The organism is Terrisporobacter glycolicus ATCC 14880 = DSM 1288 (genome assembly GCF_036812735.1).
GTDB lineage: Bacteria > Bacillota > Clostridia > Peptostreptococcales > Peptostreptococcaceae > Terrisporobacter > Terrisporobacter glycolicus.
In genome coordinates this window covers 1,614,800-1,672,470 of sequence record NZ_CP117523.1, presented here as the reverse complement: position 1 = coordinate 1,672,470, position 57,671 = coordinate 1,614,800, and the positions used below count along the sequence as shown (strand labels likewise).

General features: G+C 27.6%; 56 protein-coding genes, 1 pseudogene and 1 riboswitch (2 of these 58 running past the window's edge). Of the genes and pseudogenes, 11 read left to right on the top strand and 46 right to left on the bottom strand.

Features of this window, described 5'->3' with window-relative positions:
• The 3 genes in view from TEGL_RS08290 to TEGL_RS08280 are tightly spaced (at most 13 nt apart) and all read right to left on the bottom strand, a layout consistent with a single transcriptional unit that may run on beyond the window.
• On the bottom strand, positions 1–403 hold the 5' end (the start) of the coding sequence (locus tag TEGL_RS08290; RefSeq protein WP_018591287.1) for an ABC transporter permease. It extends 767 nt beyond the left edge of the window; only the first 403 of its 1,170 coding nucleotides appear in the window; its start codon is at positions 401–403; the stop codon falls past the left edge of the window.
• Positions 390–1,532 (bottom strand): ABC transporter permease, encoded by a 1,143-nt coding sequence (locus TEGL_RS08285; protein ID WP_018591288.1) that lies wholly within the window; start codon positions 1,530–1,532, stop codon positions 390–392. The genes TEGL_RS08290 and TEGL_RS08285 overlap by 14 nt, the downstream gene beginning before the upstream one ends.
• Positions 1,533–1,545: 13 nt before the next feature.
• Positions 1,546–2,478, bottom strand: coding sequence for an ABC transporter ATP-binding protein (locus TEGL_RS08280; RefSeq protein WP_018591289.1), 933 nt, complete (start codon positions 2,476–2,478; stop codon positions 1,546–1,548).
• Between the two features lie 649 nt (positions 2,479–3,127).
• On the opposite strand from TEGL_RS08280, the gene TEGL_RS08275 reads away from it, so the two are divergent.
• Both TEGL_RS08275 and TEGL_RS08270 read left to right on the top strand, forming a co-directional pair.
• Positions 3,128–3,769 carry a sensor histidine kinase gene (locus TEGL_RS08275; RefSeq protein WP_018591290.1) on the top strand — a complete coding sequence of 214 codons (642 nt, stop codon included), beginning with the start codon at positions 3,128–3,130 and terminating at the stop codon, positions 3,767–3,769.
• 14 nt (positions 3,770–3,783) lie between these two features.
• Positions 3,784–4,404: a response regulator transcription factor gene (locus tag TEGL_RS08270; RefSeq protein WP_018591291.1), complete on the top strand. Its 621-nt coding sequence runs from the start codon at positions 3,784–3,786 to the stop codon at positions 4,402–4,404.
• Between the two features lie 180 nt (positions 4,405–4,584).
• On the opposite strand, the gene TEGL_RS08265 is transcribed toward TEGL_RS08270, so the two are convergent.
• The 3 genes from TEGL_RS08265 to TEGL_RS08255 form a co-directional block, all read right to left on the bottom strand.
• Positions 4,585–5,937 carry a peptide MFS transporter gene (locus TEGL_RS08265; protein WP_018591292.1) on the bottom strand — a complete coding sequence of 451 codons (1,353 nt, stop codon included), beginning with the start codon at positions 5,935–5,937 and terminating at the stop codon, positions 4,585–4,587.
• A 223-nt stretch (positions 5,938–6,160) separates the two neighbouring features.
• Entirely contained in the window at positions 6,161–6,643 is a 483-nt protein-coding gene (locus TEGL_RS08260) for a tetratricopeptide repeat protein (protein WP_018591293.1), read from the bottom strand.
• On the bottom strand, positions 6,621–6,812 hold the full coding sequence (locus TEGL_RS08255) for an SEL1-like repeat protein (protein WP_018591294.1): 192 nt from the start codon (positions 6,810–6,812) through the stop codon (positions 6,621–6,623). The genes TEGL_RS08260 and TEGL_RS08255 overlap by 23 nt, the downstream gene beginning before the upstream one ends.
• A gap of 394 nt (positions 6,813–7,206) precedes the next feature.
• On the opposite strand from TEGL_RS08255, the gene TEGL_RS08250 reads away from it, so the two are divergent.
• Complete coding sequence (locus TEGL_RS08250; RefSeq protein ID WP_018591295.1) at positions 7,207–7,710, top strand: hypothetical protein; 504 nt, start codon at positions 7,207–7,209, stop codon at positions 7,708–7,710.
• Positions 7,711–7,798: 88 nt separating this feature from the next.
• Here TEGL_RS08250 and mgtA read toward each other — a convergent pair whose 3' ends face one another.
• Complete coding sequence (gene mgtA / locus TEGL_RS08245; protein ID WP_416389618.1) at positions 7,799–10,570, bottom strand: magnesium-translocating P-type ATPase; 2,772 nt, start codon at positions 10,568–10,570, stop codon at positions 7,799–7,801.
• 277 nt (positions 10,571–10,847) lie between these two features.
• On the bottom strand, positions 10,848–11,165 hold the full coding sequence (locus tag TEGL_RS08240; protein WP_018591298.1) for a DUF3784 domain-containing protein: 318 nt from the start codon (positions 11,163–11,165) through the stop codon (positions 10,848–10,850).
• A gap of 400 nt (positions 11,166–11,565) precedes the next feature.
• A riboswitch (M-box (ykoK) riboswitch) is annotated at positions 11,566–11,726 on the bottom strand.
• Positions 11,727–11,950: 224 nt separating this feature from the next.
• On the opposite strand from TEGL_RS08240, the gene TEGL_RS08235 reads away from it, so the two are divergent.
• Positions 11,951–12,139 carry a DUF4236 domain-containing protein gene (locus tag TEGL_RS08235; RefSeq protein WP_018591299.1) on the top strand — a complete coding sequence of 63 codons (189 nt, stop codon included), beginning with the start codon at positions 11,951–11,953 and terminating at the stop codon, positions 12,137–12,139.
• A 190-nt stretch (positions 12,140–12,329) separates the two neighbouring features.
• On the opposite strand, the gene TEGL_RS08230 is transcribed toward TEGL_RS08235, so the two are convergent.
• Positions 12,330–13,223, bottom strand: a complete 894-nt coding sequence (locus TEGL_RS08230; protein ID WP_018591300.1) for a sulfite exporter TauE/SafE family protein — start codon at positions 13,221–13,223, stop codon at positions 12,330–12,332.
• Positions 13,224–13,471: 248 nt separating this feature from the next.
• Positions 13,472–13,882 (bottom strand): peptide deformylase, encoded by a 411-nt coding sequence (locus tag TEGL_RS08225; protein WP_026255128.1) that lies wholly within the window; start codon positions 13,880–13,882, stop codon positions 13,472–13,474.
• A gap of 185 nt (positions 13,883–14,067) precedes the next feature.
• Between TEGL_RS08225 and TEGL_RS08220 the strand changes: the two genes are divergently transcribed.
• On the top strand, positions 14,068–14,511 hold the full coding sequence (locus TEGL_RS08220) for a hypothetical protein (protein ID WP_018591302.1): 444 nt from the start codon (positions 14,068–14,070) through the stop codon (positions 14,509–14,511).
• A 45-nt stretch (positions 14,512–14,556) separates the two neighbouring features.
• On the opposite strand, the gene TEGL_RS08215 is transcribed toward TEGL_RS08220, so the two are convergent.
• From TEGL_RS08215 to TEGL_RS08165, 11 genes are all read right to left on the bottom strand, one after another.
• Positions 14,557–14,997, bottom strand: coding sequence for a DUF2628 domain-containing protein (locus TEGL_RS08215; RefSeq protein ID WP_018591303.1), 441 nt, complete (start codon positions 14,995–14,997; stop codon positions 14,557–14,559).
• A gap of 200 nt (positions 14,998–15,197) precedes the next feature.
• Positions 15,198–16,421: a deoxyguanosinetriphosphate triphosphohydrolase family protein gene (locus TEGL_RS08210; protein WP_018591304.1), complete on the bottom strand. Its 1,224-nt coding sequence runs from the start codon at positions 16,419–16,421 to the stop codon at positions 15,198–15,200.
• Between the two features lie 185 nt (positions 16,422–16,606).
• Positions 16,607–17,851 carry a hypothetical protein gene (locus tag TEGL_RS08205; RefSeq protein WP_018591305.1) on the bottom strand — a complete coding sequence of 415 codons (1,245 nt, stop codon included), beginning with the start codon at positions 17,849–17,851 and terminating at the stop codon, positions 16,607–16,609.
• A gap of 14 nt (positions 17,852–17,865) precedes the next feature.
• On the bottom strand, positions 17,866–18,696 hold the full coding sequence (locus tag TEGL_RS08200; RefSeq protein ID WP_018591306.1) for a hypothetical protein: 831 nt from the start codon (positions 18,694–18,696) through the stop codon (positions 17,866–17,868).
• Positions 18,686–19,378: an ABC transporter ATP-binding protein gene (locus tag TEGL_RS08195; protein WP_018591307.1), complete on the bottom strand. Its 693-nt coding sequence runs from the start codon at positions 19,376–19,378 to the stop codon at positions 18,686–18,688. The genes TEGL_RS08200 and TEGL_RS08195 overlap by 11 nt, the downstream gene beginning before the upstream one ends.
• A 16-nt stretch (positions 19,379–19,394) precedes the next feature.
• Positions 19,395–19,757 (bottom strand): GntR family transcriptional regulator, encoded by a 363-nt coding sequence (locus TEGL_RS08190; RefSeq protein ID WP_416389613.1) that lies wholly within the window; start codon positions 19,755–19,757, stop codon positions 19,395–19,397.
• Positions 19,758–20,112: 355 nt separating this feature from the next.
• A complete protein-coding gene (locus TEGL_RS08185; RefSeq protein ID WP_018591309.1) occupies positions 20,113–21,573 on the bottom strand; it encodes an aminoacyl-histidine dipeptidase in 1,461 nt (486 codons plus the stop codon).
• A 22-nt stretch (positions 21,574–21,595) separates the two neighbouring features.
• The gene (locus TEGL_RS08180) at positions 21,596–23,011 is read right to left on the bottom strand and encodes a YfcC family protein (RefSeq protein WP_018591310.1); all 1,416 of its coding nucleotides are present in this window, start codon (positions 23,009–23,011) and stop codon (positions 21,596–21,598) included.
• 139 nt (positions 23,012–23,150) lie between these two features.
• A complete protein-coding gene (locus TEGL_RS08175) occupies positions 23,151–24,527 on the bottom strand; it encodes an MATE family efflux transporter (protein WP_018591311.1) in 1,377 nt (458 codons plus the stop codon).
• A gap of 141 nt (positions 24,528–24,668) precedes the next feature.
• Positions 24,669–25,106, bottom strand: a complete 438-nt coding sequence (locus TEGL_RS08170) for a MarR family winged helix-turn-helix transcriptional regulator (protein WP_018591312.1) — start codon at positions 25,104–25,106, stop codon at positions 24,669–24,671.
• Between the two features lie 111 nt (positions 25,107–25,217).
• On the bottom strand, positions 25,218–25,778 hold the full coding sequence (locus TEGL_RS08165) for a DUF4878 domain-containing protein (protein ID WP_018591313.1): 561 nt from the start codon (positions 25,776–25,778) through the stop codon (positions 25,218–25,220).
• Between the two features lie 305 nt (positions 25,779–26,083).
• Here TEGL_RS08165 and TEGL_RS08160 point away from each other — a divergent pair, with 305 nt between their 5' ends.
• A complete protein-coding gene (locus tag TEGL_RS08160; RefSeq protein ID WP_018591314.1) occupies positions 26,084–26,344 on the top strand; it encodes a hypothetical protein in 261 nt (86 codons plus the stop codon).
• Between the two features lie 51 nt (positions 26,345–26,395).
• On the opposite strand, the gene TEGL_RS08155 is transcribed toward TEGL_RS08160, so the two are convergent.
• Together TEGL_RS08155 and TEGL_RS08150 are read right to left on the bottom strand one after the other, a co-directional pair.
• Positions 26,396–27,124, bottom strand: coding sequence for a TraX family protein (locus tag TEGL_RS08155; protein ID WP_018591315.1), 729 nt, complete (start codon positions 27,122–27,124; stop codon positions 26,396–26,398).
• A 110-nt stretch (positions 27,125–27,234) separates the two neighbouring features.
• Positions 27,235–28,821: a hypothetical protein gene (locus TEGL_RS08150; RefSeq protein WP_018591316.1), complete on the bottom strand. Its 1,587-nt coding sequence runs from the start codon at positions 28,819–28,821 to the stop codon at positions 27,235–27,237.
• 256 nt (positions 28,822–29,077) lie between these two features.
• Here TEGL_RS08150 and TEGL_RS08145 point away from each other — a divergent pair, with 256 nt between their 5' ends.
• Positions 29,078–29,374: a YciI family protein gene (locus TEGL_RS08145; RefSeq protein ID WP_018591317.1), complete on the top strand. Its 297-nt coding sequence runs from the start codon at positions 29,078–29,080 to the stop codon at positions 29,372–29,374.
• Positions 29,375–29,401: 27 nt separating this feature from the next.
• On the opposite strand, the pseudogene TEGL_RS19790 reads toward TEGL_RS08145, so the two are convergent.
• The 6 genes and pseudogenes from TEGL_RS19790 to TEGL_RS08120 all read right to left on the bottom strand — a co-directional run.
• A pseudogene (locus TEGL_RS19790) lies at positions 29,402–29,503 on the bottom strand (IS3 family transposase); the annotation flags it as partial.
• A gap of 43 nt (positions 29,504–29,546) precedes the next feature.
• On the bottom strand, positions 29,547–30,659 hold the full coding sequence (locus tag TEGL_RS08140) for a sensor histidine kinase (protein WP_018591318.1): 1,113 nt from the start codon (positions 30,657–30,659) through the stop codon (positions 29,547–29,549).
• Positions 30,649–31,326 carry a response regulator transcription factor gene (locus TEGL_RS08135; protein ID WP_018591319.1) on the bottom strand — a complete coding sequence of 226 codons (678 nt, stop codon included), beginning with the start codon at positions 31,324–31,326 and terminating at the stop codon, positions 30,649–30,651. Before TEGL_RS08135 ends, TEGL_RS08140 begins: the two co-directional genes overlap by 11 nt.
• A 133-nt stretch (positions 31,327–31,459) precedes the next feature.
• A complete protein-coding gene (locus tag TEGL_RS08130; RefSeq protein WP_018591320.1) occupies positions 31,460–32,389 on the bottom strand; it encodes an NlpC/P60 family protein in 930 nt (309 codons plus the stop codon).
• A gap of 93 nt (positions 32,390–32,482) precedes the next feature.
• Positions 32,483–34,639: a heavy metal translocating P-type ATPase gene (locus TEGL_RS08125; RefSeq protein WP_018591321.1), complete on the bottom strand. Its 2,157-nt coding sequence runs from the start codon at positions 34,637–34,639 to the stop codon at positions 32,483–32,485.
• A gap of 370 nt (positions 34,640–35,009) precedes the next feature.
• A complete protein-coding gene (locus TEGL_RS08120) occupies positions 35,010–35,597 on the bottom strand; it encodes a TetR/AcrR family transcriptional regulator (RefSeq protein WP_018591322.1) in 588 nt (195 codons plus the stop codon).
• 175 nt (positions 35,598–35,772) lie between these two features.
• On the opposite strand from TEGL_RS08120, the gene TEGL_RS08115 reads away from it, so the two are divergent.
• The 4 genes from TEGL_RS08115 (at position 35,773) to TEGL_RS08100 (ending at position 41,940) form a co-directional block, all read left to right on the top strand.
• On the top strand, positions 35,773–37,986 hold the full coding sequence (locus tag TEGL_RS08115; protein WP_018591323.1) for a YhgE/Pip domain-containing protein: 2,214 nt from the start codon (positions 35,773–35,775) through the stop codon (positions 37,984–37,986).
• A 161-nt stretch (positions 37,987–38,147) separates the two neighbouring features.
• On the top strand, positions 38,148–38,771 hold the full coding sequence (locus TEGL_RS08110; RefSeq protein WP_018591324.1) for a TetR/AcrR family transcriptional regulator: 624 nt from the start codon (positions 38,148–38,150) through the stop codon (positions 38,769–38,771).
• A gap of 88 nt (positions 38,772–38,859) precedes the next feature.
• Complete coding sequence (locus TEGL_RS08105) at positions 38,860–41,178, top strand: ABC transporter permease (RefSeq protein WP_018591325.1); 2,319 nt, start codon at positions 38,860–38,862, stop codon at positions 41,176–41,178.
• 3 nt (positions 41,179–41,181) lie between these two features.
• Positions 41,182–41,940 (top strand): ABC transporter ATP-binding protein, encoded by a 759-nt coding sequence (locus tag TEGL_RS08100; protein WP_018591326.1) that lies wholly within the window; start codon positions 41,182–41,184, stop codon positions 41,938–41,940.
• Between the two features lie 80 nt (positions 41,941–42,020).
• On the opposite strand, the gene TEGL_RS08095 is transcribed toward TEGL_RS08100, so the two are convergent.
• From TEGL_RS08095 to TEGL_RS08015, 17 genes are all read right to left on the bottom strand, one after another.
• On the bottom strand, positions 42,021–43,118 hold the full coding sequence (locus TEGL_RS08095; protein WP_018591327.1) for a uroporphyrinogen decarboxylase family protein: 1,098 nt from the start codon (positions 43,116–43,118) through the stop codon (positions 42,021–42,023).
• A gap of 30 nt (positions 43,119–43,148) precedes the next feature.
• Complete coding sequence (locus TEGL_RS08090; protein WP_018591328.1) at positions 43,149–44,924, bottom strand: ASKHA domain-containing protein; 1,776 nt, start codon at positions 44,922–44,924, stop codon at positions 43,149–43,151.
• Complete coding sequence (locus tag TEGL_RS08085; RefSeq protein ID WP_018591329.1) at positions 44,917–45,948, bottom strand: methylcobamide:CoM methyltransferase MtbA; 1,032 nt, start codon at positions 45,946–45,948, stop codon at positions 44,917–44,919. The genes TEGL_RS08090 and TEGL_RS08085 overlap by 8 nt, the downstream gene beginning before the upstream one ends.
• Before the next feature lie 15 nt (positions 45,949–45,963).
• A complete protein-coding gene (locus tag TEGL_RS08080; RefSeq protein WP_018591330.1) occupies positions 45,964–46,632 on the bottom strand; it encodes a corrinoid protein in 669 nt (222 codons plus the stop codon).
• Positions 46,633–46,656: 24 nt separating this feature from the next.
• Positions 46,657–47,526, bottom strand: coding sequence for a uroporphyrinogen decarboxylase family protein (locus TEGL_RS08075; RefSeq protein WP_018591331.1), 870 nt, complete (start codon positions 47,524–47,526; stop codon positions 46,657–46,659).
• A 192-nt stretch (positions 47,527–47,718) separates the two neighbouring features.
• On the bottom strand, positions 47,719–47,973 hold the full coding sequence (locus TEGL_RS08070; RefSeq protein WP_018591332.1) for a hypothetical protein: 255 nt from the start codon (positions 47,971–47,973) through the stop codon (positions 47,719–47,721).
• A gap of 136 nt (positions 47,974–48,109) precedes the next feature.
• Positions 48,110–48,943, bottom strand: coding sequence for a DUF5050 domain-containing protein (locus TEGL_RS08065; protein WP_018591333.1), 834 nt, complete (start codon positions 48,941–48,943; stop codon positions 48,110–48,112).
• Between the two features lie 39 nt (positions 48,944–48,982).
• Positions 48,983–49,891: a permease prefix domain 1-containing protein gene (locus tag TEGL_RS08060; RefSeq protein ID WP_018591334.1), complete on the bottom strand. Its 909-nt coding sequence runs from the start codon at positions 49,889–49,891 to the stop codon at positions 48,983–48,985.
• Complete coding sequence (locus TEGL_RS08055; protein ID WP_033316522.1) at positions 49,891–50,199, bottom strand: PadR family transcriptional regulator; 309 nt, start codon at positions 50,197–50,199, stop codon at positions 49,891–49,893. The genes TEGL_RS08060 and TEGL_RS08055 overlap by 1 nt, the downstream gene beginning before the upstream one ends.
• A gap of 162 nt (positions 50,200–50,361) precedes the next feature.
• The gene (locus TEGL_RS08050; protein ID WP_018591336.1) at positions 50,362–50,979 is read right to left on the bottom strand and encodes a YitT family protein; all 618 of its coding nucleotides are present in this window, start codon (positions 50,977–50,979) and stop codon (positions 50,362–50,364) included.
• Positions 50,980–51,111: 132 nt separating this feature from the next.
• Positions 51,112–53,010: an FtsX-like permease family protein gene (locus TEGL_RS08045; RefSeq protein WP_018591337.1), complete on the bottom strand. Its 1,899-nt coding sequence runs from the start codon at positions 53,008–53,010 to the stop codon at positions 51,112–51,114.
• Complete coding sequence (locus TEGL_RS08040) at positions 53,010–53,756, bottom strand: ABC transporter ATP-binding protein (RefSeq protein WP_018591338.1); 747 nt, start codon at positions 53,754–53,756, stop codon at positions 53,010–53,012. The genes TEGL_RS08045 and TEGL_RS08040 overlap by 1 nt, the downstream gene beginning before the upstream one ends.
• 153 nt (positions 53,757–53,909) lie before the next feature.
• Entirely contained in the window at positions 53,910–54,890 is a 981-nt protein-coding gene (locus tag TEGL_RS08035) for a sensor histidine kinase (protein ID WP_018591339.1), read from the bottom strand.
• Positions 54,891–54,898: 8 nt separating this feature from the next.
• The gene (locus tag TEGL_RS08030; protein WP_018591340.1) at positions 54,899–55,591 is read right to left on the bottom strand and encodes a response regulator transcription factor; all 693 of its coding nucleotides are present in this window, start codon (positions 55,589–55,591) and stop codon (positions 54,899–54,901) included.
• 67 nt (positions 55,592–55,658) lie between these two features.
• A complete protein-coding gene (locus tag TEGL_RS08025; protein ID WP_018591341.1) occupies positions 55,659–56,489 on the bottom strand; it encodes an undecaprenyl-diphosphate phosphatase in 831 nt (276 codons plus the stop codon).
• Positions 56,490–56,696: 207 nt separating this feature from the next.
• Positions 56,697–57,512 carry an ABC transporter permease subunit gene (locus tag TEGL_RS08020; protein ID WP_018591342.1) on the bottom strand — a complete coding sequence of 272 codons (816 nt, stop codon included), beginning with the start codon at positions 57,510–57,512 and terminating at the stop codon, positions 56,697–56,699.
• On the bottom strand, positions 57,512–57,671 hold the final stretch of the coding sequence (locus tag TEGL_RS08015; RefSeq protein ID WP_018591343.1) for an ABC transporter ATP-binding protein. Its footprint extends 734 nt past the window's final position; the window shows 160 of its 894 coding nt (coding positions 735–894); its start codon lies beyond the right edge, outside the window; it ends in the stop codon at positions 57,512–57,514. The genes TEGL_RS08020 and TEGL_RS08015 overlap by 1 nt, the downstream gene beginning before the upstream one ends.

Genomic DNA, 57,671 nt, shown 5'->3' with positions numbered 1-57,671 from the left:
AATTATCTATATAAACTTCACTAATTGAATTTGGCCTTGTATTTTTTTCAATAGTTGCTTTTTCACTATTATTTAATATTTTTTCTGTAAATCCTTTAGGTATTGTTATTATATACTCCACTTCCCTAAAATAAAGTGCATCTTGTAAATCTGCTTTCGTATTTCCTATATTCACAATATTTGTATTTGCCTTAAGGTATTCTTTCAATCCATTTACAACTTTCGAGTCTTCATCTTTATTTATAAATGCTATATTTACTTTTGTATCTTCAAAATTTATATCTTTTGGATTTTGATTTGAATTTCCAAGTGCTATAGCAAATACTACAAACACTACCATATATATTGAAAGTTGACCTAAATTTTTACGAATAACTTTGAAAAAAGCTTTATAAACTTGCATATTTTTGCCCCCTTAAAACTAAGTATGTGATTCCACTACATACTATGGATAAAATGCAAAGTAATCCTATATTTATAAAATACTTAGTTGTAGTATCGTAATAGTATAGTGAATAAAATGAATCTGCTATTAGATTTACAGGGTTTATATAACTTAATATAGGCATTTTTGAATTTACAATATATTTCATTTTATCGTACATCATACCTGATAAAAATGACATGGACATAGTTGCTCCTACTAATATACCTACCTTCACTCCCTCTGATTTTTTGAGAACTACGCCTAAACATGTTCCAAAAGATACTCCCGTAATAGTTCCTACTACACATGCTAGTAATATATATCCTATCTGATTTGAAAAACTTACTTTTAATACAAAAGAAAGATAGGCCATAAGTACTCCAATATCAAATAATTGAACTGTTGTTGCAGCTATCATAGATGACATAAATACTTTTAGTTTATGGGTTGGAGCTACACTAACTCTAGCTCCCTGTGGAGATTGATTAGCTTGAATTTGAGATATTTCTTTAAGCCCTAAAAATCCACCATATAAGCAAGCCATTGCAATAAGTGTGTAAAAATAATTTATACTTTCGTTTATAGAAGTTTTGCTTATGGCTACTTCTTTAATATAATCCGTTTTTTTGAATAAGTTATCTACACCAATACTTTGCATTGCCATTGGATTTTCTTTTATAATTCTTTTTATTGTAGATTCTGTTTGTTTGTATTCATCTACAAAACTTTTTATTATAGTCTGGTTTATTCCACTATCTTTTACTACTATGTCTATATCTTTATCCAAATATAAATATCCATCTATTTTATTATTGTCTAATAAGTCCTTTGCCTTAACTTCTGATGTATATTTTATATTAAATAAAGGATCATCACTTTCTCCCACTGAAACTGAATTTACTACATCTATAAACTCTTTATTATCATATTCTTTATCCTTTACAATAGCTATGTTAACTGCTGAAAAATCTTCAGCACTTGAAAGATTTGAAAGAGATAGATTAAATAGTGTTGCTAATAATATGGGAAATAATAATGTCCAAAACATCATATTCTTATCTCTTATAATACATTTAACTCTATATTTATAACTATGAAGAAACAATTTTTCTCCCTCCTTAATCTCTTAACGCTTTTCCTGTAATCTCTAAGAAAACATCATTTAACGTAGGTGGCTCTGAATAGATTTTTCCTATTTGCACCTTATTTTTTCTTAGATAATCTATTACAATTGATAAATTATTTTTTCCTTTACTTGATTTAACCACTAAATAATTGTCTTTGTATTTTACATAAGTTATATTAGGTAGTTCTCTTAGTCCTTTTATAACTTCTTCTTCTATTTTAAAAGTTTCTACTGTAATTGTTTCTCCACAGTTTATCATTCCTTTTAATTCTTCACTACTTCCTGTTGCTATTACTTTGCCTTTATCCATAATTGAAATATTTGTACAGATTTGTTCTACTTCTTCCATATAATGAGATGTGTATACAATTGTAGCACCTTCTTTATTTAGTTTTTGTATTCCTTCTAAAATATTGTTTCTACTTTGAGGATCTACTGCTACTGTTGGCTCATCTAGAATTATTAGCTTTGGCTTATGTGCTATTCCACAGGCTATATTTAACCTTCTTAGTAGTCCACCACTTAGTTTTTTAGGATAAAATTTTTTATATTCATCAAGTCCAACAAATTCTATGGCATCTTCCACATATATTTTTCTAAGATTTTTATCTGAAATGTATAAACCACAGAAATAATCTATATTTTCATATACTGTTAACTCTTCAAACACAGCAACATTTTGCATTATTACTCCTATATTTCTTTTTATATCATAAGCTTCTGGACTCATTGTTTTTCCATAAATTTCTATATCGCCTTTGTCATATTCTAATAAAGATAAGATACAATTTATTGCTGTACTTTTTCCTGAACCGTTTGGTCCTAAAAGTCCAAAGACTTCTCCTTCTTTAACTTCCAAATTTAGATGATCTAATGCCAATAAATCATCATATCTTTTAACAAGGTTTTTAACTTTTATAACCATATTTATTCCTCCATAAATCTCTTATTTAAGCAACAGATTTGCCTGAGTTAAATTTTAACCTTCAACCTTCAACCTTTTATACTTTTATTGTATTAGATTTTCATGTAATGAATAAGTGACTAGACTCCAAAATAACTATGACAAATGTAATAATATTATTGTTGCTGTATGAATCTAATGATAAAATCATTTTAAGAGATTGTGAATTGAGGTGATTATACTGATCAATAGATTAATTGATAAGGTTGTAGTCTTATTTATTTGTTTATCAATTTATTTACATAATGTGACTAATGCTTATTTAATTATCCCCATACTTGTATGTGTGTTTTTAAGTTCAATTATTAGTTATAAAGATAATGGCAAAGTATTAATTATACTGTCTATGTTTTTCTTGATTTTATGTTTTTTTAATTTAGACTATTTATTTTTTATCCCACTTATGTGCTATGACTTATTTTCATATAAAATAAAGTGGTTATGGCTGATCTTAATTTTTTCAATTTTAATATATAGTTTTAAAATAAGTGCTTCATCAATATTTTTAATTCTTGCTTATACTTTTATTAGCTATATTCTAAATTATCGTACTAAATCTTTCGAACATATTAAGAAAAATTATTATTATATAAGCGATAGTGCCAATGAGTTGTCTATAAAATTTGAAAATAAAAATAGAGAACTTTTGGAAAAACAAGATTATGAAGTTAATTTAGCCACACTTAGAGAGCGTAATAGAATTGCAAGGGATATTCACGATAATGTTGGTCATTTACTGTCTAGATGTATCCTTCAAATTGGAGCCCTTTTGGCTATTAATAAAGATGAAAATATTAATTTAAACCTTGGACTTATAAAAGATACTTTGTCAGAGGCTATGGATAGTGTTAGAAGTAGTGTTCATGATCTACACGAAGATGCTGTTGATCTTCAAGTGGAAATTCAACAATTAGTTGATAATTTTGAGTTTTGCTCCATAAAACTTGATTATGATTTGGAGTCAAATCCCACAAAGAAAATAAAATATAGTTTTATTTCCATAACAAAAGAGGCTTTATCTAATATTATAAAACACTCCAATGCTACGGAAGTTTCTATTTTTCTTCGTGAGCATCCATCTTTACATCAGCTTGTTATTTACGATAATGGAAGTAATATTAAGTATAATAGTGAAAATGGAATCGGTATAAAAAATATAAAAGATAGGATTGCTTCCATTAATGGAAGTTTAAATATAAGTACTGACAATGGTTTTAGAATTTTTATTTCTGTTCCTAAAAAATTAGATTAGAAGGGATATAAAATATGCGTGTATTAGTTGTTGATGATGATAAGTTAGTATGTGTTTCTCTAAAAACCATACTTGAAGTTGAAAGTGATATAGAAGTGGTGGCAACTGGATGTAATGGTAATGAGGCTATCGAACTTTATCATGAATCAAATCCAGATATCCTGCTTATGGATATTCGTATGGATGGTTTAACTGGGCTTGAAGCAGCCGAAACTATTTTAAAAGAAGATAGTAATGCAAAAATATTATTTTTGACTACTTTTTCTGATAATGAATATATAATAAGGGCTTTAAATATTGGCGCTAAGGGTTATATTATAAAGCAAAATTTTGAATGTATAGTTCCTTCACTAAAGGCAGTTTATGCTGGTCAAAATGTTTTTGGTGATGATATCATCTGTAAACTTCCTTCTCTTCTTGATAATTCTAATTCTACAGATTTCTCTGAATTTGGAATTACACAAAAAGAGCTGGAAGTTATTACTCTTATAGCTGAAGGACTTAGTAATAAGGAAATTGCTAATATTCTTTTTTTAAGTGAAGGTACTGTTAGAAATACTCTTAGTAATATTCTCCAAAAGTTAAACTTGAGAGACAGGACTCAAGTGGCTATTTTTTATTATAAAAACATATAAAAATTCAATTTACTTAAGCCACTGGGTGGGAGTTATGAAATTTTAGGTAACGACCTTGCTCAAATAATATTATAATATCCTAGTAAATAAAATAGACCCTATACAATAAGGCACATAAAATGTTCTACTTGTATAGGGTCCTCTTTAATTTTTCATATTTAAAGATTAACTAATTTAATCTTATTCTACTAAAGTATTGAATTTCTTATCTAATGACCATAATATTATACCGCAGACAAGAACGATTGCTCCAACTATACCATATGCTGGTGCAAATGAATATTTACCTAAAAATTCATATAAGTATCCATAAGATTTACCTGCTATAAATATTGCAAATGGCCATACTCCCATCATAAGTCCTAAAACTCTAGGTGGTGAGAACTTAGATATAAATGAGTTTCCTAGTGGCGAGAATACCATTTCACCAAGAGACATTAATATACCTACTGCAACAATCCACATTAAGTTCGCTTGACCTTCTCCTCTTATTATCTCAGCTCCAGCCATTACTACAAATGCTATACCAAGAAGTAACATACCTAATGCAGTTTTCTTAAACATACTTAAATCGCCTTTTGGTGAATTAGCACGCTTAGTCCATACAGCAGCAAGTACTGGTCCTAGTACTATACAACATAAAGCGTTTAATGAGTCAAACCATGCAGATGGAACTGTAAAGTTACCAATCATCCAGTTTGCTTTGTTAGCATAGTCAAAATCAGGACCCCAGTGATACAGAATTGGCATGTATGTTAAGTACCATACAACCCAGAAAATTACAGAGAATAAAGTTACAAGGAAAATAGCTGCAACTCTATGTTTTTCTTTTTTAGTCAGAGGTTCACTATCGCTTTTTTGCTTATCTTTTTCACTTTCAATATTTGTTTCATTGATTTTAAATGGTTTTTTACCTATATCACCAAAGTATGCTCTTCCTCCAAATATTAACCATAGAGTATCAAGGAATAATAATAGAGCACAAACTATGAATGTTGGACCAAAACCTACTCCATAAGCTACAAAAGATACAGCTGTAGTACCTATAAATGAACCAATATTTACAAATGAATACTGAATTGTAAAGGCTGAATCCAGCTGTGCTTTATCTTCAAATAATCTACCATTTATACCTGATATATTTCCTTTAAATAAACCTGTTCCAATAGAAACTAAAATAATCATTAACCATATCATTGCAACTGAGCCTTGTGTTGCAGATTGCCATCCACATAAATATCCAAGACCCATTAAAAATGTTCCTAAAGGTACGCAGATTCTAGGACTTACCCATCTATCTGCTATATAACCACCAAATATAGGTGTTAAGTATGTAAATGCTACTAAGTTTGCACTCATTTTTGCACCATCTGCATCAGTTAGGCCTAAGCCACCTTCAAGTAATGTTTTTGCAACAAATAATGCAATTAGCCATTTACAAGAGTAAAATGCCATACGCTCTAATGTAAATGAAAATGCACATACATAAAAGCCTTTAGGGTATTTCTTCTTTGTTTTTACAGTGTTTTCCATATTTCCCCTCCTAATTTTTTTATGTCTGTCAATACATTTATGCCCCTAAGAGAACGATATCAGAAATTATATATGCGGTCAATCATTTATATATAATTTTTTTTGTATACAATATTATTAACACAACATTATTAAAATTACAGTTTTAAGGGCTACACATTTTTGTGTAGCCCTTCATTAACCAACAAATATCTATAACTAAATTTAAACCTAACGTCCCTTATTATACAATTTCACATCCTAAAATTTCAAGAATTTTGTTTTCTTTTAAAACATTCGTATAAAATTTATCATTTTGTGATAAAACCATCTCACACCATTTGTTGGCTTCCTTCAAATCTTTCTCAACATATACTCCATAACAATACATTTCCGACAATTCTAACTGGGCATAAACATATCCTTGCCTAGCAGATTCTTTAAATAATTCCACTCCTTGCTCATAATCTTGATCTACGTATAATCCATCAAAATACATTTCACCTAATCTGAAATAGGCATCAGCAACTCCTTTTTGTGCTGCCTTATTAAAATATAAATATGCAGTTTTGTAGTCTATATCAATGCCTTGCCCTTCTCTATACATTAGTCCAGCAAAATACCATCCTTGCTTATTATCCTTCTTTGCACATTCTTTAAAATAAAAGAAAGACTTTTTATAGTTTTTTTCCACACATATACCTTCATAGTACATATATCCAAGCATTAATATTTGATCCTTCTGCTGATTTTTCAAACCACATCAATGCTTTTTTGTAATTTTGTTCAAAGACTTCACCATTGTAATACTTTAGCCCCACACTAAAGCACTCTTGATAATATTTAACATCATTTGGCAATCTATTATCAAGTATAGCCCTTTGGTTTAAAACCATCTAAATCCCCCCTGATTAAACACATTATATATTAAAATAAGAACACCCCATTAGTTACTTATTTTATACACACATTAATTTTAACTATTAATCATTTTTAGATATTTTAAGTTTATTAATTTATAACTTACTATAAGTTTACTATGTTTTTTTCGTTTTTTTACATATTATAATTCTTTTTATGTTAATTTTTTCTTTTAATCATAAACCTTATTTATAGCTATTATAGCTACTATCATCTATTACTTAATTCAATAAAACTTAAAAGAGCTTCCTCAAAGAGACAGCTCCATCTTATAACAATATATGTCATATTCCGTCAATTTGTTTATGAATTTCTGAAATTTATGTTATACTTATAAATAAATTAATATAAACTTTTAAGGAGAGAACAGTGAAAGAAATAAAAATCAATAAAATCTCAATAAATGCCCTATTATTATTTGTTGATATACCGCTATTACTACTGTTAAGTCAGAATCTTTATACTGATAAAATTTATATATATATTAATATTAGACTTATTATGATTTGCCTTATTCCTTTAATACTAATATTTAAGCTAATAAAAACTACTATCATTATATTTAAAAAATATGGAATCTTTAGTGAAGTAGTGTCTTTAGCAACTTTTAAAAAAAGTATTTCAGATATGACTCATACTTACAAAGACTTCTTAAGTCTTCTTATGTTCTATATTGAATGTAATATACTTATGATTTCATTTATATATTCAATGGAAAAAGCAAAACTTATTTTACTATCATCAAATAATCTGGCTATTTTTCTTACTATAATATCATTAAATGTTGTATTGGTATTAATAAGTAAATATATAAACAAACGATGTGATACTATTACGAATTTCTACGAAGAAAAAAAGAATATGGTAGTTTAGAACTTAAAAAAAGTTAAAGTACTTATCAGTTATTTTCTATTAAAAAAGCTACTAATATTAAATTAGTAGCTTTTCTCAACTTTATATCCTACATTAAACTGCCATAACGCTTAACATATACTTTTTTCAAAACAGTTACCAAGTACATATATAAAAATACTGTAGCTCCCAAGTACAAGAAGTATACTCCTGGAAGTGTAACAAATCCAAGAGCCTTTCCAAATGGTGTAAAAGGAATAATTGTTAATAATCCTATTCCACTACAAGTAAGAAGCGTTAAAGATGCTGATGCTCTACTTTGAATAAAAGGAATTTTTTGAGTTCTAATCATATGGATTACCAATGTTTGAGTCCACATAGACTCTACAAACCAGCCTGCTTGGAACATTGCTACATAAGTTGCTTTCATATCTAATCCAGCAAACATACCACTTTGAATAATTGTACCATCTGCAATTATGTTGTATAATGCTCCATTTGATACAAATTGTGGGCATATTATAAAGTACATTATCAAGTATGTTGTCCAGTCAAATACAGAACTTGTTGGTCCAATCCAAACCATAAAACTTCCAATAGATGAAGCATCCCAAGTTTTTGGCTCTTTAATAAATTCTTCATCAACATTATCCCATGGAATAGCTATACAAGATATATCATAAATCAAGTTTAACATTATAAGATGAACACTCATCATTGGTAAGAATGGAAGTAATGCACTTGCAGCTAATACTGAAAACATATTTCCAAAGTTTGATGATGCCGTCATTTTGATATATTTAATCATGTTAGCATAAGTTTTACGTCCTTCAATAATGCCTTCTTCTAGTACCATTAAACTTTTTTCTAGTAAAATTACATCTGCTGATTCTTTTGCAATATCAACTGCACTATCTACAGAAATCCCAACATCTGCTGATTTCATAGCTACAGCATCGTTAATACCATCTCCCATAAATCCTACTGTGTGACCATTTTCTCTTAACACAGTAACAATTATTGATTTTTGCTCTGGTGAAAGTTTTGCAAATACTGTTGTTTTTTCAACTGCTTCCTTTAATTCATCTTGGGACATTTTTTCTATATCAGATCCTAATAATATATTTTCTACTCTTAAGCCAACTTGGCTACAAATATAACGAGTAACTTTTTCATTATCACCAGTTAATATTTTTGTTGTTACTCCATGTTCCTTTAATACTTTAATAGCATCTTTAGTACTTTCTTTTGGTGGATCAAGAAATGCTAAGTATCCAAGCAATACCATTTCACATTCATCTTTTACTCCAAATGATCCTACTGGAGATGGATTTGTTTTTTGAGCCAAAGCAATTACCCTCATTCCATCTTCATTTAAATCATTTACTCTAGCAAGTATTTCTTTTTTAACTTTTGTTGTAAGCAGTACTATTTCACCATTGTAATCTGCAAAGTCACATATGGATAGCATTTCTTCTACAGCACCTTTTGTAATCATTTGAGATTTACCATTTGAATCCTCTACTACTACACTTAAACGACGACGTGTAAAATCAAATGGTATTTCATCTACTTTGTGATAAGCCTCTGATAAATCTGTCAATGTCTTATCCTTAGCCTCTTCCTCTTCTGTCCTAGTAATAATTGCTCTATCCATTAAATTTTTATATCCTGTTTGGAAGAAACTATTTAAATATGCATGACGCAATATGCGAGAATTTTCTTTTCCATTTAAATCCATATAATACTCCAAAACAACTTTATCTTGAGTTAGTGTTCCTGTTTTATCAGTACAAAGTATATCCATAGCTCCGAAATTTTGGATAGAATTTAAATTTTTAATAATTGTTTTTTTCTTAGACATGGCAACTGCACCTTTTGCAAGACAAGTTGTCACTATCATTGGTAGCATTTCTGGAGTTAAACCTACTGCCACGGAGATGGCAAATAAGAAAGCTTCTAACCAATCACCCTTTGTTATTCCATTTACAAAGAATACAATAGGTACCATTATTAACATAAATCGAATTAATACCCAAGATACTGAATTTACACCTTTTGTAAAGTTAGTTTCCACTGCTTCTCCTGCTACTGATCTAGCCATTGAGCCAAACATTGTCTTATCTCCAACTGCTATTACTACTGCCTTAGCAGAACCACTGATAACATTACTACCCATAAATGCAAGGTTATGATATTCTGTTATAACATCACAATCTTTTGTAGCCTTAGTATGAATCTTTTCAACTGGCTCACTTTCTCCAGTAAGAGCAGATTGACTTATAAACAAATCTTTTGCCTCAATTATGCGAACATCTGCTGGTAACATATCTCCTGCTGAAAGATGTATAATATCACCTGCTACTACCTCTTCTAGTGGAATTTCTTTTTGTCCCTTTTCTTTTCTTTCTACTGAACATGTTGTAGTTATCATAGATAATAATTTTTCTGCTGCATTGCCTGAACGTGTTTCTTGAATATAGCGAAGTGCTCCTGATGCTACTACCATTGTCATAATAATTATTACAGTTAAAGGATCCACATTCTCTGGAACTCCTTGAATATAAGGTAATACAATATCTGTTATTGTTGATACAATAGCAAGACAAAACAATATAATAGTAAATGGATTAATAAATGACTCTACTAATCTTTTTGCTAAGGACTTTTTTCTTTCGCGTGTAATCTCATTTTTACCATGAGTATTACAACTATTTATTACTTCTTTTTCTTCCATACCATGTACAGAAGAATTTAATTTTTCTAATAATATTTTAATATCTAAAGATGCTGCCAATTTTAAATTTTCCATATTATAATTTTTATTAGCAACCTCTTGAGTAATCTTTCTTTTATCATTTAAATTTTCATATCTTTTTATAGTATTCATTTCTAATACCTCCTTAATTTTGTTTTATAACAACCTGCTTTTTAGGCACAAAATTAAAGGTAGGAATGTCTAAATTATTTATTATAAATTTGTGATGAAAAATGAATTATAGGAACTTCATCATCATTATTATTAATTTTGCTTCCTTGACCTCTTATGCCTTTATTCCTTTGGGAATCCACTTTCATCACCTCTTTTCTTTCTTTTTAATATCTATATAAACGCTAAAAGCATTTAGCCACTGAAAATTTTGCTTTTCTATTAAAACCTAATTTTCATATTTTTTTGATTTATTAATATACCATAGATCAATAGCACAACCTATTGTCCAAATTACAATGAACCATTGAAAGAAATTCTCTCTAAATTCTAATGAACACGCTGCTATAAAAAATATAATTGCGGCTAGGAAAATTGCCACGCTTATATTTCTGCAAAGTGGAATTACTTTTATTTTTTCTTTGTCTTCATCCCTCATTGCTTCATAAGATTTCATATATTTTAATGCCTTACCAGTGTATAAGGCATATGACACAATCATAAACATAATACTAAACATAAGTAAAACTATAATTTCTTTTAACATTTTATCTCTCCCCTTTCTCATACATCATTTCAATATTTCTTAAAAAAGACCGCAAAAATACACCCCTTGCTCTCCAAAGTTTTTTTGCATAACTAAATAGCTAAATTCACTATTTTATTATTTCTTACTATTAGAAATTATTAAGAGGTGTTAATTGTTATATATAAATATATTTTTATTTATTTTAGTAAGTATATATTATGAGAGAATGATGACACCAAATAGACATCCTAATCCCATATTCCAATTTTTGTTTTACACCAACTATTTTCCAACAGTAATTATTACTCTGACTACCTGATTCCACAATCTCACCTTCCTTCTTATCATTTTTTGAATTCAATAAAAAAATCCTCGTGAAGCCATAGCTAAACAAGGATTTGTATACAATAAATAATATATTAATAATTCTCGTTCAAGCTTTAGCTTCTTAGGGCAATGTAATTGAATTAGAATACACCTTCTTTTTCCGATGTGTCCTGCTAACCATCTAATAGTGTTTCCACTACTTCGCGGCATCAACCCGTATCCCTAAGGTAACCTCACCTACCGATTTTTTAACTTGTAATACCATTATATTAGTATTTTTAATTTAATGTCAAGTTTTTTCAAATTTATATTCTTAACTTTTAATAGGTAAAACATTTCATATGCCTTTTATATTATATTCATATATAAGAAAAATTGTAACCTATACTAGCAATATAGTAGAAACTATTTGTAGTATAATAATATTATAAAAGATAAAATATAACAAAAATTTCAAGTAAAAAAAGGAGATCTTTATGGGGTTTAATTTTAGAAAATCAATAAAAATAGGGGAAAATTTGAAGTTGAATATTAGCAAATCTGGAGTAAGTACATCTGTAAAAGTTGGCAATGTAACTCATAATAGCAAAAGAGGCACTACAATTAATCTTGGAAATGGATTATCATATAAAGTAGGAAATTCTAAAAAGAAAAATAGTAAGTAAATTTAAAAATAATACAAGTGATTTAATTAAAGTATTTTAAACATACATAGTAAGTTTTTAAGTTATTTAGTAATTATATATCATTAATAAAACTTTCATTATTATAAGATTTTTAATTACATAAAAAAGGTCTACCTTATTTTCATAAAGGTAGACTTTTATATTTTTTAATTAAATTTAATTTTAAATATTAGCTAGCTTTTGCTTCTGTTTGAGTTTCTACATCTTTAGCCATAGCTGCTTTAAACATAGTTACTGAAGTATAAACAACAACTAAAACTACTAACCATTTTAGCCAGTATACTGGCATGTTAGTTACGAATAATAATGCTAGAACTGAACCTATTACCCCACCTATAGTTATACCCATAGATACTTGTCTTTCATAAGCTCCTTCTTTAACAAACTTTGTACTTGCTATTGGTCCAACGAATGCACAAGCACCCATCATTATTGGGAATGCTGCCTTTGGGTTCATTCCAAGAAGTGCAACCATAGCCATACATGGCGCATATAATCCTATACCTGCTGTCATTAATGCTCCAAGCATAAAGTTACCAACTATACCTACTATTAATTTTCCACCAGTAAGACCCATTGCTTCCCCACCTGATGGCATTAATCCTAATTGACCTAATACTAATAATACAGCTGTTCCTGCAAGAGCAACTCCCATAGTTAATTGAACTTTTTTCTCTGGTAATTTTGATATTATACCAGCTCCTATCCAAGAACCTACAACTGCAGATACTATCATACATATTAATGTAGTCATGTCTACAGATATTGCATTAAGTGATAAAAACGCTTGCGTTATCATCGGTAATGCATGTGCAACGTTTAATGTTCCTGGTAATAACTTATCTGGTACATGTACTTTCTTACTGAATTTTAAAATTGCTGTTGTAGTTGCAAAAGAACCTACTCCTATTGCATCTAGAAAATCTGTTATAAATCCTATAAATAGTCCTGATCTGAATACGTTTGCCTTCGATGCATCTCTGTGTTTTCTAAAGTCATTTACGTAAACTGTTGTGTAACCTGCTGTTATAACGCCTAATGCGCCTAAAATTGCTGTTAGCATAATTGCTTTAGCCCCCTTAAAATTTAAATATTTTTTTTGCCAAGAACGATTATACATCTTATTTTTATTTTTTTCCACACCTTTTTTAATTTTTTTTAAAATTTTTTTATATTTTTAAATATAGAAAAATATTCCATGTCTTATTTTGTTATAAAAAGATTGAATTGTACACAATCCCAGTGAAATAGTGCATTTTATTCAAAAATTTCTGAAAAAAAGATACTAGTATTTTTACTAGTATCTTTTCTCTAAATAATTATTCCCTTACAATGGTCAACCTCATGTTGAATAATTTGTGCTACAAATCCATTAAATGTATTCTTTTGTTTTTTGAAACTTTTATCAAAATATTCCACTTCTATTGTTTCATATCTTGTTGTTTGTCTAACACCTATTAAAGATAAGCAGCTTTCCTCAGTCACATAGCTATTTTCTTTCTTAGTTATAACCGGGTTAATCATTGGAACTATTGCATTTCCTACAGCAAATACAATTATGCATTTCCTAACTCCTATCATGTTTGCTGCCATTCCAACACAGTTTTCAAGATTTGCTCTCAATGTATCAATTAAGTCATTAACTACATGTATATCCTTTTTAGTAGCTAGTTCAGATTTTTCTCCTAAAAACAATACGTCTTTCATAATTGGTTTTATCATATTCATCCCAACCTTTCCAATTTTCTTATGTATTTATTTTATGATAATATGTTTTTCTTATTATAACATATAAAAATTTACTATTCTTCTTCATTCTCCATTAAAAATTCTATAACCTACCCCTACTGATAAAATTCATAATTTTTGATATAATAACATTAAATTAAACTGAGGAGATTTGTAAAATGAACAATAATATTGATAATAAAATAACATCTAATTCTAATAAATATTCTTGGAATGAATCTATGATTTTAGATAAAATACAAGAAATTTTAGATGATAAAAATATAGATGACTTAGAACTTAGCAAAGAAGAGTTGGAAAATATAATATCTAAATTAAGTAATAGCATTTCAACAGAAGAATTAAATGAGTCTGCTTGCATTGTAGCTGAAAATATTGATGAATTAAATGTACTACCTGAAGAAGATATAAAAAAGTATATAATAAGATTAATGGACTACTTAAATAATACTAATTTAAAATGTATTATAGGCGAATTTAAAGGAATTGAATTTGAGGTATTTAAAGATTCCAAAGTGGATGATGTGTTTAAAGATTACTATTCAAAATATGATGAAACATATGGAATATCAAGCATGCTTTCAGATTTAGGTTTAAAATAAGCAAAAATAGCATTCACTAAAATAAATTAGTGAATGCTATTTTATTTACATTTTTGAAACCATAAATAAAACTATTATGGCCAATATGGTTTGTACTGCATATAATCCAATTGCAAGAGGTAAGTTCGTTCCCCCTCTTTTCTTAGCAATTATCTCTTTTGCCTCCGGTAATAATTCCTTTGTTTTTTCCATATTTACACGTATCTGATCCTGGTATAATGCATTTGCATATACTCCTATACCAATTAAAACTGCAAGGTTTAGTATTCCTCCAATATATGGTGTAGAAGATGCTACTAAGCTTAATATAAAAAATGCACCTGCTTTAAAATACATTTTTCTATATATCATCCAATATATGCCCATAAAAAATGCTGCCCAGTTCCAAGATATGCTCTTTCCTGAATCATCCATTTTTCTAAATTTTTCTTCATAAAAATTTTGATTCTTTTGTATGAATAAATTTAATTCATTTACTTGTTGCATAAATTTTTCTCCTTGATAATTTTAATTATTGAAATACTTAATATATTATCATATTTTTGCTTATTTTGCTCAAAATTTATTTGTCTTTTATGATATATTTATACCCATTTTAAAATTAGCAAAACTAAATTGTCTATTGTTCAAAATATTTAAACACACTTTTTTATAACAATTACATCTTTTTTGTTAAACTTTTATCATCAAAAGCATATTAATTCATTGAAACATTTAATAGCATAAGCATCTGTCATACAAGAAATATAATCTATTATGGCTTCTTTATATATATTTTCACTATGTAAAGTTCCATAAACTTTCACATTATTTAGACTATTTTTCAAATCTCTCCTATCAAAAATACTTTCATCACAATACTTTATTATCCACCCTTTAAAATCACTTAGAATAAATCTATACTTCTTATCTATATTAGCTTGCAAATTATTTATTGTATTTTCTTTGTCATAATATTTGAATAGTTCTTCAAATATGCTATTTATTACTAAGTTTGCATACTTTTTATAATAACTAAACTTTTCATTATTGTATATTTTTTCATAGTTGAATTTTTTTATGGAGTCGATAAAGTTCTGTTTTTCATGAGAAAAGCAAATTCCATTTTCAATAGAGCTGTTTTCAATAAGATCACCCATTAATTCGTGCATTATTACTGAAGTATTCACTGTTTTTTGGCCGTACTTATGACCTAGTTCATATACTTCTTTTAAATCATTACGACTAATTATTTTTAAAAGAAGTGCATCTTCTATATCTCTTCCAAGATAAGCTATTTTGTCAGCAATTTTCACAACACAACCTTCCCAAGTATAAGGCTGCACCTGTCCAGGATTTGTTATGGTATTTAAATCTATAAAGTCTTTTCTAGGGTAGATTCCATTTTCATCTACCTCACCACAATGACATATTATGCCATCTCTTACTGCATATGTAAGGTTTAAATTACTTAGATCTCCCTTATTATCTTGGAGTAATTCCAGCTTGTCTACTACTTTCAAACCATTTTTTTCATGCCAAAAAGAAGAGTTTAAATTTTCTTCTAGTATATTTTTTATAACATTTTCCCCCTCATGACCAAAGGGTGCATGGCCCAAATCATGGCCTGTTGCTATTGCTTTTGTTAATTCATGGTTTAACCCTAAAGCTTTAGCTATAATATAACTTACTGATTCTACATGAGATACATGTTCCATTCTTGTGCAAATATGATCATTTTGTGTGTTAAAAAATACTTGTGTCTTATGTTTTAATCTTCTATATGCTAAACAGTGTAAAATTCTAGTATAATCTCTTTCAAACTCACTTCTCATATCATTTTTTCTTGAATATAGTTCTTTTTGCCTTAAAAGAGCTTCTTTACAATTTTTATCTTCATTAATTGCCACATGAAAAAATTTTTTGTACATAATCCCCCTCCATATATAAATATAAGTTATATATTAATAATATTATAACACTATTTTTTTATGTCTTTTACTATTCTTATCAGTATACTTGATCTTCATATTGTTTTGTTGAATAAAGGGATACACATTTTTGTGTATCCCTTTATTCAACAAGAGATGTTAGTATTTCTACTAACATCTCTTGTTTATAACTCATCTTCTTTAACAATTCCAACTTCACCATAATAATTTGTGTTTTGATTTATTCTGCCTTTATATACTACTTCATTTTTATCTTCATCAAATACTCCAATATAATAAGAGTACTTTCCTGCATCTTTTCCTTTTTCATTATAACCTATAGTTATATAATATACTTTATTACCAACTTTTCGCACTTGTAAAATATCGTCTCCATTAGCATCTACTTTTATATGGTTAATATATTCCACCTTTGAACTTTCTAAATCAACTACAATCTCTCTAGCGTCACCATTATTAAGTTTTACATTTTTACCTTCAATTCCACCATGAGAAAATAATAATATCTTATTATCCTCAACAGAGAATTTTTTTATGTTATCTTCTTTAGTTCCTAAATCTATGGTATCTATGTCTTTGCTAAAAGCATCAAACTCCAATAAAGAAGATTTATATCCTTTTTCTTTATCTTTTTTATTTACTAAAAAATAAGCTTTATTTTTGTTAGCAAAACATAATTCACCCTTTATATAAATATCTTTTCCATCAAATTCTTTACTTAAAATATGTTTAGAATTTTTATTAGATAAATTAATCTTATATAAGTTTAATTCAGTTTTGTCAAAATCATCACTTACAGTTCCTTCATAATCGGAATTTTCTCTTTTTTTCATATATTCTTGTGAATAATAACTTTTAAGTGTAACAATATATATATTCTCCTTGTCTATGCTTATGGGAACTGAAGAATAAACTACTCCTGTACTATTAACACTTTGATCACCTAAAGATACATCATAGCTTTCAACTTTATCTTTGTTATTATATTTAATTTTTATATTTGCAACTAATTCATAATTATCTGCATCTACATATTCATTATTTAAACGAACTGCTGCAAATCTATCATCATCTTTTAATAGGGCCGCTGAATAATCTACAAAACCATAAGTAAGAATTTCTAATGCACTTCTTCCTTCTATATTATTCTTTGATAAATTAAAATTAGGAACGCCTTGCTTTGCCATATAATCTATTGATATATCATCTTTACTTATTTTTATCTCATTAGTTTCATACATGCCTTTATTATTTTGAAGTAAAATATTTACATCCCCCAGTTCGCTTCTTTTTCCATATAAATCTTCAACTTCTTCATTATTTTTTCCCAGGTAAAATAGAGAAATACCTATTCCTAAAAGTCCTACAAATATGATGCTTAAAAATTTTTCCCCAATATTTTTATTCATGTATTTCTCCCCCCTTAAACATATATTTTCTTAGTCAATGTGCTATACGAAACACATACGGACATGACAAATACTACTATATAAAAGATTAAATGTGTTTTCATTAAAATATCTGAATATGTATTGTAACGTATTGTAATTGACAAATAAACCATCATTATTGAAATAACATATATTACTCCTAGTATTCCACCTATTTTCTTAACTGTTTTATGCATCATAATTCCTGTAAATAAAACTGTCATAGCAAGAATTGGGCCGAGTATAAATATCATTATAAACTCTACTCTACTTATTTGTGGTACGTAAATCATGTAAATATCTGGTCTTGCATTATTTATAGTATTTATAATATGCACAAAAGATAGTCCACTTATATTTTTCATTATTGTACCCATTATTAACCAGCATAAAAATTGCACAAGTATTACTCCATAAATTAATGTTACCATCGTTATTAATTTTGATATAAATATTATAAATTTATTTTCTGGTAACATAAACAAAGTATATATAGTTTTTGTCTTATTAGAAAAATCTTTGTACCAAATTGCCAAGCCGTAATATAAGCACCATAATAATGCACCTATTAAAAGAAAAAATGTTAACTGATAAGTCGTCTGTGCTACAAAACTTGAACTGAATAATTCCATTGCAGCATTTCCTTTTAATTCCGATATCCCCACCTTATAACCTAATATTGATTCAGATTCTTTAAGATTTAAATTAATTAAGAAAGTAAAAAATCCAGCATTACTTAAAAATAACAAAGCAAGTATAGAAAAATATATCTTTTGTATTCTTTTAAATTCTATCTCAAACAATGCCCATATTTTATTTACCATCATATACCTCCCTCATTTTGTCAACTATTGACATGCCCTCATTTTCTCTAATTTCTTCTGCATTAAACTTATCTACTACTTTTCCATTATTGATAATTATTACATCATCCACAATTTGTTCTATTTCCCCTATTTCATGTGTAGTAATAATAATACTTTCATCTTCTTCAATAAACTCCAATATTGCTTTTATAAATTCTTCTCTTTTAAAAATATCTATTCCAGAGAAGGGTTCATCAAGCAAAGTGTATTTTGCTCTTTGTGCAAAACCAATTATAATTTTCACCCTTGCTTTATTTCCTTTTGATAATTTACTAATATTTTGACTATCCTCTAAAGAAAACATTTTAAGCATTTCATAAGCTCTTTTTTCATCCCAATTTTTATAGAAAATTTTCATAAGCTCAAAAGTCTCTTTAATATTCAAATGAGAAAAATGTATATCTATATCTGGTACAAAGGCAAGTTTATTGTAAATTTTTTGATTGAACTTTTCTCCATCAATAATAATTTCCCCTCTGTCTAATTTTACAAGACCTGCAATAGATTTAAGAATAGTTGACTTTCCAACACCATTCACCCCTAAAATAGCAGTGATTTTCCCCTCTTCTATATTAAAAGAAACATCATCTAAAGCTTTGACTATTCCATATCTCTTTTTGACATTTTTCACTTCAATCATATTTACCTAAAGCCCCCTAATCATATTTTTCATTGATAATATTTTTAATTTCTTCTTTGCCCACCTTAATAGCTTTCATTTGCTCAACAAAAATTTCCGTAGCCTCATTAATTAAACTTTCTCTTATTTGTCTAACAAAAATTTCATCTTCAGTAATAGTACTTTGATTATTTTTTATTGTATTAATAAGCCCCATTTCTTCCATCTCCTTATATGCTTTTTGCACTGTATTTGGATTGACATTTATATTTACTGCCATTTCCCTTCTTGAAGGAAGTCTTTCACCCATTTTTAATTCACCAGTCACAACTTTTTGTTTTATATTTCTAATGATTTGAATATATACAGGCTCTCTATCATTCACTATGAATTTCAACATCTATCTCCTTCTTTCAGAATTAATAATGTTAGTGTACTATATATATAATACACCCTTCATAGTGTATTATATATATAGTACACTATGAAAGTCAATAATATTTTTATAAATCCCTTTCCCAATTCTTAGTTGCTTAAAATATAAGAAAATTAACAGAATAATATATATTTTTAAAATATGTATTGAATTTTTTTAAATCATACTATAAAATGTAAAAAACACATTTTTGTTATTGTCCTAGAAATAGGTTAATATAAACTTTTTTAATACTTACTTACCAAAAAATGACATCTAATAAATTAGATGTCATTTTTGGGTAAGTATATAAAATCATTTTTTAAATTTATAAAAATAATTATTTAATATTTTTAAGGATAGCTATTAAGTAATCCCATATTCTCTCTGTTGAACTAATACTTAAATGTTCATTAGGTGTGTGAACATCAAATAAATCTGGACCTATTGACACGGCCTCTGCCCCTTTTATGGCGTCAAGTAACAATCCACATTCTAATCCAGCATGTAGTGCCACTATTTCTGGTTTTTTGCCTGTTACTTCTTCATAAGTATCCTCACAAATTTTTTCTAGTTTAGAGTTTTTAGCATATTCCCACTCAGGATAATCATCTTCTAAGTCAAGTTTTACACCTATAAATCCGCTAAGTAATTCCATTCTATAATTTAAGTCTTCTTTTAAACTTTTTACTGAACTTCTAGTTGCAAATTCAAATTTAATATCATTATCATTTGTAACTACGACACCTAAATTAGTAGAGCTTTCTACTAAGCCTTCTATATCAGCGCTCATAGTTTGAATTCCTCTCGGCATTAAGTTTAAAACTCCAATAATTTGATTTTTAACATCATCACTTAATGCTTTATTGTAAGTTTCTTCATTTTTATTACATTCCAAAATTACGCCTGGATCTGAAGTTTTTAGCTCGTTTTTCAATATATCTAAAATATTTCCAATTTCTTTTTCTAAATCTTCTTTATTATTATCATCTATAAGAATTACACATTCTGCTTCACGAGGTATTGCATTATTTTTAAGCCCACCATGAATAGTAACTAAATCATAACTTATTTCACTTTTGCAAATATGATTTAAAACTCTACCCATTAATACATTGGAATTTCCTCTCTTCTTATCGATTTCCATCCCTGAATGCCCACCTTGGAGACCCTTTATTCCTATATTATAAGCTACTTTTGATGAAGAAATCTCCTTGTATTCTTTATCTATAGTAATAACTGCAGTCACACCACCAGCACAACTTACAGTTATTTTTCCTTCTTCCTCTGAGTCTACGTTTATTATATATCTTCCTTTGAAGATACTTCCATCTAACTTCATAGCACCTATCATACTAACTTCTTCATTAACTGTATAAATCACTTCAAGAGGAGGATGAGGTATATCATCACTTGCTAGTAATGCAAGTCCCATGGCAACTGCTATTCCATTATCAGCTCCCAAAGTTGTTCCTGTGGCATATAGATAATCTCCATCTACTCTTAATTTTATTTCATCTTTAGTAAAGTCATGAACTGTGTCTTTATTTTTTTCACAAACCATATCCATATGTCCTTGAAGTATTACTCCTGGACTATTTTCATATCCTTGTGTACCTGTTTTTTTAATTATTACATTTAATGTTTCATCTTGAATTACTTCTAATCCAAGTCTTTTAGCTTCACTTACTAAATAATCACTTATTCCCTTTTCATTTCCAGAACCTCTAGGTATTTTAGATATTTCCGAAAAATATTTAAAAACTAATTGTAGTTTTGGATTTTCAATATTTATTGTCATTTACTTTCTCCTTAAAATTAATTTATACCATCATCATAGCAATACTTAATATAATTGCTGATGCAACGAAAATAGCTAATAATACTTTCGTTACAAACTTAACCCATGATGAATAATCTACTTTTGCTATAGCTAGTGTTCCCATTATAACACCACTTGTTGGTGTAACTAAGTTTACAATACCACTACCAGCACTAAATATTGAGATTATAACTTCTGGTGGAAATCCTAAGCTAACTGCTAAAGGCCCAAATATTGGCATTGATAAACCTGCAAGTCCAGATGTAGAAGGTATAAAAAATGACAATGCCATATAAATTAAATAAGCAACTACTGTGAATATAATTGGTGACATTCCAATTAATACTGAAGATGCCTTTGACAATACATATGCATCTAATCCTGTAGAGCTCATTATAACTGATATACCTTTTGAGACACCTATAACCAAGGCAACTCCAACCATTTCTGCTGCTCCATCTAGGAATGAATTTACTATTTCTAATTCTGTCATTCTATAAACTAAACCTATAATTATTGCCATAATTACAAACCACATGCCTAGCTCAGAGAACCACCAGCTTCCAAGTGGAGCTCCAGTTAAAAATGCTGTATTTGCAAATATGGTTACACCAAATTCTTCCCAAGGAATAATTCCTGCTACCATCACTAAGAATGTAAAAGCAAATAGTGATAGTACAACTTTTCTCTGTCCAGTAAACTCTATTACTTCTTCTTTGCCATCTTTATTTCCTATAAAAGCTTCATTTGCTTGTCTTATTTCTGAGTCTGACAATAATGTATTTGATTTATCAGCATGAACTTTTTTAGCATAATTCATAACAAAAAATATGGATATAAGTAATGACGATAACCATAATGCTATATTTGTACCAATTACTATAACTTGATTAGTTGCTATGTTTACTCCTTTTAGTGCACCAATACTTACAGAAACTAAAAACGGGTTAACTGTAGATCCTAAAACACCACAGCCTGCTCCTAAAATAATAGACGCTACAGATACTAAAGGATCAAATCCTGCTATTATCATAGTAGTTGTAACTAAAGCTGTAAAAGCAATAGTTTCTTCTGCCATACCAAAACTAGTTCCTCCAAGAGAGAATAAAAACATTAAAACAGGTATTAAAATCAATTCTTTTCCCTTTAACTTAGCAACTACATTTCCTATACCTGCATCTAAGGCACCTGTTTTTGTAGTTACTCCTAAAAATCCTCCTATCAGTAAAACGAAGATGGCTATATCAATTGACTCCTTTAATCCAGTTATTGGTGCCATAACAAAATTAGCCAGAGTTGCTTTCTTAACTCCTGGTATGAAATATGTTGCAATTGCAATAATCGCTGTTATGGCTAATAATACAGTATAAGCCGTTGGTAACTTAAATGATTTTTTCTTATTTTCATTTGTGCTCATTTTACATTTCTCCTTTAATGACTTTTGCTATTTATATTAAATTTGCCATTAAAAGATATTTTATGTAAGAGTGAATAAAATAAAGCCACTAATTATTACATTAATGGCTTTATTTCAATAAAAATTTTTTTCTTGAAATTTATGCTTTTTTTACTGATTTAGTATCTGATAATAAATTTTCTTTTCTTAATTTTTTTGATAAAATCACAAAGTAAATTATACATAAAATAATTTGAACTAAGGTGGACATTGGTGTTGCAAGACCAACTTTAAATAGAGACACTGGCTCTATTTTACTCATAAGAAACGAAACTGGTATTCTCACACAAAAAGCACCTACTATTCCTTGTATCATTACAAAAGTTGTTTTTCCACATCCATTAAAATAACCTACCATAGAAAACATTATTGCAGTTAAAAGGCAGTCTATTCCATAAGCTTTCATATATTCCCAAGCTGCTAAAACTACATACTTATCTTTTGAGAACATTCCTGCTAGTAAATTTCCATGGAAAAATGTAATATAAAACATTAAAACACCGCAACATAAAGATGCTAAAATGGCATATAGAAGAACTTTTTTAGCCCTTTCATATTTTTTAGCACCATAATTTTGTGCAACAAAAGCAGATACTGCTTGTGAAAACGACGATGGTATAAGCATTATAAACCCAACAAGTTTTTCTGCAACACCAATTCCTGCTGATGGAATTACTCCCATAGAATTACCTATAATCATAATAACAAGAAAAGATAAATGTACAAGTCCGTCTTGTAGGGCTATTGGAGCACCATATTTAATTATTTTTGATGTTAAGTTTTTATGGAACTTTATACTTTCTTTTGAAAACTCAAAAGGCAATCCACGCTTTCTAATAATTATCAAAGATAAAATAACACTTAACCCTTGAGCCATAATAGTGGCAATGGCTGCCCCTGCTGCTGCCATTTTAAAGACTCCAACAAAAATCAAATCTCCAATAATATTTGTAACACAGGCAATTGCAACTGTTATAAGTGGAGTTTTTGAATCACCAAGACCTCTAAAAACTCCGCCTATAATATTATAAGAAACTACAAAAACTGAACCTACAGCACAAATTCTTATGTAAGATACAGTTCCATTAAAAGCTTCTTTTGGTGCATGCATAAATGAAGATATGGGCGAAGCAAAACTTACAACTAAAATGGTAATAATAATAGCCATAACTGCAAATATGCAAATACCACTTCCCACAACATCTCCAGCTTCTCTTGACTTTCCTTCTCCTAATTTTTGACCTATTAATATAGTAAGACCCATAGTTAGTCCTGTAATTATTACTGTTATCGTCATCATTACTTGGCTACCTGTGGATACAGCTGACACATCTGCTGCATGACCAAACCTACCAACTATAAGTAAATCAACTGCACCATACATTGTTTGTAAAAATAGTGCAAGTAAAATTGGTATGGCAAATTTTAATAAGGGCGAGAATATTTTACCCTCTGTAAAATTAGATACTTTTGACATATTCTATTCTCCTTCATTCATTTATGTTTTGCACAAAACAACATTCTATAAAAATTCACTTCGTATAAGGTATTAAGTATAAAAAATTTCCTATTATAAATAATAACCTTAGTCGAAGTGCTGTAGATAATTGCTAATAATTTATTCTAAATTATTTCTTATTTTATCAAGTACTATTTTAAATATCTTTATCTCTTCTGGTGTTATATTTTCACACAACTTATGCTCTATTGAGTCAATGGATTTAGAAATTTCTTCATAAAGCTTCTTAGACTTATTTGTTAAAATTATTTTTTTTAAACGAGCATCTTCTGCTACAGGAACTCTTTCTATCAAATCACTCTTTTCCATGTTATTCAACATTAAACTAATAGATGAACGTTTCAGATCAAACTCTTTTTCCAAGTCTTTCTGGAATATTTCTTTATTTTCACCTTTCATAGAAATAAAATCTATTACATAAGCTTGTGATACAGTTAAGTTATCATCAATAGCTTTAATTACAGCACTATCCATTTTTCTTGAAATTATATGATTTATTTTACTAATATGAAGACCTAGCTTATTTTTATTAGTCAAGAAAACACCTCCACAAATTTGTTTTGTACTAAACTATAATAACTACTATTTATACTTATGTCAACTAAAAAGGATATGCTATTATAAGCATATCCTTTTTAGTATAATAATTTATTTACTTGTTGAATTATCTTCTAACTTTGCTTTTCCAAGCATTAAAGTTAGTATATCGTCGTCAGATTTTATTGTCCATACTTTATCTTTTTTTGTTAAATTTACTTTTCCAGTTCTTGTTTCCACCTTACCTGACTTAACTTTTTCTAATAAACTTTTACTCATATAATCGTCATCTACTTCTTTTCCACTAAAAGCATCTGCTAATCCTTCTTGCATTACTTCTATTAACATATTCCCAAAATTAAGACTGCTAAGTTCTACTTCAACAGTTGCATTATCTCCATCTACTTTCTCAGATAATACTTTAGCATCCATTTTTGAAAGATATATTTTTAATGCTTCATCTGTTTTTTCCTTCGCAGCTTTATCTCCAGTTTCTTCTTCAGTTTCTGAAATAGTCTCTTCAATAAACTTACTAGCTTCTTCACTATCTCCCTTTTTTAGTTGTGTGAAATATGTATTTACTACATCTGTTGGACTTTCACTTTTACATCCTACTAACATCATACTTAGTGATAATATTGCTGCCATTAATACTGATAATTTTTTACTCATTTTTTCTTCCCCCACAATTCAATTATTCTATTTTAATTCACTCTATTTGTATTATAAACTATATCCTTTGTCGAAATTAACATTTTATTGTCAAAAACAAATTTTTCCTGTAATTTAATATCATATATTTTATATTAAATGTATGATTTTTTTTATTCACATCCAAATACCGTTAATGTTCTGTTACTTGTAACATATAAATTTGTCTTTATCATTCAATAAATGCATTTTTAAATTTTTATTGACTAATGCTCTATGTTTTTTTATTATAGATATATAAAATTCAAGTGAAAAAGAGGACTAGTATGAAAAATTTTTATATGAAATATAAAAATCACATAGGTATTATAGTTGATAGTACTATTATAGTTTTGGGATTATATATTAAAAACTACATATTTGCTGCTATGGGGTTAGCATTATTATTACTAACTCTATACGTTTCTAAATTAGAAAAAAGGAATGAAGAAGAAAAAGCTAAAAAAGTTGCAGAAAAGCAAGCATATAAAGCTAAGCAAAAACGTCTAAATAAAGGCAAGAAAAAAAAGAAAAAGAAAAAAAGATAATATTAAAGCTCCCATTTAATAAATGGAAGCTTTATTTTGCATTTTAATTTCTTATTTAATCATAAAACTTATAGATGCTAGAATCCATAAATGTAATGGATAAAATACATAGAATAAATACTTACCAAACTTATTATTTAAACCTCTTTTTCCGTTATATACAAGTATCGTTGGTATAGCTAAAATTTCTAAGAAGTCTGAGTTATACATTAACATATCAAATGTATCCTTAATTGAGTCATAATGAACATATGACATAAAGAAAAGTATTATAGATAATAACAAATATCCTATTATTTGCTTTTTCTTATTTCCTTTAAAGAAATACGTAATCATTATAAATGGTATAACTGAAAATCCACCTTCTACTAAATTAGCAGCATAAAATGCCACTACTATGGCTACTACAATCAATAATACTTTTACTAATCCTTCTTTATTTTTAGCTCTTTCAAATATACTTATTACAATAAATCCTACAAATAGTGTAGCAAATATATTATTATCAACTATTATGTTTTTACTTGCAAATATATCATTTATTATCATATTTCCAAAATACATAAATACTGCAAACCCAAATAATCTAGCTCCGTATTTTCGTTTATCTCTAGTATAAAAATATCCTTCCACCAAAAAATATGCAAACATAGGCGCAACACCTCTTGTTAAAGCATGTACCCAGCTTGGCATTAATCCATTAAATGCAAAAAATACATGATCAAGTAACATAAGTGCAATTAGAAGTATTTTTATTTGAAATGCATTAAACTTTTTCATTTGTTTTCCCCCTCAAATTAATATATTCATTCTATATCACAGGAGAATTTTTCGCTATTTATTTACATTACATTATAATTACATTTTTGAAATATAGTTGTCTTACGTTTTTAGTAATTATGCAAAAGCAGTGATACTACTAAAATTAAACTTGCTATTCCAAGGCATATCAAACTATAAGACATTAAGTTCGTTTTAAAATATGCAAATGTATTTATCGCATATATTGATTCTGGATTTACAATTTTACTATATATATCATCTTCATCTTCTAATATAAGTAGTTTTATTTTCACTTCCAGTTCAGATAATAAACCCTTGCTTCCATTTTCTTTTGTATCTTCTATTAATTTTAAAATTACTGCTTTCTTATCTAGTTTAATATTATTATTTTCTTTTTTTATACTTGAATCTATAACTTCTTTTACTGTTTCTTCTATAATTTGTTTTATTTGTGGATTTTTTGATTGTATAAATTTAAGTTCCTTTAAAGTTACTTTTTCTCCTTTTAATATGTTATTTTTTATATATTCAAATTTTTTCAAGTCAACTTCTTCATTTTTAATTGTTTGTTTAGAAGATTTTAAAACTTCATTTAGTATATGTTTTTTTAACTTTACTAGTATTGTTTTTAGTGTGTTTTCTTTATTACCTTGTTCTATGTTTTCTCCTTTTTTTAATTTATTCAGTTCTTTTGAAACTAGTTCATTTAGTTCTTTATCTGATTTGCATTCTTTTATAGTATTTTTCAAAGATTCATATTCTTTTTTTATATCATTAGCCACATTTTTTGACTCTGGGTATTTTTTATCTATAAATTCTTTTTCTTCAGATGTTAAATTCTTACCTTTTATAAATTTCAATAAGATATTTTCAAGTTTAGAAAAATCTTTCTTTATTTGTACAAAATATTTTTCAACCTCATTTATTGATTCATCTTTTATTTTCCATTCACTTTTTGTTATTTTACAATCTTTAAACAATGTATCGTTTTTTATCTTTTCATTATTTATTAATTCATTAATATCTTTCTCTGTGTTTTGTATTTCACCTAATTTGCTCATCTTTATGAAAATTTTTAATTCATTTGATTCTTTATATGTTTTATTAGCAAATTCTTTTAACTGTGGATAGTTCTTATTTATAAACTCCTTTTCTTTGGAAGTTAAAGACTCTCCTTTAACTATTTTTATTGCTATATTTTCAGCTTTAGCTATCATTTCTTTTATTTTAATTACCATTTCTTTATTAAAATTTTCTTGAACATCTTTTAAAGTGTTGCTTAATTCACCTGTATTTGCATTATTTAATTCTTCATTTTTGTATATATTATTTAACTCTAAATCATTATTGCTTAAGTTAAAATTATTTAATTTATTAATCATATATAACTCCAAATTATTAATATCCATATTTTGTATTTCACCTAATTTACTCATATCTATAAAAACTCTTAACACATTTGATTCTTTATATGTTTTATTAGCAAATTCTTTTAGCTGTGGGTAGTTCTTATTTATAAACTCCTTTTCTTTAGAAGTTAAAGGCTCTCCTTTAACTATTTTTATTGCTATATTTTCAGCCTTTGATATCATTTCTTTTATTTTAATTACCATTTCTTTATTAAGATTTTCTTGAACATTTTTTAAATGATTACTCAATTCGCCTGTATTTGTATTATTTAATTTATTAATCATATATAACTCCATTTAATTTTTCATATTAATATACAGTCTTTATGTTTATTTATATTTTATATACGGACAGATTTTATTTTCCTAAAATTCAAAATTAATATATATTTTATGAAATTGAGTTGTACAATTATTTAATTTAAGTATGTGTTGTTAAGGAATACATTTATCTGGGTATTTATTATTGCAAATAGATAAAAATATAATAAATAATCTTAGTTTAAATTTTTATCATACTTATTTAAAGGAGAATATGAAAATGAAATATTTTATTGTAGAAGGTAATTTAAAAAGTTCTGATCAAATAGATGATAATATAATGAAAGAACACATGGCTTATTCAGGAAAAGCTATGAAGGAAGGCTCAATATTAATGACAGGACTTAAAGAAGATATTAGCGGTGTTATATTTATAATGAAGGCAGAAACTCCTGAAGAAGTAGAAGATTATTTATCTAAAGAACCTTTAAAAATTCATGATATTCAAGAGTATAAGGTTATAGAATTCTCTCCTCACTACTTTAATGAATCACCTAAAGAATGGTTTAGCATATAAAAATATCGAAATGATTTTGAACTACAGCTAAGGTCTGCTCACCATATTCCATGGGAGCTGACCTTTTAGTTTTTTCTCTAGTCTTTTATTATTATAAAAGTTTGTGTAATTATCAATGGCTAATTTTAATCTACAAAAAGTACTAACTCATATTAATCTCAATACAAATTTATTATTTTTCAGGTAATCTTATAATAAATTCACTTCCTACGCCTAAAGTACTATTTACATCTATGGTTCCACCGTGTTCTTTAACAATTATATTACTTATAGTAAGCCCAACTCCTATACCCTCATTTTCTTTTCCTCTAGACTTATCTACTCTATAAAACCTTTCAAATATATAATCAACGTCTTCTTTTGGTATACCAATACCTTGGTCTTTTATTTTAATTATAATCTCATTATTATCCTTATATAAATGAATAAAAATCTTTTTGTTATCTTGTGAGTATTTTATTGAATTAGAAATTATATTCATTATTACTTGAGATAATTTATCTCTATCTACATAAGCATAAACATCTTTTAGTTCATACTCTATTTTAATATTTTTACTCAATGTTATTGCTTGCATATTATGAACAACTGATACAATTAAAGATTTTATATCATTATATTCTTTATTAATAGAACCGTTCTCTAAGTTATTCAAATCTTTAAGCTGTTCTATTAATGACATTATTCTAATTAATTCTTGGTTGATACTTATCAATCTATCTTGTGTAGGCTCCCAAATTCCATCTATTATTGCCTCCAAATGACCACGCATACTAGTTATTGGTGTCTTCAGTTCGTGTGATACATCTGTTAGCAATCTTTTTCTTATACGTTCTTGATTTTTAATGGAGTTTGATAAACTATTTATGGTATTAATAAGATAATTAATTTCTTTTATATCGCTACTATATTCCACATTGTAATAATTATTTTCTTTTATTTCTTTTGCTGTATCTGATACTTTTTTTATTGGACTAATAATCTTTTTTGATATAAAAAATGTTAAAAATAATATACATAGAATACAAACTATAACAACCAATGCAAATATCTTTGTCACTGTATGAATAAAAAGTTTATCTTCTGCTCTTGATAAATTCTCCTTATCATTTACTGATATATTTATATTTTCACTTATATGACTATTTCTCAACTCTACATATTGATCAAATTCTTTCTTAAATACAAAATTAATTGTACTCATTAGAATTATGACAAATATAATCATAGGTAGGCTAAATGTATATAATAACTTTTTATTTATTGATACTGTTTTATTCTTCAAATTTATATCCAACTCCATATACTGTTTTTATTATTTTAGGTTTTTTAGAATCTATTTCTATTTTCTTTCTTAAGTTTTTTATATGTGTATCAATAACTCTGTCTAATTTATCATAAGATTCATCTATAACCTTATCTAAAAGTTCTTCTCTAGTATAGATTTTATGAGGGTTTTGCGTCATTAAATCTATTATTTCATATTCTGTTTTTGTAAGTTCGATTTCTTTTCCTCTTATTTTTACTTTTCGTGTATCCTGATTTACTTCTAAACCATTATTAAATTTAACATAATTAATCTTATTAATATTACATCTCCTTATCATAGCATTAACTCTTACTACCATTTCTTTTGGACTAAATGGCTTACAAATATAATCATCGCATCCCAGTTCAAAACCTTCTATTCTATCATCTACTTCTGTTTTAGCAGTAATCATAATAATAGGTGTGTTAATATTATTATTTTTCAAGTATTTGCATATTTCATCCCCACTTATATCTGGAATCATCCTATCTAAAATAATTAAATCTATCTTTTCATTGTTTATTTTATTCAAACCATCTTCCCCACTATTGGAAATATAAACACTATGACCACTTTTTATTAAATAAGCAGCTATAAATTCACATATTTTTTCTTCGTCATCTATTATTAATATTTTAGCCATAATATCTCTCCTTAATATATAAAATTTACTAATCTTAACAACCTTTTCTACGATATCTTCTATAAACAAAGCCTTATTAAAAAATATTTATACAAACAAAAGACTTCCTTATATTATTAAGGAAGTCTTTTGTTTATAATACTCTTTTAGACCACAAATATACGCCTTTCCAGTAACTATTATTAATACTAGTTTTTTTCACAGAGTCTCCTGGTTTTGGCGAATGTATCATCTCCCCATTTCCAACATATATACCAACGTGACTTACTCTCCCAGTTCCATTTGTACTAGAAAAAATCAAATCTCCTTCTTGTAAATTACTTTTACTTATTGTAGTCCCAAATGTTGATTGTTGTGTTGATGTTCTAGGTAGATTAATTCCTGCCGCTGTTTTGTAAATATAAGTCATTAATCCTGAACAGTCAAATGAATTAGGGCCTTGAGCTCCCCACACATATGGCTTTCCTATTTGGTTATTTGCAGTAGATACTATCTTTTTCTTTTTGCTAGAATTTGAAGTATTTGTATCTGATGAACCTGTTGAAGGTGGTGTTTTTTTAATAGATAAGTAATCACTATAAATATAGCCTATCTTATGATTATATTCTATTTTTGACCAACTTCCTGCACTACTTATAAATTTAACCTTTTCATCTTTATTTAATAATTGTAATACTTTTGAATTTGTACTTGCGCCAGTTCTAAAGTTTACTCTATTTTCACTAACATATTTATATATTACATTTGTACTATTATCACTTGTAATCGTTTCTATATATTTTCCACTTACATAGCCTTGTCTACTATTTATCTTTATTTTATACCAACCATCTTGTTTACCTAAAATTTCTACTTTTGTATTATATGGTATGGCAAATAATTTATTGTTATTAGTTACCATAGGTGTTTTTCTCACATTTAGACCAGACTGTGGTGTTACTGTTCCAAATTTATTAGTAATATTTTTATTTTCAATATTTATTTCTTGCCCATTTACAAATGTAGCTGCACTTGAAGACATAACCAATATAGTTGCTACTGATAATACATTTTTATTAATCATTCATATTCCTCCATTTATGTTATAACTTACATCTATTTGTACTCTATCACATAAATGTGTGGAAAATATGTTGTCTTCTATTTATTTAATATTTTACTTATATTTCATAATTCTCATTGCATTTAATACTGCTATTAAAGATACTCCCACATCTGCAAAAATAGCCTCCCACATATTTGCTACACCACCTGCACTTAGTATTAATACTATTGCTTTAACTCCTAGGGCAAATACTATATTTTGTTTAACTATTCTGTTTGTTTTTCTTGCTATTTCAATTGATGTAGCTATTTTACTTGGTTCGTCTGTCATAAGCACTATATCAGCTGCTTCTATGGCTGCATCTGAACCTAAAGCTCCCATAGCTATACCAACATCAGCTCTAGCAAGAACTGGAGCATCATTTATTCCATCTCCAACAAAAACAACTTTTTCTTTTTCACCTTTATTTTCAAATATTTCCTCTAATCTATCAACTTTTTCATTAGGTAATAAGTTAGCATAAACCTTATCTATTGCCAGTTCACTTGCTATTTTACTTGCAACTTTTTCATTGTCACCAGTTAACATTACAACTTCTTTAACTCCGCCAGCTTTTAATTTGCTTATGGCTTCTTTACTGTCTTTTTTAATTTCATCAGATATAATTATATAACCTTTATAAACTTTATCTACAGCTATATAAACTACTGTTCCCATTTCTGTTGCAGGTTTATAGCTAATATTTTCAACTTTCATTAATTTGTTATTACCTACATAAATTTCTTTGTTTTTATATTTTATTTTAATTCCATGAGCTGCTATTTCTTCAAATTCTTCTATTTTATCTAGATCTATTTTTTTATTATAAAAACTAACTATAGATTTTGCTATTGGATGGTTTGAATTTGACTCAGCATAAGCTGCATACTCAACTAACTCTTCTTCTTTTATATCTTTTGTTACTACTTTTGTTACTTCAAACACACCTTTTGTAAGTGTACCAGTTTTATCAAATACTACAGTATCAACATCTTTAAGCGCTTCTAAATAGTTACTTCCTTTTATTAATACACCTTGTTTGGATGAACTTCCTATTCCACTGAAGAATGAAAGTGGTATAGATAAAACTAAAGCACATGGACAAGAAACAACTAAAAATACTAATCCTCTATATATCCAATCTGTAAATATGGCCCCTGGAATTACAAGAGGAGGAATAGTTGCTATAAGCACTGCTGCCATTAAAACGAATGGTGTGTAATACTTTGAAAATGTACTAATAAAGTTTTCTGTTTTTGATTTCTTACTACTTGCATTTTCTACTAAATCTAATATTTTTGAAACTGTTGATTCTCCAAATTCCTTAGTAACTTCTATAATTAGTAATGCATTTTTATTAATAAAGCCTGATAATGCATTATCTCCCACTCCAATTTCTCTAAGCACTGATTCTCCTGTTAGAGCTGAAGTGTCAACCATTGACATTCCCTCAACAACTATACCATCTAGGGGAACTTTTTCTCCTGGTTTAACTACTATATAGTCACCTATAATAACTTCTTCAGGTGGAACTACTTCTATTTGTGAGCCTACTTTTAAGTTTGCACTATCTGGTCTAATTTGCATAAGAGATGCTATTGATTTTCTAGATTTTCCAACTGCTAACCCTTGTAAATATTCACCTGTTTTGTAGAACAACATAACACCAACAGCCTCTGGTATCTCTCCTATTATTACTGCACCTACTGTAGCTACAGACATTAAGAAGTTTTCATCGAATACACGACCTTTTGTTGCATTTTTTAACGCTTTCTTTAAAACATCCCCTCCTACTACAAAGTAAACAATTAAGAATAATACGCTTACAAATTTGCTTTCATATCCTGTGGCAGTTTGATATATTCCAAATATATACATTATAACTCCCACTAATAATTTTATTAAATCAGATTTATTTGAAACCTCATTATCATCTTCTGTTTTATTTTTTTCTTCAGTTTCAACTTTTCTATTTGCTTGTGAATTTAATTTTATGTCTAAACCTGGCTCTGTTTCATCTATTATGTTTTTTACTTTACAAATTACATAATCCTCATTAATATTTTCTTCTACTATTATCTCTATTGTTAATTTTTTACTTATAAAGTTTAGATTAGCTGATGCTATTTCTTCCAATTTAGATACTTTATCATTTATTTCTTCTGCACAGTGTGCACAATTTAATCCTCCCAGTATAAGCTCTCTTTTTACTATACTGCACTCCTTCATACCATCATCTCCCATCTACTTATTTTTTAGCATATATACTAATTTTCTATTTAAATAAATATGTCTACCTTAATAATTGGTAAATATATAATACTGTGTTTATCTCCTCTCATTCTAATTATACAGCAATATATGAATAATTGTTCATATGTTCTTATATTCATATATTACACAAATTTGTATTTCTTTGCAATAACTTTTTTACTAAATATGTATATTTCTTTAAAAATTAGATTTAAATATGAAGTAAAACTATTTTCATATAATAATACAGCCCCCTATAACAATTTATTATTGTATATAAAGAGCTGTCTAAACTTTTAATTTTTAGTTTTATTTGCCTGAAAAATTTAATAGCATTATCAATAAATTATAGTTTACAACTATATAAAATACCTTTTACTAAATTATATGTTAAGTTAGCAATCTCCTGAGAAGATTCCACACATCCACCCTTCATCCATGATTTTAATATACCAATATACCCACTTTTAACAAATGAATATACATAAGCAAGATGATCCATCTTACCATCAAAGTCTTGTCTAAGTTGGTCCTTAATATGGTTTTCAACTAGTTCCTCCAACTTAAACAAGAAAGTTATATCCCCATTTTGACTAAAGATGCATTGACAAAACTCAACGTTCTCATTTATAACATCACACATATCTTCAATAAATTCATGAGCTTCCTTATAAAGATCATGTGTCTTATTATCCTTAATAACGTGTAATTCTAAAATACGCATAAATTCATTATAAAGCTCTGTTTCTAACTTTTCCAACATATCTGGTATATCACAATAGTAATTATAAAAAGTTGATCTGTTTAAATCTGCATCTGAAACTAATTCTTTTACTGTAATATTATTTATTGCTTTTTCCTTCATTAAATTTATTAAACTCTGCTTTAAAGATTCTTTTGACTTTCTAATTCTACGGTCATTTTTTATATTCATAAATTTACTCCTTTCTTTAAAATAATCAACATTTTCAAAAAAAATGTCGTTTATCATACATTTTTTTAATTTTTAATGATTGAATATTATTCCTTACAAAATTATAATTCATATTATAGCAAAAAACAACACCATGTTGTTTAATGAAAACTTAATATTGAGAAGGGTGATATATATGCTAAAAAAAGAATGGAAAGACTTATTCAAAAACAAATTTCTAATTGTGGCTCTTATTGCTATAATTGCAATCCCAACTATTTATTCAACTTTATTTTTAAGTTCCATGTGGGATCCTTACGGTAAAGTCAGCAATCTTCCAGTTGCTGTTGTAAATAATGATGATCCTATAGATTATGAGGATATGGAAGTAAATGTGGGTGAAAGACTTGTTGATAGTCTAAAAGAAAATGACTCCTTAGCATTTAATTTTGTTGATGAAAAAGTAGCAATGGATGGTTTAGAAAATGGTACTTATTATATGGTAATTACTATACCTAAAAACTTTTCAAAAGATGCTACCACTTTATTAGATAAAAAGCCTAAAAAAATGGTATTAGAATATGCTACAAATCCAGGTAAAAACTATATCGCCAGTAAAATGAGTGAAACAGCTTTAACTAAAGTTCAAAATTCAATTTCTGAAAAGGTAACTGAAACTTATGCAGATGTTGTATTTGAACAATTTGACACTGTAGGTGATGGACTTAAAGAAGCATCTAATGGTTCTTTAGAGCTTAAGGACGGTTTAGGTGATTTAAAAGATGGTGGTGTAAAGCTAAGTGATGGTTTAAACACTCTTTCTAATAGTATGTTAACATTTACTAATGGTACAAATACTTTATCACAAGGTTTAGATACTTATTTAGCAGGTGTAAAAACTTTAAGTTCAGCTTCTGGGGAACTTGCAAATGGTGCTAACAAATTGGCAGATGGTGCTAATCAGTTAAATTCTGCTGTTAAAGGAATCTCTATTCCAAATATATCTTTAAGTGAAGAACAAAAAAACACTTTAAAAAATACAGCAGCTTCTAGTGTTTCTGATTACTCTAATCAACTTTCTTCTGGTATAGGTAGTGCAGTTAGCAGTAAAGTAAGTAACACTTTAACTTCAGATAATACAGTTAAAGCAGTGTCTTCTGCAATACTTAGCGATAGTAAAATTACTCAAATGGTAGGAGCACTTCAATCAGCAGGCTATACTAAAGAGCAAGCCCAAGGCTTAGTTGTTGGAATAGTATCAAATACTTTAAAAGGTGTATCTTCTAATATTACTGCTGATTCTATAACAAGTGCAGTTTCTCCATCAGTATCTAGTACTATGAGTAAAATTGCAGCAGGTTCAGCTGAAAAAGGAGCCGAGGCAGTTGTAAAAGAGGTAAACTCAAATCTTTCTACTTATGAAGGAATGTTTACTACTTTAAAATCATCTACAAAAACTCTTTCAGATGGATTAAATACATTGAGTGCTGGTGCCAATGAATTAAAAGCTGGCTCAGACAAACTTGTAGCTAATAATCCTAAATTAAAATCTGGTATGACATCACTTTCAGATGGTACAAACAAAATATCATCTGGTGTTAATGATTTAAAAAATGGATCTGTAAGTTTAAAAGACGGTTTAAAAACTGCTTATGATGGAAGTAATACTCTTCAAACAAGTTTAGATGACGGAGCTAAATCTGTAAAAGATACTACTTCTAAAATAAATAATGATACATTAAAAATGTTTGCTTCACCTGTAGACTCATCTAAAACTCAAATAACTAAAGTTGCGGATAATGGCCATGCCATGGCTGCATATATGATGGTTGTTGGTCTTTGGGTTGGATGTATGGGATTCTGCACAGTTTACCCATTAACTAAAAATAGTTCAAAACTAAAATCAGGCTTTAGATTATGGTTAAGCAAAGCAAGTGTTATGTATCCTGCAATAATATTAGCTTCAATAGCAATGATATCAGCATTAAGCTTCTTCAATGGATTTAGCCCAGCTGATTTAAATAGTACTATATTAGTTGCAGTTGTTGCCGCAATAACCTTTATGAGTATAATATACTTCTTTAATGTGGCCTTTGGAGTAGTTGGTAAGTTCTTAGTTCTAGTACTTATGGTTATTCAGCTATCTGGTTCTACAGGTACTTATCCTTTAGAATTATCAGCTGATTTTGTATCTAAAATAACTAATTATCTTCCATTTACTCACGTAGTTACTGCATTTAGAAGTACAATATCTGGTGGACCTAGCATAGAAAATCATTTAATTTTCCTTGCTTCTATAGCTGTAGTAATGATATTAATAACAATAGCATTCCTTGAGTTTAAGGTAAGATATAAATCTAATAATAATAATTTTACTGAAGATAATATAGATGATGAATTAGCAGTTTAATAATTTATTTAAAATAAGGATTATGTTGATAAAACATAATCCTTATTTTTTTACCAAATATACTTGACAATAATTTCCAATCAAACTACAATTACTTTTATAAATATAGACCGACGGTCGGTCGAAAAAAAAGAGAACATGTGGACAAAAAGGAGATCATAATGAGGGTTATAAAAAATGCCGATGAAAGAAAAAACGAGATACTTCATATTTCCAATCAACTTTTTAATGAAAAAGGATATGAAAATACTAGTGTTTCAGATATTTTAAAAGAAATTGGAATTGCCAAAGGCACATTATATTACTACTTTAAGTCTAAGGAAGATATTATGAATACCATTATTAATCAAGTTACTCTTAATATTTTTAAAAATGCAAATTCCATTGCCCAAGACTCTAACCTTACAGTACCACAAAAAATGATAAATATAATCTTATCTCTTAATATAGAAGATAGTGATACTGGAAGAGAAATTATTAAACATGTTAATAATCCTAAAAATACACTTATGCATCAAAAACAAATTGATGCCATAATTAATGGAATAACTCCTATTTTTACAAAAGTTATAAATGAAGGAATTGAAAAAGAAATATTTAATACTCCATTCCCAAAAGAAAGTACAGAAATGATTTTAATTTATGCTCTAAATACTTTTGATAACAATAATATTACTTCCATGGAAGAGTTAAGTCAAAAAATATCAGCCTTTATTTATAATTTAGAACGTATTTTTAATACAAAGCCAGGTAGCTTTGATTTCTTAGCTCAGTTATTTAATTAAGGAGGTTTTTATAATGAATAATTCAGTAATTAATAACACTGATTCAATTTACACAATATTAAATCTGTAAGAAAATTGGAGGATATAAATGTTTAAAAAAATTATTATAAATGATATAAAAAATAGCAAACTAGTAACCTTAGTTACATTATTAATTGTAAGTCTATCTTCCATGCTAGTTTCCCTTGCTATGATCCTTGGATTTAATTTATTTGGATCCATAGACACACTTATGATAAATGCTAAAACACCTCATTTTATGCAAATGCACTCTGGGTATATTAACATGAACCGCCTTAATGGTTTTGCTAAAAATAATGATTTAGTTGATAAATATCAAGTTTTAAATTTTTTAAATATAGATGGGGCTAATATAGTTATAAATAACAAATCTTTAAGTAATAATGTTCAGGACAATGGGTTTTCTATACAAAGTGAAACTTTCGATTATCTCTTAGATATGGATGGAAATATTATAAAAGTTAATGATGGAGAAATTTATCTTCCCATATATTTTCTGAAAGATAAATTAGCAAAGGTGGGAAATAAAGTTTTAATTAAAGACAAAGAATTTACTGTTGCAGGTTTTCTTCGTGATTCTCAAATGAACTCTCTTTTAGCTTCTTCTAAAAGGTACTTAGTTAGTGAAAATGATTATGAAAAAATCAAAAACTATGGTAATCTTGAGTACTTAATTGAATTTAGATTAAAAGATTTATCAAGTCTTAGTAACTTTGAAAATGATTATATTAATGCTTCTTTGGAAATGAACGGACCTACGATTACCTATCATTTATTTAAAATGATAAATGCCATATCTGATGGAATTATGATAGCCGTCATATTAATTGTTAGTATTTTAATTTTACTAATTGCATTTTTGTGTATTCGATTTACTTTACTTGCAAAAATTGAAGATGATTACAGAGAAATTGGTGTAATGAAAGCAATTGGACTTACTACAAAAGATATAAAAAAAATTTATCTATCAAAATACATTTTTATATCTCTTACTGGCTGTATATTAGGATTAATATTATCTCTTCCACTGCAAAGTATACTTCTTAAAAATATAAGATTATCTTTGGGAGAAAGTAATAATGGATATATGGCTCCTATCTTTTCTGTGATTGGAGTATGTTTAATATTTCTAATAATCATGTTTTTTATAAATGGAATATTGAAAAAGTTTAAAAAAATATCTGCTGCTCATTCACTACATTCTAGTAATGCAGGAGAAAAAACTTCTACTTCAAAACTTTGTCATATTAATATAAGTAGTATTTTGGGTGCAAATATATTTATGGGTATAAAAGATGTATTTTGTAGAAAGAAACTATATACTACCATGCTAATAATTTTAATTCTTTCAACTTTTATAGTTATTGTTCCTCAAAATCTATCAAACACCATATCTTCAAGAAAATTCATAACATATACTGGTGTAGGACAATGCGACATGATAATTAATTTACAACAAACTGATAATATATTAGAAAAGTCAAAAGATATCTCAAGCTTTATGAAAAATGATAAAAATATAGATAGATACTCTATAACATATACAAAAGCTTTCCAAGTTAAAAATCATGATAATTCTTATGAAAATATCAAAATTGACTTGGGCAACCATAGTATTTTCCCTGTTAGTTACTACGAAGGAAAAGAGCCAACTAATGATAATGAGATTGCACTTTCTTCATTAAATGCTGATAAACTTAATAAAAATATAGGGGATTTTATAATTTTAAATATTAATGGAGTTGATAAAAATCTTAAAATTTGCGGTATCTATTCGGATATTACAAATGGTGGAGAAACTGCAAAAGCATGTTTTTCAACCGATTTAGATGAAATACTTAGCTGCACAATTTCTGCAAAAATGACAAATTCCTCTGTAATTATTAATGAAACACAAACTTATTTAAAAAATTTTAATTATGCAAAAGTATCTGCTGTCGATGAATATGTAAATCAAACTTTTGGTTCAACAAGAGATTCTATTAAAATTGCTTCAAATGTGTCAAAAGTAGTTGCCATATTTATTGCTATACTTATTACAATGTTATTTTTAAGAATGCTTATCGCAAAAGATAAATATTCCATAGCAATAATGAAATCTTTAGGATTTACTAACAGAGATCTTAGTATTCAATATATATCACGCTCTATATTTATTTGTATAATCGGAATATTTTTAGGAGTAATACTTTCAAACACCTTAGGTGAAAAATTAGCTGGTACTCTTATTGGAAGTTTTGGAGCAACAACATTTAAATTTATTATAAATCCAATTTCAACTTATTTACTACTTCCAATAATGTTAATTCTATCAGTTATAATTGCTTCCACTTTAAGCACTTCTAGCTTAGAAAAAATTAAAATCTCAGATAATATAAAGGAGTAAATCATGAGTCAAATACTAATTGGTAAGGATATTAATAAATCTTTCAACGAAGATAAAAATAAACAAAAAATATTAAATAATGTATCTATTTCCATAGAATCAGGTGAGTTCATTTCCATAATGGGGCCTTCAGGCTCTGGAAAATCCACACTTATGTATATACTAAGTGGTATGGACAAATGTGACAGTGGTAGTATTTTATTTCATAATAAGGATCTCTCTTCTCTTAATGTGGATGAACTTGCAAATATAAGATTAAGTAAAATGGGATTTGTTTTTCAACAGCCTAGTCTTCTTAAAAACTTAAATATTCTAGATAATATTATTCTTCCTTCTGTCAGGTTGAACAAAAAAAATGTAAAATCTATTACTAATAAAGCTCTTTCACTTATGAAAAAAGTCGGTCTAGAAAATTTAGAAAATCGTAGCATTGCACAAGTTTCTGGTGGCCAACTACAACGTGCTGGAATATGTCGTGCTCTTATGAACGACCCCGAAATTATCTTTGGAGATGAACCTACAGGAGCCCTAAACTCAAAATCTGCTCAGGAAATAATGGATATTTTAAGATATTTTAATAAGAATGGAACTACAATTCTCCTTGTTACACATGATGCAAAAGTTGCTGCCCAAAGTGACAAAATTATGTTTATGAAAGATGGTAAAATAATCCATGCATTAAAACTTTCTAAATTTGATGGTACTAATTTGGATGATAGATTAAAAAGAATCACGCAAAAAATGCATGAAATTGGTATCTAACATTAAATGCTACTATAAATAAACTTATTTGTAATAAATTTATCTACAGTAGCTTTATAATTATTAATACTACTATAAAGTTATAAAGTTGATTTAGCTAATATTTCTTCATTAAAGTTATCACTATTTATTGGCCACTTACCATATTTTCTTGCAGCTGCCATAAATGCATCTATATTTTCTATAGGAGAGTTAATAGGTATACCACATCCTGTACTTAGCAAATATCCCTTTGGACTGTCATACCCCTCCTCTATGCATTTTTTTACACCTGCATAAACATCTTCTACACTACCAAGCATCATTACTTCTACTGGATCCACATTTCCAACAATAGGAAGTCTGTCTCCCACAAGTTTTTTTGTATCAACTAAACTAACTCTATTGTCTATACTTAACATATTACAACCACTTTCCACTAAGTCCAAAGTCATATGAGAAGTTTCTCCACAAACATGATATGTAAGGGATTTTCCAAAACTATGTACATAATCTACTATTTCTTTTGTATATGGAAGAACAAAGTCTCTATAAGTTTTCTTATCTATTAGTGTTCCTGAAGCTATTGGATCACACAAAGATATTCCCGCTCCTGCTTCTAAGAAATCTTTCATTACTATTTTAGTGGCATCCGTACTAAATCTTAATAATTCATGAACTTTTTCAGGTTCTTTTCTTATGGATCTTAATAATTTTTCCACAGGATAAATACTTCCAGCTGCCGTTATTGGTCCATGAATACTTAAAGATGCTCCAACTTCATGTCCATATTTCTCCATACAAATATGATACGCATCATAATTTAATTGATACCATGGATCATTTTTTCTTTCTATTTTTGATAAATCTAAAGAACTTAAATCTTTAAGATTTTTTAAATAATGCTCTATTATGGCTGGAACTCCATCTTCTGGATCATTAGTTTTACTACCTAAGGCAATACCAACGCCATGAAGTCCATACTCTATGGAAATACTATCATTTCCAAATCTCTCATAACAAGCTATTTGTGCCTGAGCTTGGTTTTTAGCACAACTTCTTTTTTCTTTATGTGTGATTCCAGCTACTCTTCCTGATACTGATGTTACAAATGGTAGGGCTGGTATTCTATCTATTTCTTTTCCACTAAAAAATCCTGCTAGTCTTTCCTTAGGAGTCATTTGATCATCTTTATGCATTGTAATCCCCCCAGTTCAATAATTTTATAATTAGTTAGATGGAAACTTTAAACAACTAGAAAATAACCTTTCATAACCTTCTGATGCTCCAAGCTCCATATATTCCATATTTTTAGATAATAATTCCATATCTTCTTTAGCTTCCTTAGACATTAATGCCATATAGGCTCCTGTTTTTGAAGAGTTACCTACATAAACTATTTTTTCTTTTACTTCCATTGGTAAAATTCCTGTTCCAACTAAGCTGTCCACACTAACATGAGCTCCAAATTGACCTGCTATCATTACTTTTTTCAAGTCTTTCATTTCAATATTAGCTTTTTTAAGTAATGCATAAAAACCAGAAAGTATAGCTCCCTTTGCCAGCTGGACTTGTCTAATATCACCTTGTGTGATCAACAGTTTATTTTTATTATCATCATAAAGTATAAATTCTCTTTTTTTATTATTAATTTGTATTCTATTTAATCGATAATCATCTTCTTCTAATTTTTCTAGCTTAATAAAAGCACCATTATCTCTTACAATTCCTGTTTTTAATAGTTCTTTTACTACAGCTAAGATTCCACTTCCACATATTCCTATAGGTTTTTCTTCTCCTATAACCTTTATTACATTTTCTTCTTCATTAATAATTACATCTTCTATGGCTCCATTAGCTGCTCTCATTCCACAACTAATATTCATTCCTTCTAGTGCTGGCCCTGCAGCACAAGAACAAGATAAAAGATTACCTTTGTTTGATAGAACGATTTCCCCGTTTGTTCCTATATCTATAAATAATACATCTTCATCTGTTTTATTTAATTCACATACATAAGCCCCTGCTACTATATCAGCTCCTATATATGCAGATACAGAAGGCAGACAATAAAGTCTTGCTTCCTCACAAGCTAATAATCCTATATCTTTTGCTAAAACATTTTTAGAAGTAGTAAATATAGGTGCAAATGGTGATTTCCCAATAGATTTAGCGTCTATTCCAAGCAACATATGCATCATGGTGCAGTTGGCTGCCACAGTAATTTCGTATATATGTTTTTTATTTACATTTGCTTTTTTGCATAACTTTTCTATCATTTCATTTATAGATGCTACTATAGCTTTTTGTAAATTTTCAACCCCATCTTCTTCATTTTCCACTTCATATGTAATCCTAGTTAATACATCTAATCCATACTGTTTTTGTACATTAATCATGGATTCAACACATAGTTCTGCACCAGAATTTATATCTACTAAGGATGTAACTACTGTTGTTGTTCCTATATCCATAATCACGCCATATATTTTATCTCTTGTATCATTTTTTTCCATATAAATTACTTCATCATTATTAAAAACTGCTGTTATTTTTTCATCCTGTGATTTTATTTCTTTTAACAATTTCCAGTCTAATTTATCAATATTTAATTGTCTCAAAATTTCATTTTCCAAAGGTCTTTGATTTTCCAAAGTTGATTTTTCAAGACTTATTAATTTTTTATGTATGGAAGGATTAACTTGAAACTTTGGCATATACCCACTGCTTAATACTTTATGTTTTCTCTCTTTTTGTAATAATTCTATTTTTATATCTTCTTTTGGTTTTACTAAACAAGATAGACGTATATTATCATTAATTTCTTCTTGTGATAAAAGTTTTTTCTCTGTTTCACTTAATTCTCCCAAATTCCCAGAAATAAGCTTAATTTTACATTTGCCACAAACACCTTTACCATTACAAGCATTATCAACAAATATATTTTCATCTAACAAAACATCCATTAATGTTTTATTTTCTTTTTCTATGAAAATTTTACACATTTATTTCAATCTCCTCTGTGTTTAATGTACTTAAAATAGACTGTATATTTTTAAGTGGAGATTTTGTTCCAAGTCCACATGCTGGTGATATAATATTTGATCCATCTTTCACACATTTGTTAGTTAGCAATGAAATTTTATCTGGACTTCCAAATTCTAATGTATATGTACTTACATTTCCCATAAGAATTCTATTTGGCAAATTAGCTCTAGCATTTTTCATGGAAACTACTGAGTCAAAACTAAGAGCATTACTTTGTATCATATTTACTTCTTTGTAAACACTTCTCATTTGACCACAAATATGTACAATAGTTCCTATTTTTTCTTCTTGCAAACTATGAACTACTTTATTTATATATTTTACTGCAAATTGTTCAAAGTCTCTTGGTCCTAAAATTTCTCCACTTCCACTTGGGTCAGAGATGGCAATTATATCTGCTCCTGCATCTATTTGAGCTCTAGCAAAATTAATAATTTCATCTGTAACGAATGACATAAATTCATGAGCTTTTTTATTTTTTTTTCTCAATTCTTTATAAAAAACAACAGGCTCCATAAGAGAACTGGCTGTACTTATAGGTCCTGTAATATTTCCTATTATAGGTACATTGTTGCCTTTTGATTTTAAAATTTTTATAGCATCTAATACTACTTTTGCTCTGCCTTCTTGCATATTCATTTCTTTTAAATTTTCGTATTCGTCCACACTATTTATGGCATATTCAATTACATGTGGTTCATATTCTTTTGTTCCTAAAGTTACTTTTGCTCCCATAGCTTCAGCTTCTATAGTCATACAAAAAGGAACTCCATAATTTTCAAAACACCCATTTTCATAGTTTGCACTGGCAAGTTCAGCCATTTTTTCTCCATTTAAGTGTGCATTTGGCCAAAATACATTCGATCTATCCATTAAATCTGTTGTTATCATGTTCATCATACCACCTGGACATATGCAAGGCGGTCTATCAACTTCTTCATTATTAAATACTTTTTTAATTCTCTCTTTTGGTGTAATCATTTTATCAACCTCATTTTAAATAGCATTTACTAAGTTCTTAGCATGTAGAAGCTCTTTGGCAACTTTTACTGCTTCAACTGCATTACTTGAATATCCATCTGCACCTATTTCATTTGCATATTTTTGTGAAATAGGACTTCCTCCAACCATAACTGTAACATTATCTCTTATTCCTTCTTCATTTAACATGTCAATAACTGTTTTCATTCCACCCATAGTTGTTGTCATTAATGTTGACATACAAAGAAGTGATGCATTTGTTTCTTTTACTTTTTTCACAAAAGATTTTAGATCCACATCTCTTCCTAAATCATGCATTTCAAAGCCAGCAGTTTCAAACATAATTCTAACTAAGTTTTTGCCTATGTCATGTGTATCTCCTTCAACAACTCCTATAACACCTTTTACTTTTGCATCTTCTTCTTGTTCTGGTAAATGAGGTCTTAGGACATCTAGCCCTGCATACATGGCATCTGAACACAACAATACATCAGTTACAAAATATTCTTCTTCATCATAAAGCTTACTTGCTTCATTCATTCCCTCAACTAATCCATCCATTATTCCATCAAAAGCTGAATGTCCTTCATTTAAATATTCTTTGGCAACATCCACCACTTCTTCGTCTTCCATTTCAACTACACACTCAGCTAATTTTTTTAAAAGTTCTTTTTTTGATGACATAATTGTCCCCCCTATTTTATTTTTTTATATTAGTTTGATTCCCTTAATCTTACCTTCGGTCAATTCGTAATTTATATTTTTAATACACATTTGACCTACTATTTTTGTTTTTCCTATAACTTCAATACAGCCCTCACCATATTTCATAGGTTTTGATAATTCAATGTCATATAAACTTGCTTTATTTGTTCCAAGAAGTGCAAATGTTGTTTTTGGACATAGTAATAATATGGTCTTATCATCTATAATCTTTTCAGCCTTTTTCAAGAAAGGATATGTAAACATTTCCACACTCTCTTTCATCATTTTAGGCCCAAGAATATTAACACCACCTGAAGAGTCAGCAAAACTAATTAAATTAGCTCCAGCTCTTTGTCCTTCTTCTATAAAGTTAAGGATTTCATTTTGAAATTTATCAAATATTTGTTTCATCTTCTCTGGTTCTTTTCTAAAAATCTTAAATGCACGTGTGGCGTCCATTAGAACATTTAAAATTGTAAATGGTCCACTAACTTCTAAAACAATATTTTGTCCTTCATTTCTTAAACATGTGCAGGCTTTTAATACTTCTGATATTCTACCCTTTGTAAAATCAATACTTTTAAGATTTAATACATCCTCAGCACTTTTGCACACATATTCCTTTGCCCTAGGTCCTATCTTCTCATCGCCATAATTGATAATTCCACCCATTGCTTCTCCTTCTACAGTGTGACAAAAAGGTAGTTCACAAAAAGCTGCATTATCATGTTTTTTTAGTTCTTTAGCTATTAAGGTCATTGTCTCGCAATATTTATAGGCCTGGGGAAAACTTAATTTTAAATTTCTCGTCACTTCTTCATTTATTCCTGCTGAATTATTATAAGTACATTTAAAATCAACTATCTTCTCCATATGTTTTTTTAGACCTTTCTATATATTTAGTTCTTCACATTACTAAGAGTAACATATCAAAATAATTTATAAAAATTGATAATTTTTATAGTTCTATGCTCTTTATAAATAAAATCAATATATATGAAAATTATAAATAAAAATAGCCAATGACCTTAATCATTGGCTATTTTTATTTAATTTATATTATCTTTACTTCATTAACTTAGCTTCTAATTCATCTTCCCATTTTCCGTTATATTTCCCATCTTCTAAAGCTTTTAAGTCTTTCTCTAAAGAATCCATGTCCACATTATTAACTGCATTATTACTTGATGTTGTTTCAACTTGTGTAGTTTGTTTAGTATTATATTCCGCTGCATCGCTTTCCACATTTCCAGAGCATCCTGTTAAGATTATTGACCCTCCTATAAGTGTTAGTGTTATTAAAGATTTTATATTTTTCATTTAATTTCCTCCGTTAAATTCAATTTCATTTTCTATATACTATATATGCAAATTGAAAGTTTTATTTGGGAACCTTTTTATTAAAAATGAAAAATTTTTTATAATATTAATAAATTACACTTTTAGATATAAAACATTAATCAAATAACTTTAAATTTTTTCCATCAAAATCCATTTGATATAATTTAAATTCACGTTCATCTTCTTGATATGATACAAACCATACTTTTTCATTTAATATGTGTATTCGACCTGCATCAATATCGGTTATTCTACTTATTTTTTTAGCTTTAATATCTATTTTATACAAATAAAAATCACTAAAAAATATATAGTTTTTATACAAGTTAAAATCAATCAAATCTTTATCTAATTCTATTATTCTCTCTTCTTCATTATTATTAAACATATTCATTCTGAAAAAACCTGCCCTATCATTATCGAAATAATAGATAAATTCCCCTTGAACAATTGGAGCACTAACATTTGTATCTAATAGTTTTATTATAGTATTAGTAGATAAATTTAATTTGTATAATCCATCTCCATCATTTGCAGAGTAATATATATTATACTTACATACATTTAATCCAAATGCGTTTTCAGCAATCTTTATCTTCTCTTTAGTATTTAAATTCATTTTATAAATATCATCTTGAGTAAAAAATAAATCATCATTCAATGGAACCATATCATCTATACTACCATAATCTTTCGAACCTTTGAAAATAATCTCATTTTCCAGATTAGTAAGATTAAGTTTACATATACTAGCTCCACTTGTATAAAAAATATCATTTCCTCTTTTATGTATGTATTGTACCTCTTCTATATCTGAAAGTTTTACTTTTTCATTTAATTTTAAATTTTTTTTATATAATTTTCCTTCATCAGAAGATATATTGCTATAATATATCCACTCTCCCTCTATATGAATAATTTTTTCATTTATTAAATTTCCATAGTTCATTATTTACTCCTTTAATAAAATAGTAGATTCTCTTTATTTTTAAAAATAACGCACTTGCTCAATGCTGCGAGACTTAAACAACTCCTCTATTAAATTAATTTGATAAGAGCTTACCTTTATAACAGCATTGTTATTAGAAAACTTAGATTTTTTCTTAAGCTTTAACTCAAGAGTATGACAAACATTGCCCTTTACATGTTCTTTAGTCCATCTATATCCACATACATTACTAAAAGGAATAAAGCTCATAAGTGTAAGTATACCATCTGTATATACAATATTATTACTATTTTTAGGATTTAATATGGAGAACAAAACAACCATAATGAAGTAACTCTTTGATAGGATTATTATTTCTAAAACTTCTTTTAAAACTTCATTTTTAGGTATCTCATTAAATTCTATTAAAAATGCTGCTAAAATTAAAATAATTGATCCCACAAAAAAATATTGTATGTATTTTGCCATTTTCTCATACCAAGTAGACATTTTATAGGACTGAATATAAAAAATCGGCTCTTTTTTAGAAAGTTCACAATCTTTTTTATGTGTTTTTATAAGATCAAATATGAAATATCCATAACATAAAGTCATAAGTATTACAAATGATGCAGATATAAAAACATTAGAATTACTTATATAGGTATCTACAATTTCAGCCCCAACATATAAAAGTAATGTTATACCTATGAGAAATGCTTTAAATAATCTTTTAGATTTATTAGATTCACTTTTATAAATTTCACTTAAAATATCAGGATCTCCCATTTGCTTTAATGCCATGTTTGTTGCTTCTTCATATTCCATACCTTCTTGTGTAAATTCTTCAATATAACTAGAAACATGATCTCTAAGTTCATCTTGTATATCTTTTGCTCTTTCTTCTGTGGAAATAAATTTACAAGTAGATTGTAAAAATTTTTCCACAGATTTATTTTGTGTATTCATTAATACTGTCCCCCTAATACTAAATTCATTGTTTTACTAAATATAACCCATTCATCTTTTCTATCTTTCAATTCCAGAAGTCCCTTTTTAGTAATTTTATAATATTTTCTACGTCTACCATTTTCCACATTCCAAAAAGATTCGATTAACTTACTTTTTTCAAGCTCATGTAATAGGGGATATAAAGTACCCTCCTTAAAAAGAAATACTCCATTAGACTTATTTTCAATTTCTTTTATCATTCCATATCCATACATGGGCTCATTTTTTAATGCATCTAAAATTAATGTTACTGTACTACCTTTCATAAGCTCTTTATTCAAAACAACACCTTCTTTAATAATTTATTAAATCATACCTCGGATTTCTATGTATTATAAAGAAATTGTATTTCTATAACCCTCATTAGTCAACTGTAAATTTTTACCAAAACAAAAAGTTACCTAGATATTAATCTAGGTAACTACACATTAAATTGATTTACTAACTTTTAAAGGATTCACTTTCAAGAAATACTCTAATATCCTTGAGTATATAGATGTGAAAATCATTCCTATAATTATAGATTTAACTCCATATACAATTAATCCAACAAACAACACTATTATGTTAATTTTACTTATTGTTTTAGCTATATTTATATTATTATTCTTCTTATGCATAATAAGTGCTATAACGTCTACTCCCACAGTTGATGCATTTACAATAATGCAACAATAATATCCCATTCCTATAAATATACATGCTAATATTAAATCTACTACTGTATTAACATGTAGTGAAAAAGGTAGAGAGTAAAATAATGAAAATAAGGTGATATAGAATAAGCTGCCAAATATAGACTTTGAAAAATTATCCTTACCTAAAAATATATAACAAGTTATTAATAATAGTAAAGTTAATCCATTGCTCAAGTATAAAAGTGGCACTGATAGTAACTTATTTAATATCATAGAAATACTTGTAACTCCACCATTTATAATTTCATTAGGAACCATCCACTTTGAATAAGCTATTCCCATAAATATATTTCCTAATAAAATAATGGATATATCTTTACTATACTTTTTAATCCTATTTTTATCCATGTTATTCTCCCATATATAAATTTCCAAACATATATATTATACATGAAATTTTAATACAGAAGGCCATATTGGCTAAATATATCAATTCTAAAAATAAAACCTATCAATTATTTAATAATTTTTTATTTGCATTTACTTATTTAAATATTCCCTTATTTCCTTTAAATAATTTCTTCTTATTATTAAGAAGTAAATAATTAAAACTATAAAGAAACTTCCCATAACTATATATGCTGAAGAAGCCACTTCCATATTAAAGGAATTTTTAACTGCCAAAAGGGCAAATGTTGAGTGCATTACAGCTATTACATAGGGTGCTAAAAACAATATTCCTATTTCTATTGTTGAAATTTTTCTTATTTCTTTATATGTTAGACCTATCTTATTAAGCTTCATATACTTTTCTTTGTCTTCCTGACAATCCATATAAATCTTGTTGTATAAAAAACTACTTGCTGTAACGAAAAATATTAACCCTATAAATATAGTTAAAAACAACAAGGTAGAAAAAATTGTTTTTCCATAATCAAGTACAAAAGATTTTGATAAGAATTTATACGTTCCATTATTTAATTCTTCTTTATGAGTATTTTCAAAGTTTTTACATATATTCAAAGTTTTCATATAATTTTGTGTATCAAAAGTAGTAAATTCATCTACTACACAGTTATTATTTATTTCATCATATAAATCATCTTTAACCACGTATATATCATAATAAGCTGGCATAACAGACTTTTCTACTTGTGTAGCAACTTTTAAATTATTATCATCTACTACAACTTTTTTATTTACTTTTTTATTTTCTAATAAAGTTAGTGATATTGCTTCATTTTTTCTAAAGTTCACTGTTTGTTGATTTAATTTTTCGGCAAACTCTTTATACTTGGATTCTTTAATTATTTTAACCGATTTTTCTTTATCCTTTGAAAAAACAGTTTTTATCTCTCCACTTATTTTATAATAAGGAATCTTTTCTTCTTTCAATGAATTTTCCAACAAATCAACTTTATCCATATAATCTTTTTTATCAAATTCATCCAAATTATCAAGCATACTTTTATTTGTTGCAAAATGTATTGCTTGAGGATAAGCCAACTCAACTTGTCTAGTTTGATCTTTCCAATAGGCATATACTGCACCTATGGCAGTAAATGCAACTGCAGAAGTTATGCATATTAAGAAAAACATTCTTGTATTGTCTTTCATTTTATAATACAAATTTGATACGCATAACATATTAGTATTTTTCTTATAAAATTTTTTATTATTTTTTATAGTTTTTATAATAAATACACTAAGTTGAGAAAACAATAAATATGTTGCTATAATAGTCATAAAAGTTACTGGTGCTATGGTATTTACCAATTGTATTTTTGTAACTGTCACCGCTTTATAATATGACCATACAAAAAGAGCTATACACAATATAACAAGTAATATAGAAAACTTTGGCTCTGGTCTTTGAGTTTCACTCCCCTTTAACAATTTTAAAACTTTATCTTCTTTTACTACAAAAGAAATAAACAAAGATATTAATAGTGAAAGTAGCATAAAGTAAATTATGGTTGCTATCATTGACATTGCTGGAATATAAAACTTTAGTGGCTCTATTCCCAGTAAATTTGATATGGCAATTAAAATTATCTTAGAAAAAATCAGTCCTACTGCTACACCAAGAGTAGATGATAATGCATTTATAATGAAGTTTTCTATAAAAATCATCTTTTGAACTTGTTTACTTGATATTCCCAAACTGTATAATATTCCAAACTCTTTACTTCTACCTTTCAAAAAAACACTTACTGAATAAAACACAAAGAAAAATAAAAACACATATACAATAATCGAGCATACTTTAATTGTTAACAGTAAATAATCATCAAATGTTGAAGTGTCTAAATTGGGATGATTTATAAACATATTAAAGGAAAATAACAAAGCTGAAGATATTAAAATGCTAAAGAAATATCCTAAATAAGACTTAGTGTTTCTCTTTACATTTTTATATGCAAATTGGACAAAGTTCATTATTTAGTACCTCCCAATAAAGAAAGTACATCTATTATTTCTTGATAAAATTGAATTCTATTTTCACCTTTATAAATTTCGTTGTAAATCTCTCCATCTTTTATAAACAGTATTCTATTACAATAGCTAGCTGCTAAAGGATCATGAGTAACCATCATAGTAGTTACTTTTTCTTCTTTATTTATTTTCTCCAAATACTCCATTACATCTCTTGCTGATGCAGAATCAAGATTTCCCGTTGGTTCATCTGCCAGTAATAAAGTAGGATTATTAATTAATGCCCTTCCTATGGCAGTTCTTTGAGCCTGTCCTCCAGAAACTTCATAAGTCCTTTTATCTAATAAGTTTTCAATTCCCAATATTTTTGAAACTTTATTTAATCTATTCTCTTGTTCTTTTAAATCTACATTGTCTAGGGTTAAAGGTAAAATCATATTTTCACCAATTGTTAATGTATTTAATAAATTAAAGTCTTGAAATACAAATCCAAGTTCTCTTCTTCTAAATAAAGCTAGGTCATCACCTTTTAGGTTTAAAATATTTTCTCCTCTTAATGTTATTGTTCCTGATGTTGGTTTATCAATAGTTGAGATAAGATTTAAAAGTGTAGTTTTTCCACTACCACTAGGCCCCATTATACCCACAAACTCTCCATCCTCAATAGCAAAACTTATGTTATTTAGAGCTGTTGAAATTACTTTTTTACCATATACTTTTTTTAAATTTTTTATATTTAATATTTCCATAATTCTTCTTCCTTTCTAAATTAATTGATTTTTCTTATATACCAATTTTAATTTAGATTTAAAAATGTAACTATCTGCAAACCTTTCAAGAGTATTACATTCATGTAAGGTTTGTATATTTTAAAAGTCAGTAGTTCATTTACCACTGACTTTTCATTTATTAAATAATATGGATACTTTCGTTCCTTTTTTCTCTTGGGATTTTATTTCTATATTATGTCCTAAATTATCACAAACTGTTTTTGCTATGTAAAGTCCCATACCTGTGGACTCTCCATATTTACGTCCATTTTCACCTGTAAAAAATAAATCAAAAACTCTTTTTATATCATTCTTGCAAATTCCTACTCCTTCATCAATTATATCTAATGAAATATATTTTTCATTTTCTTCATAATCTATAGTTATATATTTTCCATAACCTTTTGAGTATTTTACTCCATTTATAATAATTTGTTTTATTACAAATTTTATCCACTTCTTGTCAGTGTGTACTTCTATGTCCTTGTTCAGATTCACCTTAGGCATTATTTTATTTTTTATAAATAATCTTTTTTCTTCATTTACAATTTCCATGATTTCATCATATAAATTAACTCTTTCAATTACAAAATCTTTTTCAAATTCATCTAGTCGTGCAAAATACATTGCCATATTTAATCCTTTGTCTAATTTATCTACTTCCTGCATAATTTCTGACTGAATTTCTTCTCCTTCATAATCTTGAAGTTGAAGATTTATTACTGATAAAGGAGTTTTCATTTGATGTATCCAGTGATTTATAAAAGTTAAATGCTCCTCATGCCTTTTCCTTTGCTCTTGCAAAGAATTTATGTATAACTCATATTGATTTTCTAAAATTAATGATACATTTTTACCTAAGTCAGATCTTCCAAGGTCCACAAAGGACCCGTCTAAAGTATTTATTTTTTTTCCAAAAAAGTTATATATTTTTTTAGAGTTTAAGTATCTGTATATTATAAAACAACTTATTATAAAAGTATTAAACAATAATATATATATAGTTTCACTAAAATTTATATATTTCATCATATTACAATAAAAAAGTGTAATTACAAGTCCTAAATAATAAACAAAAACATATCCCTTATATTCTCTTATAAATAATTTCATATTCTTACCTACCAAGTTTTATTTAGTTTGTATCCAACACCTCTAACTGTTTGAACTCCATCTTCTATTCCCAAATCATAAAGTCTTTTTCTTATTCTACTTACATTCACATTTAGTGTATTTTCTTCTACAAATTCAATATCATCCCATATTTTTTCCAATAAATAATCTCTACTCACTACTTTTGGATATTTTTTTATAAGGCATTCCAAAAGTATTCCTTCCTTTTTAGTTAGAACTAAATCTTTACTCTTATACTTTAGTTCTAATCTTTCTGGGTAAAATTTCAATCCATCAAGTTCTACAATTCGTTCATCCAGCTTTGGAGAGTACTCACCATATGCTCTTCTTATATAACTTTTTATTTTTGCAATAACCACATCGTAATAAAATGGCTTAGTTATATAATCATCTGCTCCACTTTCCAAAGCCCTAATTTGATCCATTCCACTGTCCCTTGCCGATATAAAAATTATTGGTACATTTGATTTTTGTCTTATTTTTGTACACCAATAAAAACCATCAAACTTTGGCAAGTTAACATCTAATAACACTACACTTGGACTAAGCTCATCAAACTCTTCCATAATATTATTAAAGTTTTCAACTATTACTGCCTCGAAACCATATTTATTCATGTAATCTTTTAATAAGGTGCTAATTGATATGTCGTCTTCCACAATATAAATTATATTATTCATATTACACCTCCTCCAGTATTTATCTTACAAATAGTTATTTATATTTATCATAAATATAACATTTACTCTATGATTTTATCAATAATACATCCAATAATAATATACATCCTAAGACTATTCTATACCACCCAAAAACTTTAAAGTCATGCTTTTTAATATAATCCATAAGAAACTTTATAACAAATAAAGATACTATAAATGATATTATTATTCCAACTATTAAAACAATTCCTTCTAAACTTGTAAATACAACACCAAATTTAATTAACTTTAATAAGCTTGCACCTAACATCACTGGTATGGCTAAAAAGAAAGTAAACTCCGCAGCAACCCCTCTGGAAACTCCCAATAATAACGCTCCTACTATAGTTGCTCCTGAACGTGATGTTCCTGGAAATACTGCGGCTATTAGTTGAAAAACGCCTATAATTATAGCAATTTTGAAACTTAAATTATTTATATTATCCACCTTTGGATTTTTCCCTTTGTTATAATTTTCTATTACTATAAATAAAACACCAAATACTATTAAAACTATGGCCACACTTTTAAAATTATAAAATAGCTCATTTATTTTATCATCACACAATATCCCTACTATTGCTGCTGGCACACAAGCTATAAAAATTTTCACCCACATAATAAAAATATCTTTTTTTACTATTTCTTTATCTTTAAAATCAAAGGGGAATATTCTTTCCCAATACAAAGCTACTACTGCCATAATGGCCCCTAGCTGTATTACTACAAAATACATTTCTTTAAAAGCTTCTGACATATTTAGTTGTAAAAATTGATCTACTAAGATCATGTGACCTGTACTACTTATGGGAAGCCACTCTGTAATTCCTTCAATTATACCTAAAATTATAGATTTTAAAATTTCTATCAATTCCATAAATGCAACCTCACTTTAAAATAAATTTGATTATACTAAAACTTTATTATTTATTTTACATTTAATCTATCTGCAAACCTTACACAAAGATTACATCTATGTAATAAAAAAGTACTAGGTATAAATTGCATAAGCAAATTCACCCTAGTACCTTAATTGTTTTTATTTAATTTTGTGCTTATAATATATAGCTAAAACTTTCAACATCTAAATATTCATATCTTTTCTCTTATAAATTAAGTAAGTACTTACAATGGATACAATCATTATACAAATACCTATTATAACATATTTCATTTCAAATCCATTTTTTAAAAGGTCTCCTGGTACATAATAATCAAAAGGCGAAAAATACTTAAGAAACTCAAAATCTTCTTTTAATTTACCTATTATGCCAAATAAATAAGAAACAAAGAATATTCCAATTGATATAGGAATTCCTCCTTTATCTGACTTAACCAAAGCAGATATGAACATTCCTATAAACATAAATACAAGGCCTAAAATAAACATTCCCATATATACTATTTTAATATTTATCAAAAGATCCATAAGTTCCACATTATCTGGTTTTACTGCCATACAAACAAATATATTAGTTGCACCTATAATTACTATATAAAGAAAATAAATTGAAATTATTGATAATAACTTATAACTTACGATTTTGCCTCTTTTTATTGGTTTTGAATATAAAAATTCTATTGTTCCCTGACTTTCTTCTTTTATAAGAGAGTTAACTCCTAAAATTGCTCCATATACAGCACTTGCCATGGCTATATATTGAATAACATATGCCATATAATTAAATATATCTGAAAAATCTGTTCCTGCATCTATATTAAATGCCTTTAACATATCTACAGATAAGCCACTCATCTTATCATTTACCAATTCTTGCATTCCCATATCCGCCATACTTGGAAACAGTGACATAAATAAAGCTATCATCATACCACAAACTACTGACCAAATAAGACATGATTTTAATAGTCTTTTAAACTCAAATTTAAATATATTCATTATTTATCTTCCTCCTTATTTTCATAATAATTTAAGAAAGTATCTTCTAGGTCTTCTTTTTCTATTAATAATTCATCAATAGTATATTTGCTTAATTCTTTAACTAAATAATTTGCATCTTTGTAATAAAGGAAGACAAATGAGTTGTTATTTGACTTA

What these genes read in the sequence shown, in the direction of transcription:
- TEGL_RS08030 (WP_018591340.1), bottom strand. Translation starts at nt 55,591, where the DNA reads ATGAATAATATAATTTATATTGTGGAAGACGACATATCAATTAGCACC.
- TEGL_RS08180 (WP_018591310.1), bottom strand. Translation starts at nt 23,011, where the DNA reads ATGAGCACAAATGAAAATAAGAAAAAATCATTTAAGTTACCAACGGCT.
- TEGL_RS08165 (WP_018591313.1), bottom strand. Translation starts at nt 25,778, where the DNA reads ATGAGTAAAAAATTATCAGTATTAATGGCAGCAATATTATCACTAAGT.
- TEGL_RS08100 (WP_018591326.1), top strand. Translation starts at nt 41,182, where the DNA reads ATGAGTCAAATACTAATTGGTAAGGATATTAATAAATCTTTCAACGAA.
- TEGL_RS08225 (WP_026255128.1), bottom strand. Translation starts at nt 13,882, where the DNA reads ATGATAAAACCAATTATGAAAGACGTATTGTTTTTAGGAGAAAAATCT.
- TEGL_RS08040 (WP_018591338.1), bottom strand. Translation starts at nt 53,756, where the DNA reads ATGGAAATATTAAATATAAAAAATTTAAAAAAAGTATATGGTAAAAAA.
- TEGL_RS08185 (WP_018591309.1), bottom strand. Translation starts at nt 21,573, where the DNA reads ATGACAATAAATATTGAAAATCCAAAACTACAATTAGTTTTTAAATAT.
- TEGL_RS08125 (WP_018591321.1), bottom strand. Translation starts at nt 34,639, where the DNA reads ATGAAGGAGTGCAGTATAGTAAAAAGAGAGCTTATACTGGGAGGATTA.
- TEGL_RS08135 (WP_018591319.1), bottom strand. Translation starts at nt 31,326, where the DNA reads ATGGCTAAAATATTAATAATAGATGACGAAGAAAAAATATGTGAATTT.
- TEGL_RS08080 (WP_018591330.1), bottom strand. Translation starts at nt 46,632, where the DNA reads ATGTCATCAAAAAAAGAACTTTTAAAAAAATTAGCTGAGTGTGTAGTT.
- TEGL_RS08105 (WP_018591325.1), top strand. Translation starts at nt 38,860, where the DNA reads ATGTTTAAAAAAATTATTATAAATGATATAAAAAATAGCAAACTAGTA.
- TEGL_RS08110 (WP_018591324.1), top strand. Translation starts at nt 38,148, where the DNA reads ATGAGGGTTATAAAAAATGCCGATGAAAGAAAAAACGAGATACTTCAT.
- TEGL_RS08270 (WP_018591291.1), top strand. Translation starts at nt 3,784, where the DNA reads ATGCGTGTATTAGTTGTTGATGATGATAAGTTAGTATGTGTTTCTCTA.
- TEGL_RS08070 (WP_018591332.1), bottom strand. Translation starts at nt 47,973, where the DNA reads ATGAAAAATATAAAATCTTTAATAACACTAACACTTATAGGAGGGTCA.
- TEGL_RS08280 (WP_018591289.1), bottom strand. Translation starts at nt 2,478, where the DNA reads ATGGTTATAAAAGTTAAAAACCTTGTTAAAAGATATGATGATTTATTG.
- TEGL_RS08115 (WP_018591323.1), top strand. Translation starts at nt 35,773, where the DNA reads ATGCTAAAAAAAGAATGGAAAGACTTATTCAAAAACAAATTTCTAATT.
- TEGL_RS08075 (WP_018591331.1), bottom strand. Translation starts at nt 47,526, where the DNA reads ATGGAGAAGATAGTTGATTTTAAATGTACTTATAATAATTCAGCAGGA.
- TEGL_RS08190 (WP_416389613.1), bottom strand. Translation starts at nt 19,757, where the DNA reads ATGTTGAAATTCATAGTGAATGATAGAGAGCCTGTATATATTCAAATC.
- TEGL_RS08060 (WP_018591334.1), bottom strand. Translation starts at nt 49,891, where the DNA reads ATGAATACACAAAATAAATCTGTGGAAAAATTTTTACAATCTACTTGT.
- TEGL_RS08095 (WP_018591327.1), bottom strand. Translation starts at nt 43,118, where the DNA reads ATGCATAAAGATGATCAAATGACTCCTAAGGAAAGACTAGCAGGATTT.
- TEGL_RS08205 (WP_018591305.1), bottom strand. Translation starts at nt 17,851, where the DNA reads ATGAATAAAAATATTGGGGAAAAATTTTTAAGCATCATATTTGTAGGA.
- TEGL_RS08235 (WP_018591299.1), top strand. Translation starts at nt 11,951, where the DNA reads ATGGGGTTTAATTTTAGAAAATCAATAAAAATAGGGGAAAATTTGAAG.
- TEGL_RS08155 (WP_018591315.1), bottom strand. Translation starts at nt 27,124, where the DNA reads ATGAAAAAGTTTAATGCATTTCAAATAAAAATACTTCTAATTGCACTT.
- TEGL_RS08230 (WP_018591300.1), bottom strand. Translation starts at nt 13,223, where the DNA reads ATGCTAACAGCAATTTTAGGCGCATTAGGCGTTATAACAGCAGGTTAC.
- TEGL_RS08195 (WP_018591307.1), bottom strand. Translation starts at nt 19,378, where the DNA reads ATGATTGAAGTGAAAAATGTCAAAAAGAGATATGGAATAGTCAAAGCT.
- TEGL_RS08220 (WP_018591302.1), top strand. Translation starts at nt 14,068, where the DNA reads ATGAACAATAATATTGATAATAAAATAACATCTAATTCTAATAAATAT.
- TEGL_RS08175 (WP_018591311.1), bottom strand. Translation starts at nt 24,527, where the DNA reads ATGTCAAAAGTATCTAATTTTACAGAGGGTAAAATATTCTCGCCCTTA.
- TEGL_RS08035 (WP_018591339.1), bottom strand. Translation starts at nt 54,890, where the DNA reads ATGAAATTATTTATAAGAGAATATAAGGGATATGTTTTTGTTTATTAT.
- TEGL_RS08200 (WP_018591306.1), bottom strand. Translation starts at nt 18,696, where the DNA reads ATGGTAAATAAAATATGGGCATTGTTTGAGATAGAATTTAAAAGAATA.
- TEGL_RS08025 (WP_018591341.1), bottom strand. Translation starts at nt 56,489, where the DNA reads ATGGAATTGATAGAAATTTTAAAATCTATAATTTTAGGTATAATTGAA.
- TEGL_RS08090 (WP_018591328.1), bottom strand. Translation starts at nt 44,924, where the DNA reads ATGTGTAAAATTTTCATAGAAAAAGAAAATAAAACATTAATGGATGTT.
- TEGL_RS08050 (WP_018591336.1), bottom strand. Translation starts at nt 50,979, where the DNA reads ATGGATAAAAATAGGATTAAAAAGTATAGTAAAGATATATCCATTATT.
- TEGL_RS08065 (WP_018591333.1), bottom strand. Translation starts at nt 48,943, where the DNA reads ATGAACTATGGAAATTTAATAAATGAAAAAATTATTCATATAGAGGGA.
- TEGL_RS08215 (WP_018591303.1), bottom strand. Translation starts at nt 14,997, where the DNA reads ATGCAACAAGTAAATGAATTAAATTTATTCATACAAAAGAATCAAAAT.
- TEGL_RS08055 (WP_033316522.1), bottom strand. Translation starts at nt 50,199, where the DNA reads ATGAAAGGTAGTACAGTAACATTAATTTTAGATGCATTAAAAAATGAG.
- TEGL_RS08260 (WP_018591293.1), bottom strand. Translation starts at nt 6,643, where the DNA reads ATGCTTGGATATATGTACTATGAAGGTATATGTGTGGAAAAAAACTAT.
- TEGL_RS08150 (WP_018591316.1), bottom strand. Translation starts at nt 28,821, where the DNA reads ATGATTAATAAATTAAATAATACAAATACAGGCGAATTGAGTAATCAT.
- TEGL_RS08160 (WP_018591314.1), top strand. Translation starts at nt 26,084, where the DNA reads ATGAAAAATTTTTATATGAAATATAAAAATCACATAGGTATTATAGTT.
- TEGL_RS08130 (WP_018591320.1), bottom strand. Translation starts at nt 32,389, where the DNA reads ATGATTAATAAAAATGTATTATCAGTAGCAACTATATTGGTTATGTCT.
- TEGL_RS08045 (WP_018591337.1), bottom strand. Translation starts at nt 53,010, where the DNA reads ATGAACTTTGTCCAATTTGCATATAAAAATGTAAAGAGAAACACTAAG.
- TEGL_RS08265 (WP_018591292.1), bottom strand. Translation starts at nt 5,937, where the DNA reads ATGGAAAACACTGTAAAAACAAAGAAGAAATACCCTAAAGGCTTTTAT.
- TEGL_RS08255 (WP_018591294.1), bottom strand. Translation starts at nt 6,812, where the DNA reads ATGGTTTTAAACCAAAGGGCTATACTTGATAATAGATTGCCAAATGAT.
- TEGL_RS08085 (WP_018591329.1), bottom strand. Translation starts at nt 45,948, where the DNA reads ATGATTACACCAAAAGAGAGAATTAAAAAAGTATTTAATAATGAAGAA.
- TEGL_RS08210 (WP_018591304.1), bottom strand. Translation starts at nt 16,421, where the DNA reads ATGTACAAAAAATTTTTTCATGTGGCAATTAATGAAGATAAAAATTGT.
- TEGL_RS08240 (WP_018591298.1), bottom strand. Translation starts at nt 11,165, where the DNA reads ATGTTAAAAGAAATTATAGTTTTACTTATGTTTAGTATTATGTTTATG.
- TEGL_RS08145 (WP_018591317.1), top strand. Translation starts at nt 29,078, where the DNA reads ATGAAATATTTTATTGTAGAAGGTAATTTAAAAAGTTCTGATCAAATA.
- TEGL_RS08120 (WP_018591322.1), bottom strand. Translation starts at nt 35,597, where the DNA reads ATGAATATAAAAAATGACCGTAGAATTAGAAAGTCAAAAGAATCTTTA.
- TEGL_RS08020 (WP_018591342.1), bottom strand. Translation starts at nt 57,512, where the DNA reads ATGAATATATTTAAATTTGAGTTTAAAAGACTATTAAAATCATGTCTT.